This window comes from Pseudonocardia sp. ICBG1293, assembly GCF_020131355.1.
Taxonomy (GTDB): Bacteria; Actinomycetota; Actinomycetes; order Mycobacteriales; family Pseudonocardiaceae; genus Pseudonocardia.
Window position 1 is genome coordinate 226,861 of record NZ_JAHLEL010000054.1, and the last position, 54,649, is coordinate 281,509.

At 74.5% G+C, this 54,649-nt stretch carries 61 protein-coding genes (2 of these 61 running past the window's edge); 28 read left to right on the forward strand and 33 right to left on the reverse strand.

Translation table 11 applies throughout. The annotated features are described in order from the left end of the window. Both KPF47_RS31810 and KPF47_RS31815 read left to right on the forward strand, forming a co-directional pair. A protein-coding gene (locus KPF47_RS31810; RefSeq protein WP_224392449.1) for an NAD(P)/FAD-dependent oxidoreductase crosses the window boundary here: on the forward strand, positions 1 to 282 show its 3' portion. The gene continues 1,191 nt to the left of window position 1, outside the view; only the last 282 of its 1,473 coding nucleotides appear in the window; its start codon lies off the left edge, out of view; it ends in the stop codon at positions 280 to 282. 33 nt (positions 283 to 315) lie between these two features. Beyond that, entirely contained in the window at positions 316 to 1,125 is an 810-nt protein-coding gene (locus KPF47_RS31815; protein ID WP_224392450.1) for an alpha/beta fold hydrolase, read from the forward strand. 40 nt (positions 1,126 to 1,165) lie between these two features. Here the strand turns inward: KPF47_RS31815 and KPF47_RS31820 are convergent, their stop codons facing one another. The 8 genes from KPF47_RS31820 to KPF47_RS31855 form a co-directional block, all read right to left on the reverse strand. Continuing rightward, positions 1,166 to 2,101 carry a helix-turn-helix domain-containing protein gene (locus KPF47_RS31820; RefSeq protein ID WP_224392451.1) on the reverse strand — a complete coding sequence of 312 codons (936 nt, stop codon included), beginning with the start codon at positions 2,099 to 2,101 and terminating at the stop codon, positions 1,166 to 1,168. Between the two features lie 22 nt (positions 2,102 to 2,123). Further along, positions 2,124 to 2,594 carry a CBS domain-containing protein gene (locus KPF47_RS31825; protein ID WP_224392452.1) on the reverse strand — a complete coding sequence of 157 codons (471 nt, stop codon included), beginning with the start codon at positions 2,592 to 2,594 and terminating at the stop codon, positions 2,124 to 2,126. Beyond that, positions 2,591 to 3,565: an NAD(P)/FAD-dependent oxidoreductase gene (locus KPF47_RS31830; protein ID WP_224392453.1), complete on the reverse strand. Its 975-nt coding sequence runs from the start codon at positions 3,563 to 3,565 to the stop codon at positions 2,591 to 2,593. Before KPF47_RS31830 ends, KPF47_RS31825 begins: the two co-directional genes overlap by 4 nt. Next, positions 3,562 to 3,876, reverse strand: a complete 315-nt coding sequence (fdxA, locus tag KPF47_RS31835; RefSeq protein WP_224392454.1) for a ferredoxin — start codon at positions 3,874 to 3,876, stop codon at positions 3,562 to 3,564. Before fdxA ends, KPF47_RS31830 begins: the two co-directional genes overlap by 4 nt. An 80-nt stretch (positions 3,877 to 3,956) precedes the next feature. Beyond that, on the reverse strand, positions 3,957 to 6,110 hold the full coding sequence (locus KPF47_RS31840; protein ID WP_224392455.1) for a molybdopterin-dependent oxidoreductase: 2,154 nt from the start codon (positions 6,108 to 6,110) through the stop codon (positions 3,957 to 3,959). Positions 6,111 to 6,237: 127 nt separating this feature from the next. Beyond that, positions 6,238 to 7,083, reverse strand: a complete 846-nt coding sequence (locus KPF47_RS31845; RefSeq protein WP_224392456.1) for a 3-hydroxybutyryl-CoA dehydrogenase — start codon at positions 7,081 to 7,083, stop codon at positions 6,238 to 6,240. 164 nt (positions 7,084 to 7,247) lie between these two features. Next, entirely contained in the window at positions 7,248 to 9,131 is a 1,884-nt protein-coding gene (locus tag KPF47_RS31850; RefSeq protein ID WP_224392457.1) for a lipopolysaccharide biosynthesis protein, read from the reverse strand. A 49-nt stretch (positions 9,132 to 9,180) separates the two neighbouring features. After that, complete coding sequence (locus tag KPF47_RS31855; RefSeq protein ID WP_224392458.1) at positions 9,181 to 10,371, reverse strand: hypothetical protein; 1,191 nt, start codon at positions 10,369 to 10,371, stop codon at positions 9,181 to 9,183. Between the two features lie 178 nt (positions 10,372 to 10,549). On the opposite strand from KPF47_RS31855, the gene KPF47_RS31860 reads away from it, so the two are divergent. Then, positions 10,550 to 11,779 (forward strand): amidohydrolase, encoded by a 1,230-nt coding sequence (locus KPF47_RS31860; RefSeq protein WP_224392459.1) that lies wholly within the window; start codon positions 10,550 to 10,552, stop codon positions 11,777 to 11,779. A 5-nt stretch (positions 11,780 to 11,784) separates the two neighbouring features. On the opposite strand, the gene KPF47_RS31865 is transcribed toward KPF47_RS31860, so the two are convergent. Both KPF47_RS31865 and KPF47_RS31870 read right to left on the reverse strand, forming a co-directional pair. Beyond that, complete coding sequence (locus tag KPF47_RS31865) at positions 11,785 to 12,684, reverse strand: serine hydrolase (RefSeq protein WP_224392460.1); 900 nt, start codon at positions 12,682 to 12,684, stop codon at positions 11,785 to 11,787. Beyond that, positions 12,681 to 13,550, reverse strand: coding sequence for a LysR family transcriptional regulator (locus KPF47_RS31870; protein WP_224392461.1), 870 nt, complete (start codon positions 13,548 to 13,550; stop codon positions 12,681 to 12,683). The genes KPF47_RS31865 and KPF47_RS31870 overlap by 4 nt, the downstream gene beginning before the upstream one ends. Before the next feature lie 84 nt (positions 13,551 to 13,634). Between KPF47_RS31870 and bla the strand changes: the two genes are divergently transcribed. Next, positions 13,635 to 14,540, forward strand: coding sequence for a class A beta-lactamase (gene bla / locus KPF47_RS31875; RefSeq protein ID WP_224392462.1), 906 nt, complete (start codon positions 13,635 to 13,637; stop codon positions 14,538 to 14,540). Between the two features lie 106 nt (positions 14,541 to 14,646). Here bla and KPF47_RS31880 read toward each other — a convergent pair whose 3' ends face one another. Beyond that, entirely contained in the window at positions 14,647 to 15,453 is an 807-nt protein-coding gene (locus tag KPF47_RS31880) for a GDSL-type esterase/lipase family protein (protein ID WP_224392463.1), read from the reverse strand. Between the two features lie 326 nt (positions 15,454 to 15,779). Here KPF47_RS31880 and KPF47_RS31885 point away from each other — a divergent pair, with 326 nt between their 5' ends. Next, the gene (locus tag KPF47_RS31885) at positions 15,780 to 16,961 is read left to right on the forward strand and encodes a DUF418 domain-containing protein (RefSeq protein WP_224392464.1); all 1,182 of its coding nucleotides are present in this window, start codon (positions 15,780 to 15,782) and stop codon (positions 16,959 to 16,961) included. 227 nt (positions 16,962 to 17,188) lie between these two features. Here the strand turns inward: KPF47_RS31885 and KPF47_RS31890 are convergent, their stop codons facing one another. After that, entirely contained in the window at positions 17,189 to 17,791 is a 603-nt protein-coding gene (locus tag KPF47_RS31890) for a TetR/AcrR family transcriptional regulator (protein ID WP_224392465.1), read from the reverse strand. Positions 17,792 to 17,886: 95 nt separating this feature from the next. Here KPF47_RS31890 and KPF47_RS31895 point away from each other — a divergent pair, with 95 nt between their 5' ends. Continuing rightward, positions 17,887 to 18,618, forward strand: coding sequence for an SDR family NAD(P)-dependent oxidoreductase (locus KPF47_RS31895; RefSeq protein ID WP_224392466.1), 732 nt, complete (start codon positions 17,887 to 17,889; stop codon positions 18,616 to 18,618). Between the two features lie 109 nt (positions 18,619 to 18,727). On the opposite strand, the gene KPF47_RS31900 is transcribed toward KPF47_RS31895, so the two are convergent. Further along, the gene (locus KPF47_RS31900; RefSeq protein WP_224392467.1) at positions 18,728 to 19,321 is read right to left on the reverse strand and encodes a TetR/AcrR family transcriptional regulator; all 594 of its coding nucleotides are present in this window, start codon (positions 19,319 to 19,321) and stop codon (positions 18,728 to 18,730) included. Positions 19,322 to 19,450: 129 nt separating this feature from the next. Between KPF47_RS31900 and KPF47_RS31905 the strand changes: the two genes are divergently transcribed. From KPF47_RS31905 to KPF47_RS31915, 3 genes are all read left to right on the forward strand, one after another. Continuing rightward, the gene (locus tag KPF47_RS31905; protein WP_224392468.1) at positions 19,451 to 20,200 is read left to right on the forward strand and encodes an SDR family oxidoreductase; all 750 of its coding nucleotides are present in this window, start codon (positions 19,451 to 19,453) and stop codon (positions 20,198 to 20,200) included. A gap of 41 nt (positions 20,201 to 20,241) precedes the next feature. After that, positions 20,242 to 21,135, forward strand: coding sequence for an SDR family NAD(P)-dependent oxidoreductase (locus KPF47_RS31910; protein WP_224392469.1), 894 nt, complete (start codon positions 20,242 to 20,244; stop codon positions 21,133 to 21,135). A 354-nt stretch (positions 21,136 to 21,489) separates the two neighbouring features. Beyond that, positions 21,490 to 21,777 (forward strand): DUF1540 domain-containing protein, encoded by a 288-nt coding sequence (locus KPF47_RS31915; protein ID WP_224392470.1) that lies wholly within the window; start codon positions 21,490 to 21,492, stop codon positions 21,775 to 21,777. On the opposite strand, the gene KPF47_RS31920 is transcribed toward KPF47_RS31915, so the two are convergent. Further along, complete coding sequence (locus KPF47_RS31920; protein WP_224392471.1) at positions 21,762 to 22,178, reverse strand: hypothetical protein; 417 nt, start codon at positions 22,176 to 22,178, stop codon at positions 21,762 to 21,764. The genes KPF47_RS31915 and KPF47_RS31920 overlap by 16 nt on opposite strands. Positions 22,179 to 22,227: 49 nt before the next feature. Next, entirely contained in the window at positions 22,228 to 23,766 is a 1,539-nt protein-coding gene (locus KPF47_RS31925) for a long-chain-fatty-acid--CoA ligase (protein WP_224392472.1), read from the reverse strand. Positions 23,767 to 23,825: 59 nt separating this feature from the next. Here KPF47_RS31925 and KPF47_RS31930 point away from each other — a divergent pair, with 59 nt between their 5' ends. Together KPF47_RS31930 and KPF47_RS31935 are read left to right on the forward strand one after the other, a co-directional pair. Continuing rightward, the gene (locus KPF47_RS31930; protein WP_224392473.1) at positions 23,826 to 24,551 is read left to right on the forward strand and encodes a GntR family transcriptional regulator; all 726 of its coding nucleotides are present in this window, start codon (positions 23,826 to 23,828) and stop codon (positions 24,549 to 24,551) included. Next, a complete protein-coding gene (locus KPF47_RS31935) occupies positions 24,551 to 25,696 on the forward strand; it encodes an acyl-CoA dehydrogenase family protein (protein WP_224392474.1) in 1,146 nt (381 codons plus the stop codon). The genes KPF47_RS31930 and KPF47_RS31935 overlap by 1 nt, the downstream gene beginning before the upstream one ends. Positions 25,697 to 25,700: 4 nt before the next feature. Here KPF47_RS31935 and KPF47_RS31940 read toward each other — a convergent pair whose 3' ends face one another. Both KPF47_RS31940 and KPF47_RS31945 read right to left on the reverse strand, forming a co-directional pair. Continuing rightward, positions 25,701 to 27,086, reverse strand: coding sequence for a glycosyltransferase family 2 protein (locus tag KPF47_RS31940; protein ID WP_224392475.1), 1,386 nt, complete (start codon positions 27,084 to 27,086; stop codon positions 25,701 to 25,703). Positions 27,087 to 27,257: 171 nt separating this feature from the next. Then, positions 27,258 to 27,632: a helix-turn-helix domain-containing protein gene (locus tag KPF47_RS31945; protein WP_224392476.1), complete on the reverse strand. Its 375-nt coding sequence runs from the start codon at positions 27,630 to 27,632 to the stop codon at positions 27,258 to 27,260. Between the two features lie 95 nt (positions 27,633 to 27,727). Between KPF47_RS31945 and KPF47_RS31950 the strand changes: the two genes are divergently transcribed. Continuing rightward, the gene (locus KPF47_RS31950; protein WP_224392477.1) at positions 27,728 to 28,555 is read left to right on the forward strand and encodes an NmrA family NAD(P)-binding protein; all 828 of its coding nucleotides are present in this window, start codon (positions 27,728 to 27,730) and stop codon (positions 28,553 to 28,555) included. Positions 28,556 to 28,629: 74 nt separating this feature from the next. After that, positions 28,630 to 28,986 (forward strand): tetratricopeptide repeat protein, encoded by a 357-nt coding sequence (locus KPF47_RS31955; protein WP_224392478.1) that lies wholly within the window; start codon positions 28,630 to 28,632, stop codon positions 28,984 to 28,986. On the opposite strand, the gene KPF47_RS31960 is transcribed toward KPF47_RS31955, so the two are convergent. The 5 genes from KPF47_RS31960 to KPF47_RS31980 all read right to left on the reverse strand — a co-directional run bounded on the left by KPF47_RS31960 (position 28,973) and on the right by KPF47_RS31980 (position 33,277). After that, positions 28,973 to 29,833, reverse strand: coding sequence for an HTTM domain-containing protein (locus KPF47_RS31960; protein WP_224392479.1), 861 nt, complete (start codon positions 29,831 to 29,833; stop codon positions 28,973 to 28,975). The genes KPF47_RS31955 and KPF47_RS31960 overlap by 14 nt on opposite strands. Continuing rightward, positions 29,827 to 30,156, reverse strand: a complete 330-nt coding sequence (locus tag KPF47_RS31965) for a hypothetical protein (RefSeq protein ID WP_224392480.1) — start codon at positions 30,154 to 30,156, stop codon at positions 29,827 to 29,829. The genes KPF47_RS31960 and KPF47_RS31965 overlap by 7 nt, the downstream gene beginning before the upstream one ends. Positions 30,157 to 30,195: 39 nt before the next feature. Then, positions 30,196 to 31,011, reverse strand: coding sequence for a glycoside hydrolase family 16 protein (locus KPF47_RS31970; RefSeq protein WP_224392481.1), 816 nt, complete (start codon positions 31,009 to 31,011; stop codon positions 30,196 to 30,198). A 344-nt stretch (positions 31,012 to 31,355) separates the two neighbouring features. Then, positions 31,356 to 32,588: an IS110 family transposase gene (locus KPF47_RS31975; RefSeq protein WP_224392482.1), complete on the reverse strand. Its 1,233-nt coding sequence runs from the start codon at positions 32,586 to 32,588 to the stop codon at positions 31,356 to 31,358. Between the two features lie 203 nt (positions 32,589 to 32,791). Beyond that, on the reverse strand, positions 32,792 to 33,277 hold the full coding sequence (locus KPF47_RS31980; protein WP_224392483.1) for a hypothetical protein: 486 nt from the start codon (positions 33,275 to 33,277) through the stop codon (positions 32,792 to 32,794). 978 nt (positions 33,278 to 34,255) lie between these two features. Here KPF47_RS31980 and KPF47_RS31985 point away from each other — a divergent pair. The 3 genes from KPF47_RS31985 to KPF47_RS31990 all read left to right on the forward strand — a co-directional run bounded on the left by KPF47_RS31985 (position 34,256) and on the right by KPF47_RS31990 (position 35,944). Continuing rightward, positions 34,256 to 34,402: a hypothetical protein gene (locus tag KPF47_RS31985; RefSeq protein ID WP_224392484.1), complete on the forward strand. Its 147-nt coding sequence runs from the start codon at positions 34,256 to 34,258 to the stop codon at positions 34,400 to 34,402. Next, a complete protein-coding gene (locus tag KPF47_RS39355; RefSeq protein WP_255661109.1) occupies positions 34,399 to 34,533 on the forward strand; it encodes a hypothetical protein in 135 nt (44 codons plus the stop codon). The genes KPF47_RS31985 and KPF47_RS39355 overlap by 4 nt, the downstream gene beginning before the upstream one ends. A 226-nt stretch (positions 34,534 to 34,759) precedes the next feature. Then, entirely contained in the window at positions 34,760 to 35,944 is a 1,185-nt protein-coding gene (locus KPF47_RS31990) for a class I SAM-dependent methyltransferase (protein WP_224392485.1), read from the forward strand. On the opposite strand, the gene KPF47_RS31995 is transcribed toward KPF47_RS31990, so the two are convergent. Beyond that, the gene (locus KPF47_RS31995) at positions 35,941 to 36,381 is read right to left on the reverse strand and encodes a VOC family protein (RefSeq protein WP_224392486.1); all 441 of its coding nucleotides are present in this window, start codon (positions 36,379 to 36,381) and stop codon (positions 35,941 to 35,943) included. The two genes, KPF47_RS31990 and KPF47_RS31995, sit on opposite strands and share 4 nt — an antisense overlap. Before the next feature lie 195 nt (positions 36,382 to 36,576). Here KPF47_RS31995 and KPF47_RS32000 point away from each other — a divergent pair, with 195 nt between their 5' ends. Further along, positions 36,577 to 37,590: an NAD(P)-dependent alcohol dehydrogenase gene (locus KPF47_RS32000; RefSeq protein WP_224392487.1), complete on the forward strand. Its 1,014-nt coding sequence runs from the start codon at positions 36,577 to 36,579 to the stop codon at positions 37,588 to 37,590. After that, positions 37,587 to 38,144, forward strand: coding sequence for a hypothetical protein (locus KPF47_RS32005; protein WP_224392488.1), 558 nt, complete (start codon positions 37,587 to 37,589; stop codon positions 38,142 to 38,144). Before KPF47_RS32000 ends, KPF47_RS32005 begins: the two co-directional genes overlap by 4 nt. A 55-nt stretch (positions 38,145 to 38,199) precedes the next feature. On the opposite strand, the gene KPF47_RS32010 is transcribed toward KPF47_RS32005, so the two are convergent. The 3 genes from KPF47_RS32010 to KPF47_RS32020 are packed head-to-tail and all read right to left on the reverse strand — an operon-like array spanning position 38,200 to position 40,192. Further along, positions 38,200 to 38,943: a hypothetical protein gene (locus KPF47_RS32010; RefSeq protein ID WP_224392489.1), complete on the reverse strand. Its 744-nt coding sequence runs from the start codon at positions 38,941 to 38,943 to the stop codon at positions 38,200 to 38,202. Then, positions 38,940 to 39,833 carry an ABC transporter ATP-binding protein gene (locus KPF47_RS32015; RefSeq protein WP_224392490.1) on the reverse strand — a complete coding sequence of 298 codons (894 nt, stop codon included), beginning with the start codon at positions 39,831 to 39,833 and terminating at the stop codon, positions 38,940 to 38,942. The genes KPF47_RS32010 and KPF47_RS32015 overlap by 4 nt, the downstream gene beginning before the upstream one ends. Beyond that, positions 39,830 to 40,192, reverse strand: a complete 363-nt coding sequence (locus tag KPF47_RS32020) for a GntR family transcriptional regulator (RefSeq protein ID WP_224392491.1) — start codon at positions 40,190 to 40,192, stop codon at positions 39,830 to 39,832. The genes KPF47_RS32015 and KPF47_RS32020 overlap by 4 nt, the downstream gene beginning before the upstream one ends. 119 nt (positions 40,193 to 40,311) lie before the next feature. Between KPF47_RS32020 and KPF47_RS32025 the strand changes: the two genes are divergently transcribed. The 5 genes from KPF47_RS32025 (at position 40,312) to KPF47_RS32045 (ending at position 43,673) form a co-directional block, all read left to right on the forward strand. Continuing rightward, positions 40,312 to 40,638 (forward strand): helix-turn-helix transcriptional regulator, encoded by a 327-nt coding sequence (locus KPF47_RS32025; RefSeq protein ID WP_224392492.1) that lies wholly within the window; start codon positions 40,312 to 40,314, stop codon positions 40,636 to 40,638. Continuing rightward, on the forward strand, positions 40,635 to 41,138 hold the full coding sequence (locus KPF47_RS32030) for an SRPBCC family protein (RefSeq protein WP_224392493.1): 504 nt from the start codon (positions 40,635 to 40,637) through the stop codon (positions 41,136 to 41,138). Before KPF47_RS32025 ends, KPF47_RS32030 begins: the two co-directional genes overlap by 4 nt. A gap of 42 nt (positions 41,139 to 41,180) precedes the next feature. Then, complete coding sequence (locus tag KPF47_RS32035; protein ID WP_224392494.1) at positions 41,181 to 42,119, forward strand: DMT family transporter; 939 nt, start codon at positions 41,181 to 41,183, stop codon at positions 42,117 to 42,119. Further along, on the forward strand, positions 42,116 to 42,811 hold the full coding sequence (locus KPF47_RS32040) for a helix-turn-helix transcriptional regulator (protein ID WP_224392495.1): 696 nt from the start codon (positions 42,116 to 42,118) through the stop codon (positions 42,809 to 42,811). The genes KPF47_RS32035 and KPF47_RS32040 overlap by 4 nt, the downstream gene beginning before the upstream one ends. Positions 42,812 to 42,986: 175 nt before the next feature. Further along, positions 42,987 to 43,673, forward strand: a complete 687-nt coding sequence (locus KPF47_RS32045) for a TetR/AcrR family transcriptional regulator (RefSeq protein WP_224392496.1) — start codon at positions 42,987 to 42,989, stop codon at positions 43,671 to 43,673. A 7-nt stretch (positions 43,674 to 43,680) separates the two neighbouring features. Here the strand turns inward: KPF47_RS32045 and KPF47_RS32050 are convergent, their stop codons facing one another. The 4 genes from KPF47_RS32050 to KPF47_RS32065 all read right to left on the reverse strand — a co-directional run bounded on the left by KPF47_RS32050 (position 43,681) and on the right by KPF47_RS32065 (position 46,423). Next, entirely contained in the window at positions 43,681 to 44,400 is a 720-nt protein-coding gene (locus KPF47_RS32050) for a hypothetical protein (RefSeq protein WP_224392497.1), read from the reverse strand. Continuing rightward, the gene (locus tag KPF47_RS32055) at positions 44,397 to 45,257 is read right to left on the reverse strand and encodes an ATP-binding cassette domain-containing protein (protein WP_224392498.1); all 861 of its coding nucleotides are present in this window, start codon (positions 45,255 to 45,257) and stop codon (positions 44,397 to 44,399) included. Before KPF47_RS32055 ends, KPF47_RS32050 begins: the two co-directional genes overlap by 4 nt. Before the next feature lie 164 nt (positions 45,258 to 45,421). Then, complete coding sequence (locus tag KPF47_RS32060; protein ID WP_224392499.1) at positions 45,422 to 46,063, reverse strand: DedA family protein; 642 nt, start codon at positions 46,061 to 46,063, stop codon at positions 45,422 to 45,424. A gap of 66 nt (positions 46,064 to 46,129) precedes the next feature. Then, complete coding sequence (locus KPF47_RS32065) at positions 46,130 to 46,423, reverse strand: Dabb family protein (RefSeq protein ID WP_224392500.1); 294 nt, start codon at positions 46,421 to 46,423, stop codon at positions 46,130 to 46,132. Between KPF47_RS32065 and KPF47_RS32070 the strand changes: the two genes are divergently transcribed. After that, positions 46,422 to 46,775 carry a DUF1330 domain-containing protein gene (locus KPF47_RS32070; RefSeq protein ID WP_224392501.1) on the forward strand — a complete coding sequence of 118 codons (354 nt, stop codon included), beginning with the start codon at positions 46,422 to 46,424 and terminating at the stop codon, positions 46,773 to 46,775. The genes KPF47_RS32065 and KPF47_RS32070 overlap by 2 nt on opposite strands. Positions 46,776 to 46,838: 63 nt before the next feature. Here the strand turns inward: KPF47_RS32070 and KPF47_RS32075 are convergent, their stop codons facing one another. Both KPF47_RS32075 and KPF47_RS32080 read right to left on the reverse strand, forming a co-directional pair. Then, positions 46,839 to 49,016: a 3-hydroxyacyl-CoA dehydrogenase NAD-binding domain-containing protein gene (locus KPF47_RS32075; RefSeq protein ID WP_224392502.1), complete on the reverse strand. Its 2,178-nt coding sequence runs from the start codon at positions 49,014 to 49,016 to the stop codon at positions 46,839 to 46,841. A gap of 23 nt (positions 49,017 to 49,039) precedes the next feature. After that, the gene (locus tag KPF47_RS32080) at positions 49,040 to 50,260 is read right to left on the reverse strand and encodes an acetyl-CoA C-acetyltransferase (protein ID WP_224392503.1); all 1,221 of its coding nucleotides are present in this window, start codon (positions 50,258 to 50,260) and stop codon (positions 49,040 to 49,042) included. Positions 50,261 to 50,439: 179 nt separating this feature from the next. On the opposite strand from KPF47_RS32080, the gene KPF47_RS32085 reads away from it, so the two are divergent. Both KPF47_RS32085 and KPF47_RS32090 read left to right on the forward strand, forming a co-directional pair. Beyond that, positions 50,440 to 51,228, forward strand: a complete 789-nt coding sequence (locus KPF47_RS32085; RefSeq protein ID WP_224392504.1) for a MerR family transcriptional regulator — start codon at positions 50,440 to 50,442, stop codon at positions 51,226 to 51,228. Between the two features lie 29 nt (positions 51,229 to 51,257). Then, on the forward strand, positions 51,258 to 51,695 hold the full coding sequence (locus tag KPF47_RS32090; protein WP_224392505.1) for a thioesterase family protein: 438 nt from the start codon (positions 51,258 to 51,260) through the stop codon (positions 51,693 to 51,695). Between the two features lie 114 nt (positions 51,696 to 51,809). On the opposite strand, the gene KPF47_RS32095 is transcribed toward KPF47_RS32090, so the two are convergent. Continuing rightward, a complete protein-coding gene (locus KPF47_RS32095) occupies positions 51,810 to 52,985 on the reverse strand; it encodes a fumarylacetoacetate hydrolase family protein (protein WP_224392506.1) in 1,176 nt (391 codons plus the stop codon). Positions 52,986 to 53,133: 148 nt separating this feature from the next. Between KPF47_RS32095 and KPF47_RS32100 the strand changes: the two genes are divergently transcribed. Then, on the forward strand, positions 53,134 to 53,706 hold the full coding sequence (locus KPF47_RS32100) for a hypothetical protein (RefSeq protein ID WP_224392507.1): 573 nt from the start codon (positions 53,134 to 53,136) through the stop codon (positions 53,704 to 53,706). A gap of 183 nt (positions 53,707 to 53,889) precedes the next feature. Beyond that, positions 53,890 to 54,649: the 5' portion of an S-(hydroxymethyl)mycothiol dehydrogenase gene (locus KPF47_RS32105; protein WP_224392508.1), read on the forward strand. The gene runs 329 nt beyond the window's last position; 760 of the gene's 1,089 nt are visible here — the first part of the coding sequence; its start codon is at positions 53,890 to 53,892; the stop codon falls past the right edge of the window.

The following is a 54,649-nucleotide window of genomic DNA, read 5'->3' on the forward strand; positions in this document are numbered from 1 at the left end:
CTGCGGATCGACCTGGTCAACGACCTGGTCGGCCGCATCCTGGCGCGGATGGACGAGCGCGGTCACCGGGTCGTGGTCCCCACGCTGCGGACGCAGGACGCGGACATGCCGGTGCTGCCGTGGGTCTCGGAGGACAACTTCAACCCCGGCTACGTCGGACGCTCCCAGCACCGCATGTTCGGCCAGGGCGACCGCGAGCCCTGGACCCACATGCACGAGCACGACGTCGACCGGGTCGAGCTGCCCAAGGCCGACCTCGACGACGGCCTGCAGTACCGCTGACCCGACCGACCGCACACCCCGAGGAGACCCACCGTGCCCCGCATCCCCGTGTCCACCGGCGTCGAGCTGAACTACGAGATCGCAGGCGACGGCGACCCACTTCTCATGATCATGGGAACGTCCGGGGCGATCCCGCTCTGGGGCGAGCTCGCGCAGCGGCTCGCCCAGACCCACCGGGTCATCACCGTCGACAACCGGGGCCTGGGCGGCAGCGACCGCGGCGCCGGACCGATCACGGTCGGGTCGACGGCCGCCGACACCGCCGCGCTGCTCGACGCCCTGGAGATCCCGCGGGCACACCTGCTGGGCTGGTCGCTGGGGTCCGCGGTCGCGCAGGAGATGGCGCTGGCCCGCCCCGGGCAGGTCGCCTCGCAGGTCCTCTACGGCACCTGGGGTCGCACCGACGGCTTCCAGCGCGCGGTGCTGACCGCGCTGCGCCTGCCCTACGTCCACCGCGACATGGAGTCCGCGCTGGCCGCGTCCGGGCTCGCGTTCTCCCCGCAGGCACTCGACGACCCGGACGTCGGCGCGCTGCTGGAGGCGCTGCTGCCGGCGTTCCCGCAGAACGAGGCGCAGATGCAGGTGACCGTCGAGCAGTGGGACGCCGATCTCGTGCACGACACCCTCGACCGCCTGGACGCGATCACCGCGCCGACGCTGGTCGTGGTCGGCGAGCAGGACCTGCTGACCCCGCACTGGCAGTCCCGCGCGGTGGCCGAGCGCATCCCGGGCGCCCGGTTCGAGCTGGTCACCGGGCCCGGATCCAGTCACTGCATGCATCTGGAGCGCGCCGAGGACCTGACCAAGATCGTGACCGGGTTCCTGGGCGAGCAGCGGATCTGACCGGGCCGGGCCGCGCGGGCTCCGGCGCCCCGCGGCCCGGTCAGGACTCCCGGTGCGCCTTCGGGGACCGCCCGAACCGGGACCGGAAGGCCCGGCTGAACGCGGCCGGGTCCGGCATCCCCCAGCGGGCGCCGACCGCGCCGACCCCGACGTGGGCGAGCTCGGGGCGGCGCAGATCGGTCCACGCGCCCTGCAGGCGTTCCTCGCGGATGGCCCCCGCCACCGTGGTGCCCTCCTCGGCGAACAGCTTGTGCAGGTAGCTCACCGAGATCGCGCAGGCCGCCGCGACGCCCGCCGGATCCAGGTCACGGTCGGCGATGTGCTCGCGGATGTGTCCGCGGGCCCGCGCGACGTGCAGGTTCTCCGGCGCCGCGGTGGGGACGGTGCTGCGGACGAGCGCGACGAACACGTCCCCGATGGTGCGCGCGACGGCGTCCTGCGCGGCCGCGGGGACGTCGTCGCCGATCGCCCGGTCCAGCGAGGACAGCAGCGGCGGGAGCATCGCCCCGACACCGCGACGGCCGTCGAGGGCGATCGCGGTGGCCTCGGCCATCTCCGCCCGGGACAGCGGCAACGCGCTCTTGGGGTGCAGGCAGACCTGGTACTCGAAGCTGTCGGTGGTGACGAAGGTGAACGGCCTGCTGCTGTCGTAGATCACGAACTCGCCGGGGCCGATCACCGCCTCCCGTCCGTCCTGCGCGACGAGTGTGCGGCCACGGCGGGCCAGCGCGATCTGCAGATAGTCCTCGTCTGCGACACGAACCTGGCGTATCGTCCTGTCGAAGCGGTGCGGAACCGAGGAGATCCGCCGCAGATGCGTGCCGGCCACCGACGAGGCGGTGACCCGTCCGGAGACCAACCCGGTGGTGGACGGTGTCACGTCCAGCGCGACGAACTGGTCGCAGACCGTGGCGCGCCAGAAGTCCAGCCGGTCGGTCTCGGCCACGGTGGTGGTGTCGATCGTGACCAATGCCATACCCGAGCATCGCACGTGGACGTCACGAACGTGTTGCTCCGATGTGAGGACGTCGTCGCGCGGCACGGTCGGCCGCCCGGGCCCGTACCCCCTCGTCGGTGCAGAAGCCGGCCCCGGACCGCTTGAGGCAGAGCAGGCCGAGCAGCCGGCCGTGCCCGTCGACGACGGCGAGCCGCCTGCGCCCCTCGGCCCGCATCCGGTCGCGCGTCGCGGCAGCCCACGCGGTGGGGTCGACGGTGCGCCCGGCCAGGGTGCCGAGCCAGCGGACCGGCGCCGCGGCGGGACGGCCGGCGAGGTCGCCACGCTCCACCACGGCCAGCAGCACGCCCCGGTCGACGACCAGCAGCGCGTGCACGTGGTCGTCGCGGAACACCTCCCGGGCCTGGTGCACCGTGGTGGTGCGCCCGCACGTCCGCGGGTGCGCGATCATCGCCTCGCCGGTGCTGCCGGTGGCCCACCCCGTCCCGGGACGCTCGGGCGCCGGGCCGGTCATGCCGCGTCGCTCGAGTGGCCGGGCACCACCGGGAGGTCGGGGCGCACCAGCGGGACGAGGTTGTTGACCGCGAGGGCGGCCTCGCCGAACCCGACCGAGATCAGCCGGACCTTGCCGTCGAAGTCGGTGATGTCCCCGGCCGCGAACACCCGGGACAGGGTCGTGCGCATCGACCGGTCGACGGCGATGTGCCGGCGGCTCATCCCGATGCCCCAGCTCGACAGCGCGGCCAGGTCGGCCTTGAAACCGAGCGCGGCGACGAGCTCGTCGACCTTCAGCGTCTCGACGCCGTCCGGCCCGGCCACGTCGACCTCGGCCACCCGCTCCTCGCCGCGGACGTCGGCGACCTCGTACGGGGTCAGGATCCGGACCGTCGACGCGCGCAGCTCGGTCACGCTGCGCTCGTGGGCGCGGAAGGCGTCGCGGCGGTGCACCACGGTCACCGACGCGGCGATCGGCTCCAGGCAGAGCGCCCAGTCGACCGCGGAGTCCCCGCCGCCGACGATCAGCACGTCGCGGCCGGCCAGCTCGGCCGGACGCGGCACCGCGTAGCGCAGCCCGCGACCGGCGTAGTCGCCACCGGCGGGCAGCGGGCGCGGGGTGAACCGGCCCATGCCGCCGGTGACGAGCAGCGCCCCGGCCCGGATCCGCACGCCGCGGTCGGTGGTGACGGCGACGCCGTCGTCGAACTGCTCCAGGCCGACGGCGTCGTGCCCGAGCAGGTAGGTCGGCTCGGCCAGCGCGGCCTGCTCGACGAGCGAGTCGACCAGGTCCTGCGCGCGGACCCGCGGGAAGCCCGCGACGTCGAAGACCGGCTTCTCCGGGTAGAGCACCGACATCTGCCCGCCGAGCTGGTCCAGGGCGTCGACGACGACCACGGACAGTCCGCGGAAGCCCGCGTAGTAGGTGGCGTACAGCCCGGTCGGCCCGGCGCCGACGACGACCAGGTCGGCCGTCAGCTCGCCGCTCACCGCGGTCTCCGCTGCGCGACGAGCGGGTGGTCGCCGTCGGCGGGGTCGGCGTCCTCGCCGCCGCCGGAGAAGCCCTGCTCACGCACGAACAGCGCGTTGGCCTCGACGAACGGCGCCAGGTCGGCGGGCATCTTGTGCTCCCAGTGGATGGCCTCGCTGGGGCAGGCGGGCATGCACTTCCCGCAGTCGACGCACTCGTCGGGGTGGATGTACATCATCCGCTCGCCGGGGTAGATGCAGTCGACCGGACACTCCTCCATGCAGGAGCGGTCCTGGACGTCGATGCAGGCCTCGGTGACGACGTAGGCCACGAGTTTCCTCCGATGTGGACGGTCGGGGTGGGGCACGACCCGGCCGGGCCGAGAAGGGCGATCCGGCCGGGCCGTGCGGCTCAGGCGGTCTCGACCTCGACGAGCGTGTCGGAGAACGTGGGCGCGTTGCCCAGGTCGCCGAACACGGTCGGGTTGACCGCGGCCAGGGTGGAGCCGGCCTTGGAGTTCTTGCGCCAGCCGCCCATCGGGCTCACCACCACCCCGCGGGGCACGGTGTCCTGCAGCGACGCGACGACGGTGAACTCGCCCCGGTCGTTGAACACCCGGACCGGCGCGCCCTCGGCGATGCCCCGGGAGGCGGCGTCGTCGGGGTGGACGATCAGGGTGTGCTCGTTCGCGACGCGGCGGTGGAACTCGTGGCTGCCGAAGCTGGAGTTCAGGAACGCGTGCGACTTGGGCGTGAGCAGGTTGAGCGGGTAGCGGGCGGCGAGCTCGGGGGCCGCGGCGGCGGACTCGCGCGGCGGGATGTAGTGCGGCAGCGGGTCGACCGGCTGGCCGGGCTGGTGGTCGTTGGAGCCCTGGCGGAACAGCGGGACGACGAAGTTGCCGCCGGCCGCCGCGGACGAGACGAACTCGACCTTGCCCGAGGGCGTCGGGAAGTTGCCCTCGGCGTGCGGCGCGTAGGACTCCGGCGGCGCGACGTTGAGCCGCTGCCAGCCCCGGTTCTTCAGGGACTCGACGGTGATCCCCTCCATGTGCGGGTGGGACCAGTCGAACGCCTCGGCGATCATCTCCTCGTCGGTGCGCCGGAAGACCGGGTCGTCGAAGCCCATCGCGGCGGCGAGCCTGCGGAACAGCTCGGTGTTCGGGACCGCCTCGCCCAGCGGCTCGATGGACTGGTGGTTGTAGGTCACGAACAGGTGGCCCCAGGAGAACATGATGTCGTCCTGCTCGAGCTGCGTCGTGGCCGGGAGGACGATGTCGGCGTACTCCGCGGTGTCGGTCATGAACTGCTCGGACACGACGGTGAACAGGTCCTCGCTCTCCAGACCCTTGATCAGCCGGTCCTGGTCGGGGGTGGTGACGACCGGGTTGGAGTTGTAGACCATCAGCCCCTTGATCGGCGGGCCGGCGGGCAGGTCGCCGGCGAGTGCGGCGCCGAGCCGGTACTGGTTGATGACCCGGGTGCCGGGGGTGAGCATCTCCGGGTGCATGAAGGCACCCCAGTTGACGGGGAACGCCCACAGCGGCAGCTGCAGGATGCCGCCGCCGGGCTTGCGCCAGGCGCCGACGAGGCCGGGCAGGCAGGACAGCGCGCGCACGGTCTGGCCGCCGCCCGCGTGCCGCTCGACGGCGACCCCGATCCGGATGACCGAGGGCTGGGCGCCGGCGTACTCGCGGGCGAGCACGCGGATGGTCTCGGCGGGCACGCCGGTCTCGGTCTCGGCCCACTCGGGGGTGTAGCGGGAGACGCGCTCGGCGAACTCGTCGTAGCCGACGGTGTGGTTCGCGACGTAGTCGTCGTCGGTGAGGCCCTCGGCGATGATCACGTGCGCCATGGCCAGCGCGAGCGCGCCGTCGGTGCCGGGGCGGATCGCGATGTGCTGGTCGGCGGCGGCCGCGGTGCGGCTGCGGATCGGATCGACGACCACGACCTTCGCGCCGTTCTTCTTCGCCTTCGCGATGTAGGGCCACAGGTGCAGGTTGGTGCTCATGATGTTGCACGCCCACACCAGGATGAACCGGGAGTGCACCAGGCTCTCCGGGTCCACGCCGGCCGTGTCGCCGACGGTCATGGCGTAGGCGGTGCAGGAGCCGGAGTCGCAGTAGGTGCGCTCGGCGACGGTGGCGCCCAGCTTCGCGAAGAACGGGTCGCCGACGTTGAGGCCGTTCAGGATGCCCTGGGTGCCCAGGTAGCTCACCGGCATGATCGCCTCGGGACCGTGCTCGTCGGCGATGGCCCGGAAGCGGGTGGCGATCTCGGTGACGGCCTCGTCCCAGCTGATCCGCTCGAAGCGACCGCTGCCCTTGGGGCCGGTCCTGCGCAGCGGGAACAGCACCCGGCCCGGGTCGTAGACGCGGTCGAGGTAGTTGTTGACCTTCACGCACAGACCGCCGTTGGTGTACGGGTGGTCCGGGTCGCCGACGACCGAGGTCGCCGTCCCCTCGCCGTCGACGGTCACCAGCATCGCGCAGGTGTCCGGACAGTCCTGCGGGCAGGCGGCCTTGACGACCTTCTGCGTCGTGGCCGGGGCCTCGTGCGTCGCGGTCATGGGTGCTCCTCGCCTCGTGGTGGGATGGCGTCGCCCACGAGACTGGTCGCCCGCCACGCGCCGGTCTTGGCACCGGGAGCACTGACGTTGTCCCGGGGAGCACAATCGCGATCCCCGGGACGCCCGGTCAGGCGTAGGTGTGGAAGCCGCGTCCGGTCTTCTTGCCGAGCAGGCCGGCGTCGACCATGCGGGCCAGCAGCGGCGGCGGCGCGTACAGCGGCTCCTTGAACTCCGCGTACATCGACTCCGCGACGGCCTGCACGGTGTCCAGCCCGATCAGGTCGGACAGCGCGAGCGGCCCCTGCGGGTGCGCGCAGCCGCGGACCAGGCCCTCGTCGATGTCCTCGGCGGTCGCGAAACCGGACTCCATCATCCGGATCGCCGAGAGCAGGAACGGCACCAGCAGCGCGTTGACCACGAACCCGGCGCGGTCCTGGCAGTCGATGGCCTTCTTGCCCAGGCCGTCCTCGACGAAGGTCCGCGACCGGGTCAGGGTGTCCTCGGAGGTCATCAGGCTCGGCACGAGCTCGACCAGCGACAGCACCGGCACCGGGTTGAAGAAGTGGATGCCGACGACCTGCTCGGGCCGCTTCGTCGCCACCGCCAGCTTCATGATCGGGATCGACGACGTGTTCGACGCCAGCACCGCACCGGTGTCGGTGACGATCCGGTCCAGCTCCCGGAACACCCCGGTCTTGAGTGCCTCGTCCTCGGCGATCGCCTCGACCACGAGCTCCCGGTCGGCCAGCGCGTCCAGCCCCTCGACCACCTCGAGGCGGGCCAGGACCTCCTCGGCCGAGTCGATGCGGCCGCGCTTCTCGGCGCGGGCCAGCGACGACTCCAGCCGTGCCCGACCCGCCTCCACCGCCGCGGCGGAGGTCTCGACGACCCGCACCCCGTACCCGGCGCGTGCCGCGACCTCCGCGATCCCGGACCCCATCTGACCGCAGCCGACGACGCCTACCCGCTCCATGAGCACCTCGTTCACTCTGCGCGCCCCGGGATCTCCGGGGCGCGGTCGAAGGGTCGAGACTTCCGTCGCCGGGGGGCGGGACACAACCCGGCGCGACGGCGGGTGCCCGGCCTCACTCCGCGGCGCGGCCCGTGGCGCTGCGTCGGCACGGCACCCGGCCCGGCTCAGGAACGGTCGGCGGGGTGCCCCACGGCGCGGGGCGCGTCCCCACGGCCGACCGCGGGCAGCTGCACGGTGGCGTCGTCGGGGAGACGGCGGGGACCTCCGGGCACGGCACCCGGCCGGCCGGGGGCCGTGCCCGAGGCCGTTCCCGGCCCGGCAGCGGTGTCCGGGGCCGGCCCGCCGGTGGCGTCCGGGGCCGCGGGGCCCGCCGGCGCGGCCGACCCGGCACCGGGCCCGTCCGTCCCGTCGGGTCCGGCGGCTCCGTCGGGTCCGGCGGTTCCGTCGGGTCCGGCGGCTCCGGCGGCGCGGTCCGGAGCCGGGCCGCGCGGCGGTCCCCCGCCCCCGCGCAGGCTCCGCACCACGGCCAGCTCGGCGGCGAACCGGCGGCGCAGCACGACCAGCGTCCCGATCGAGGCGACACCGCAGGCCAGGGTCGCCGCGGCCAGGGTCAGCAGGTCGATCCCGAGCGGGCGCACCAGCGTCGCCACCCCCCAGGTCGCGACGACGGTCAGCACCAGCGCGGGGAGGTGCTCGACGTACATCCGCAGCACCGCCCCCATCAGGCCGGGCGAGACCCGCGCGGAGAACTGCAGCATCACCAGGAAGTGGATGACGATCGCCAGCGACGCCCCGGCCGCGACGCCGACCAGGCCCCACAGCAGCCCGCCGGTCACGGTGAGCACGACGACGTAGCCGGCGTAGAGCCACTGCCGCCAGGCCGCCCGGTAGACGGCGCCGGTGGCCCGGGTCAGCGAGGTGCTGATCTTGTACGAGGTGCGCGGCAGCAGGACCAGGGCGAACAGCTGCACCAGCGGCACGACGGCGTCCCACTGCGGGCCGAGCAGCACCCGGACGACCTCCGGGGCGAGCACGCACAGCAGCACCGCGGCCGGGGCGGTGACCAGCGCGACCAGGCTCGCGCTGCGGACGTAGGCGGCGCGCAGGCGGGGGCCGTCGTCGCGGACCCGGGCCATCGCCGGGAACAGCGCCTTGTCCGCGGCACCGCCGATGATGTTCGCGGGTTCGGAGAGCAGGTTGTAGGCACGGCCGTAGACACCCAGCGGCCCGGTCCCGAGCGCGTTGGCGACCACGAGCTTGTCGGCGTTGAGCGCGAACCAGTTCCCCAGCTGGGCGATGGAGAACCCGGCACCGTAGCCGAGCAGCGGCCGCAGCCGCCCCCAGCTCGCGACGGGGCCCTCCGGGCGGAACCGCGGCCGGGTCAGCACGAGGTAGCCGACGCACTTGGCGACGGCGGCGGCGATCTCGCCGAACGCGAGCGCGGCCGCGCCGAACCCGGCAGCGGCCAGCGCGACGCTCACCCCGATCAGCGCCGGGCCCGCGGCGAGCAGGTCGACCGTCGCCATCGAGCGGAACCGCAGGTCGCGTTGCAGCATGCCGAGCGGGGTGGCCGAGGCGCCGGCGAACAGCAGCGCGATCGACAGCAGCGGCAGCAACGCGGAGTCCGCCGGGAGCCCGACGAGTGGACTGATCACCGGGGAGCCGAGTGCCAGCACCGCCGCGAACACCGCGGCGACCAGCACCGAGAACCAGAACGCCGCGGTCACGTCCCGCTCGTCGAGGTCCTTGCGGTGCACCAGGGACGCGGCGACGCCGAGCTGGGTCACCAGCTGGGTCAGGCCGACGATCAGCAACGCGGCCGCCGCCGCACCGAACTCGTCCGGGGTGAGCAGCCGGGCCAGCGCGACGGTCGCGCCGATCTGCAGCACCGCCTGGCCGACGGTGCCGGTGAACGCCCACGCGAACCCGCGTGCGGTGCGCGCGGTCAGCGACGAGCCGGGCCCGCCGGGTTCGGAGGCAGGCTCCGGGGGGACGGCCCGAAGGGGCCGGGTGGGGTCGTCGGGCAGGTCGCCGCCGGGTCCGGTCACGCGGGTCCTCCGGTCGTCGGGCGGGTCGGCGCGTCGGGGGTCCGCGCCGTCAGTGCCGCTTCCCGCGGAGTGCGGGATGCAACCGGCCGACGGTACCGAGGGCACTGAACCAGGCGAGCTGGGTGGCCCCGCTGTGCGCGGCATCGCCCCGGCGGGGCTCGGCGAGCAGCCGGGCGCGGTTCATCCCCGAGATCGCCGGGTGGAACACCGAGTTCCCGACGCCGCGGGTCAGCACCAGGTCCGGCAGCCCCTCCACCGAGGCGCGGTAGGCCGGGGGGACCCCCCGCAGGCTCCAGCAGTCCGACCAGGACGGCGGCTCGCCCGGGTAGTCGAGCACGAACTCCAGGTCCAGGACCTTCAGCCCGGCCCGCTCGTCCCACACCAGGTTGTGCGGGGACAGGTCGAGGACGAAGCGGCCGCGGTCGTGCAGGTCGCGGCAGAACCGCAGCAGCGTCCGCACGACGTCCGGACGCAGCTGCGAGAGCTCACCGGGGAGCCGGCGCACGACGTGTCGTCCGGTGTCGCCGTAGAAGGGGGTGAGCAGCCAGTTCGGGCCGTGTTCGAGCAGCTCGGGGACCTCGGGCAGGTCACCCAGGTCGAGCCGGGCGCGGAGCTCGCGGTCGTAGGCCTCGTGCGCGCCGGGGCGGAACACCTTGCACACCGACGGCCCGTGCACCGGGTGGTGGACCAGCGCGACGCGGGCGCGGAATCCGGGCGAGGTGCCACCGAGCATCCGCACGACCGGGAAGGGCATCGCGCACCGGCGGCCGAGGGCGTCGACCGGCCCGGCGATGCGGTGCAGGACGCCCGGGTCACCGAGCGCGCCGAGCAGGGCCAGCGCGTGCTCCGGCGACGACGACGCCTGCACCGGCAGGTAGCGGTCGCGCGGCGCGACGCGACGCAGCACCCGCTTCTCGGTGTAGTCCAGGACGGCGAGGACCCGGTCGGCGACCGGGCTCACGCCCGACGTCCCGACCGGGGCGACCACGTCGCAGGCCACGACCAGCGCGTACGGCGCGCCGGCCGGGACCGGGCGCGGCGACGGGGCCGGCAGCGCACCGCGGACCCGGGTGGCCTGCGCGTCGTCCAGGACGACGACGTCGAGGATCTCCAGCCCGCGGGCCACGCCCGCGACCGCCTCGTCGAGCAGGGGCGCCGCGGCCGACCGGACGACGAACACGGCCAGACCGCGCCAGCGTTCCGCCGCCGGTGCGGGCGGTCGGACCTCCTCGAGGGTCACCGACTCGTCCCGAAAGGTTGCGCCATGGGCGAATGGTAGAGGGTCCCTGAATACCGGGTTAACTCGACCGGTCCTGTGGTTGTCCCCGGGATGGCGGATCCACCGGTTCGTGTGACGGCATCAGGGGGACCTCGTCCGGCCCAGCCGCGCCCCGGTCCCGCCGCCTAGGTTCGGTCCCGTGAGCAGCACCGAACTCGCCGACCTGTACCGGGACCTGCACCGTCACCCCGAGCTGTCCTTCGCCGAGACCCGTACCGCGGGCATCGCCGCGGCCCGGCTGCGCGACGCCGGCTACGAGGTCACCGAGGGGGTCGGCCGCACCGGCGTGGTCGGCGTGCTCCGCAACGGCGACGGCCCGACGGCGTTGCTGCGCGCCGACATGGACGCCCTGCCGGTCGCCGAGGACACCGGCCTGGACTACGCCAGCACCGCGCGCGCCACCGGCCGTGACGGGGAGGAGACCGCGGTCGCGCACGCCTGCGGGCACGACATGCACGTCACGTGCCTGCTCGGCGCGGCCGCCGAGCTGGCGGCCGCCCGCGACACCTGGCGGGGCACCCTGCTGGTGGTCTTCCAGCCCGCCGAGGAGTACGGCGCCGGCGCCGACGCGATGCTCGACGACGGCCTGTTCGACCGCTGCGGCACCCCGGACGTCGTGCTGGGCCAGCACGTCGCCCCGCTCCCCGCGGGGCTGCTGGCCGTGGCCGGGGGCCCGGCGTTCGCGGGCAGCGACACCGTGCGGGTCACCCTGCACGGCTCCGGCGGGCACGGGTCCCGCCCCGAGACCACCGTCGACCCGGTGCTGCTCGCCGCCGCGACGGTGCTGCGCCTGCACACCGTCGTGCCCCGGGAGGTCGCCGCGTCCGAGACCGCCGTGCTCAGCGTGGGGATGCTGCGGGCGGGGACGAAGGAGAACGTCATCCCCGACTCCGCCGAGCTGGGCCTGACCGTGCGGTCCTACACCCCCGGCGTCCGGGACCGGGTGCTCGCCGGGGTCGAACGCACCGTGCGCGGCGAGGCCGCGGCCTCCGGGGCGCCGAGGGACCCGGAGATCCGGTTGCTCGAGTCGTTCCCGCCGGTGGTCAACGACCCCGACGCGGCCGCACGCACCCGGGCCGCGCTGGCCGCGGTCACCCCGCTCCCGGTCGTCGACCCGGGGCCGGTGACCGGCAGCGAGGACGTGGGCCGGTTCGCCGTCGCCGCGGGGGTGCCGTGCGTGTACTGGCTGCTCGGCGGGGCCGACCCGGCCGCGTTCGAGGGCGCGGGCACCGTCGCGGAGATCCGGGAGCGGACCGCGGCGCTGCCGTCGAACCACTCCCCCCGCTACGCGCCGGTGGTCGAGCCGACGCTGTCGGTCGGCGTCGCGGCGCTGGTCGCGGCGGCACGGGAGTGGTTGCCGGCAGGCTGAACGGGTCAGAGGGCCGGTGCGCGCAGCGCGTGTACCGCGACCCGCGCGGCCGCACCGATCGCCGCGTCCGCCCGCGGGACGGCGGCGTCGCTGCGTGCGGCGTGGGTGTAGACGGCGACGGCGACCGGGTGCTCCCCCGGGTAGGTCACCACCCCGACCTCGTTGCGGACCGCACCGACCGTGCCGGTCTTGCCCGCCACCCGTGCCGCCGCGGGGAACCCGGAACGCAGCCGGTGCGGCCAGATCTGGGCGCCGAGCACCCGGCGGGCGAACGCGGTGGACGCCGCCGCGGCCAGCTCCCCGCGCCACAGCCGGGTGAGCAGCGCGGTCGTGTCCGCGGCCGTGGTGGAGGATCCGTACACCGGGCTCAGTGCACGGGTCTCGACCGGGACGTCGTTGTCGGCGAGCACCCCGAACGCCGCGGCGACGTCGTCGGTGCCGGTGTCGGCGAGCAGGTCGGCGAACACGTCGTCGGTGCCGCCCCGGATGCGGGTGCCGGTCAGCCCCAGCTCGGCGGGCAGTGCGGCGACGCGGTCGCGCCCCACCCGGGTGTGCACGACGTCGGCCGCGGCGTTGTCCGACGCCGTCACCATCGAGGTGACCAGGTCGCGCCAGCTCATCGTCACCGGGTCGGCCAGCGCGGAGATCCCGGTGATCCCGGGTGTGCGCCGCACCGGGACGACGACCGGCTCCCGCGGGTCGATGCTGCCGGCGTCGACCGCCCGGCAGTACGCGACCAGCACGAAGACCTTGTAGACCGAGGCCATCACGACCGGGACGTCCGCCCCGACCCCGACCTCCCGCGCAGCGGGGCGGGCCCCGTCGCCGGTCACCGGGCGGGCGTGCAGCCAGCCGCGCACCCCCGCGTCGCGGAAGACGGCGCGGACCTCGCCCGCCGGGGTCACGCCCCCTCCCGCAGCGCCGCTGCCAGCGCACCGACCAGACCGTCCGGGACGCCGTCGCGGTGGACCACCCGGACCCGGTAGGGCACGGGCTCCCCGGCCACGGCCCGGCGGACCACTCCGTCGCCGGCCAGGCCGGGGTCGGCGGTGAGCAGGAACGCGGCACCGGTCGCGACCAGCGCCAGCGCCTCGGCCGGCGACGCGGCGTCGGCCGCGTCGGCCGGGCACCCGCGGGCGTCGAGGGTGTCCAGCAGCAGGTCGTGGGCGGCCGGGGCGTGTGCACGCGGCGCCGTGGCCAGTGCCGGGCCCCGCAGGGCCCGCAGCACGACCGGGCCCGGGCCTGCCGCGGCGGGATGGCCGGCGGGCAGCAGCAGCGCGGTCGGCAACGCGACGACCGGCCCGGCCCGCGCCGACTCCAGCACCGTCGGGTGCGCGACGACGGCGACGTCCAGCGCCCCGTCCGACACCGCGTCGACCAGCGCCACCGTGGTGGCCACGGTGGGCACGACCCGCCGGCCGGTGGCTGCCGTGGCCCGCACCGCCAGCCGGGCGGTGGTCGCGGGCCCGAGGTCGGCGACGACGCCGAGCCGCAGCACCCGGGCCGCCTCCGCGTGCCGGGCGGCGGCACGGCCGAGTGCGTCGGCGTCCTCCAGCAGGGCCCGGGCCCGGGGCAGCAGGTCGCGCCCGGCCGGCGTCGGGGACACGCCGCCGGGGCCGCGGTCGAACAGCGGGGTGCCGAGACGGGTCTCCAGGCGTCGCAGCCCCTGGGACAGCGGGGGCTGGGTCATGCCCAGCCGGGCGGCCGCCCGCCCGAAGTGCCGCTCCTCGGCGACGGCGACGAAGAACGTCAGGTGCCGTAGCAGGTCCACCGGCCTCGCCCCATATCGAATGGCTATCACACGCAAAGGTCGATCATATTCGCGCTATCGACGCGGATGCGACACGGTGCGTCCATGACGATCACCCGCCGCTCCCTGCTCCTGGCCGGCGCCGCGCTCGGCGGAGCCGCCCTGACCGGTTGCGCACCGGCCGCGCCGGCGCCGCCCGCCCCGGCCGCCGGGGCGGGCGGGAGCGCGCCGATCCCCGCCCTGGCCGACGTCGAGCGCGAGTACGGCCGCACGATCGGGGTGCACGTGCTCGACACCGGCACCGGTGCGGCGGCCGGGCACCGCGACGGCGAGCGGTTCCTGATGTGCTCGGTGACCAAGGCGCTGATGGCGGGGTTCGTGCTGCACCGCTCGCTGTCCGACCCCGGGCTGCTCGACCGTCGGGTCCGCTGGGAGCGCTCGGACCTGCTGGAGTACGCGCCCGTCACGACCCGGAACCTGGCGGTGGGGATGACGGTGGCGCAGCTGTGCGAGGCCGCCGTCACCGTCTCGGACAACACCGCGCACAACCTGCTGCTGCGCGAGGTCGGGTCCCCCGCAGAGCTGACCGCGTGGCTGCGCACCACCGGCGACGCCGTCACCCGCTCCGACCGTGCCGAGACCGCGCTGAACGACCGCGACGGCGAGCGCGACACCTCGACCCCGGTCGCCATGGCCTCGACCCTGCGCACCCTGGTCCTCGGCGACGCGCTCCCGGCCGCGCAGCGCGACCGGCTGGCGGGCTGGCTGCGGGCGAACACCACCGGCGACCGGCAGATCCGCGCGGCGGTCCCGGCGGGCTGGGTCGTGGGCGACAAGACCGGCTCCGGACCGCTCGGGGAGCGCAACGACTCCGGGGTGCTCTACCCGCCGGACGGCGCACCGCTGGTCCTGACCGTGTTCACCGTCCCGGCCGACCCGGCGGACAAGGAGCGCGGGGAGGCCGCCGTCGCCGCCGCGGCCCGGGCCGCCGTCGCCGCAGTGCGCGGCTGACCCGACGACGCGACCGACCCGACGACACGGCCGACCCGGGCGGACACCGGGGTCCGACGGCCGGGGCCGGACACGGGAGCGGCACCGCCGGGGCCGGGCGCGCCGGTCAGATGCGGGCCAGCACCGCCCGCAGGATCGCGACCTGCCCGATCGGGCTGGGGTGCAGGCCGTCGTCCTCCCAGAAGTCGGGCCGCACCGGCATCCGGGACAGGTCGACCGCATCCGGGTCGACCTCCAGCACGGTCGCGACCAGCCCGGGAAGATCGGCCGGGTCCCACCACTCGCCGGTCAGCTCCCGGGTGGCCGCCACGCGTCCCGGGTCCACCGGCGGCGGGACGACGAACCGCACCCGGGCGCCGCTCTCGGTCTCGATCAACAGGCGCAGGGCCCGCAGGTTGCGTGCCGTCTCGCTGATCGACACCATCCGGATCCCGGTGGTCGCACCCTCGCGGCGGATGTCGTTGCTGCCCAGCATCACCAGCACCCGGGTCGGCATCCGCGACACCAGGACCGGACCGAGTGCGAGCGCCTCGGAGCTGGTCCGCCCGGACAGCGACAGCACCTCGACCGAGGCCTCGGGCTCGAGCATCGGGACCAGCTCGGCGAGCAGCCGTGCCCAGCTGAGCCGGTCGGCGGACAGGGAGTCCCCGACCACGACGAGCCGCTCGCCGGGGCGCAGGGCCATCCGGCGCAGACCGTCGGCGACCGGCGGCTCGGACCGCAGGGCGCGCGCGGCGGCGCGGACCCGTCCGGCGAGCCCGGCGCGGACCCCGGCGACGGCCGACGGGTCCAGGCCCGCGGTCGTCGCGAGCAGCCGGTCGATCGACTCCTCCTGCACCCCGAACGCCGCGAACGCCGGCCAGGCGGTCAGGTCGGCGAACCGGATCAGCCGGCCCATCAGGTCCTCGTCCACGTCGCCTCCCGCTCCGGACACGGCCACACCGGTCCCGGACAGGATCATCGCCCACCACCGCCCGCCCGCCGCGCACGGCTCCTCCCCGGGCGTACGGCCGCTCCCGTCCCGCAGCAGGTCCGCCCCGGCCCGAGGTCGTCGTGGGCCGCCGGGCCTGCGACGGGGCCCGTGCCCCGACCGCCCCCACGTCGGTCGCCCCGTACCCGTCGCCACCTGCGCCGCGGACGGATGGGCCGGACGGCGACAAGCACTCCTCCCTCCGGAGGAACGGAGCCCACCGGAGGAACGATGTGCGGAGCCGGTCGGGCTCCCTAGCGTGCGGTCCCATGTCGAGAAGCGGTCACACCGCGGTCGGTGGGGTCTCCCCGACACCGGACTCCGAGCGACTCCTGGCGCCGGACCTGGCGCGGGGGGTGATGTTGCTGCTCATCGCCCTCGCCCACTCCCGGATGCTGCACGCGGGCGGCAACCTGCTCGCCAGGCCTGCCGGTGGCGGCCCGGTGGACGTGGCCGTGCAGTGGCTCCTGACCTCCCTCGTCGACGGGCGGGCCGCGCCCCTGTTCGGGCTGCTGTTCGGCTACGGCCTCGTACAGATGACCCGGCGCCGGACCGGCCCGGGCGGGGACCCCGCGGCCGCGCGGCGGCTGATCCGGCGGCGCGGTGCCTGGCTGGTCGTGTTCGGCATCGCCCACGTCGTCCTGCTCTACAGCGGTGACATCATCGGTTCCTACGGCGTGTTCGCCCTGCTCTTCGCCGGGGTGGTGAGCTGGTCGGGTCGACGGCTGTGGACGGTGTTCGCGGTCACCCTCGCGTTCGGGGTCGCGTCCGCCACTGCCCTGCAACAGGTCGCCGCGGACGCTCCGCTGGCCGTCGGGGCGACCCTGCTCGACAGCGCGGCGCTGCGCGCGTCCGCCCTCGCGGTGTTGCCCCTCGCCGGGTTGAGTGTCGCGCCCGCGGTACTGATCGGGGTCTGGGCCGGCCGGATGCGGCTGCTCGAGCAACCCGACCGCTACCGGCGGTTCCTGACCCGGGTCGTGCTCGTCGGCTTCCCGGTCGCGGTGCTGGGCGCGCAGCCGGTCGCGCTGCAGGCGGTGGGTGCGTGGGCCCCGGACTCGGTCGTCGTCGGAGCACTGGCCGAGGCCACGTTCTCCGCGACCGGCATCGCCGGGGGGCTGGCCTACACGGCCGCGATCGCGCTCGTGGCGGACCGCCTCGGTCGGCGCCGCGGACCGGTCACGAACGCGTTGGTCGCCTGCGGTCGCCGGTCGATGACCTTCTACATCGCGCAGTCGCCGGTCTGGTTCGTCGCCACCGAGCCGGCGTTGCTCGACCTCGGCGGGCGGCTCGGCGCCGCCACGGCTGCCGCGGTCGCCGTCGCCACGTGGGTGACCACCGTGGTCCTCGCCGCCGTCCTGGACCGGGCGGGCCGGCGCGAGCCGGCCGAGGCCGTGCTGCGCCGCCTCACCTACGGCGCCGGGCGGACCGCTCCACGCCCGAGGACGGCCTGACCCGGTCGTCGCCGCGCCACGGTGCGCGAGCACGGGGCACGCTGACGTGCACACCCCGGGCTGCGACGCCGGCGGCGTGAGCGCTGCAGCCGGTGTCCGTGGATCCGCACCGCCCCTTCACCGGTACCCCGGCGGACGCCGAGGTGCGGTCGACACGCCGGAGCCGGGTCCGACGCGGGCGCAGCGCGTCGACGACGGAGATCCGTCCCTCCCGGCGGACTGCGCGCTCAGGGCCAGCGCGGCGCGGGCCGGGGCAGTGGGTGCGCCCCGGCGGGCCGGAGTCCGTCGAAGATGATGGCCAGGTAGCGACGCCACAGGTCGGGCGCGGGGTCGGACACGTAGCCGGTCGCGTGGACCGGCGCGCAGATCAGCACCCACACGTCGGTGCCGGTGATGTCGGCGCGGACGGCACCCGCCTCACGGGCGCGGTCGACCAGCTGCTCGACGCAGCCGTGGAGCTCGTCGCGCAGGGCGGCGATCCCGGAGTCGCCCTCGGTGAGGGTCTGGAGGAAGGACAGGTCGTGGTGGGCCTGCCCACCGGCCGCGGCGGTGAGGAACTCCAGCAGCGCCGCACCCGGGTCGGGCGCGTCGGCGAGGCCCCGGGCGACGGCGGTCAGCGCCCGGAAGTGCCCGCCGACGATCGCGGCGATCAGCTCCTCCTTGGTCGCGAAGTGACGGAAGACGGTGCCCTTGGCCACGCCGGCCCGGCGGGCGATGTCGGCCATCGAGGCACCGAGGCCGTGCTCGGCGAACTCCACCTCGGCCGCGGCGAGCAGCGACGAGCGGTTGCGCGTCGCGTCGGTCCGCTCCGGGCGCCGGGACGTGGTCACGGGTCACATCCTACCGAAGTTGACCGATCGGTCATGTTGTGACTACCGTCGCCAAAGTGACCGCCTGGTCATGTTATGACGACGGGAGACCCTCGATGGAGATCAGCACGGCCACCGCACTCGTCACGGGCGCGAACCGCGGGATCGGGCGCCACTTCGCCCTCGAACTGGCCGGCCGGGGGGCGAAGGTCTACGCCACCGCACGTCGGCCCGGGCTCGTGGACGTGCCGGGCGTGGAGGTCCTGGGGCTCGACATCACCGACCAGGCCTCGGTCGAGGCGGCCGCCGCGGCCGCGGGCGACGTCGACCTCCTGATCAACAACGCCGCGTTCACCGCGGGCGGCAACCTCGTCACCGGCGACCTCGACGCGATCCGGGAGACGATGGACTCGAACTACTACGGCACGCTGGCGATGATCCGGGCGTTCGCCCCGGTCCTCGCCCGCAACGGCGGCGGCGCCGTCCTCAACGTCCTCTCCGGCGTCGCCTGGACGACCGTCGAGGGCAACACCGCCTACGCCGCGGCCAAGTCGGCCCAGTGGGGCCTGACCAACGGCGTCCGGGTGGAGCTGACGGGCCAGGGCACGCTGGTCTCCGCCCTGGTCCCGGGGCTCGTCGCGACGGACACGATGAAGGCCTTCGCCCGCGACGCCGGACTGGACCTCGGCGTCGACGTGATGACCGACCCGGCCGACCTGGTCCGGCTCGCCCTCGACGGCCTGGAGCCCGGGGAGGTCGAGATCCTCGACGGCCTGGGGGCCCGGGCCAAGGCGGCCCTCTCCGGCCCGCCACGCGCTCTCGACCTCACGGCCGTGTCGGCCACCTGAGCGGAGCGCGACGCGGCGCACTCGGCCGCGCCCCCACCCCCGGGCCGCCGACGGCCACGTCGAGGATCGGCGTCGCCGCGGTCGCCGACCTCCGGGCGACCACCCCCGGTCAGGCACCCCCGCGGGGGCGCAGACCCTCGACGAGCTGGACGACGAGCGTGTCGGTGAAGGCCTCGTCGAGGGGCTGGTCGGCGATGAGCAGGCGGTGGTAGCAGGCACCCCAGAGCTGATCGACGACCGCCTCGGGGTCCATGTCGGGACGCAGCTGGCCGCGGTCACGGGCGCGGACGAGAGCGTCGACCGCGAGCGCCCGCCGCGGCATCGAGTACCGCTCGCGGTAAGTGGCGGCGAGCTCGGGGTCCGTCTGGATCGCGCCGATCAGCTCGGCCAGGATCCGCCCGGCCGGGGTGCGGGTCGTCAGCCGGACGAAGGCCCGCAGCTGCTCGGTGAGGTCGGCGGCGATGTCGCCGGTGTCGGGGAACGCGAGAGTGTCGCGGACGGCGTCGAAATAGGCCTCGAGAGCCAGCGCCCCGCGCGAGGGCCACCACTTGTGCAGCGTCGTGCGACTCGCGCCCGCGTCCGCCGCGACCCGCTCGAACGTCATCCCGCCCAGCCCTTCGGCGAGCAGCAGCCGGCCCGCCGCCTCGAGGACCTCGCCGCGCACCTCGGCGCTGGGCCGCCGCCCCCGTCGCGTCGCCGCCATGTCCCACCTCCGCCGCGGAACTGTACGTCGTGTCCACAAAGTGCTGCACCTCACCCGTTCAGAAGTGGACACCGCGACCACATCGCTGTTGTATGTGAACAGTCCGACCACATATTCGGAGGAGCGACCATGACCGACACACCGACGACCACGACGACACGGGTGGCACTGGTGACCGGCGGATCCGGCGGCATCGGGCGGGCCACGGCCGCACGCCTCGCCGCGGACGGGATCGCCGTCGGCGTGCACTACGCCGGGAACAAGGCCAGGGCCGAGGAGGTCGTCGCCGCGATCGAGACCGCAGGCGGGCGCGCACTGGCCGTCGGCGGTGACGTCGCCGAGCCCGACGACATGGCCGCAGCCCTGGACACCGTGGAGGCGGCGTTCGGCGGGATCGACGTCGTGGTCAACACCGCCGGGGTCATGGTGCTGGGCCCGGTGGCCGAGTTCGACCTCGATGCGCTGGACCGGATGCACCGCACCAACATCCGCGGCACCGTCGTCGTCGCCCAGCAGGCCGCGCGTCGCGTCCGCGCCGGTGGGGCGATCGTGCTGTTCTCCACCTCGGTGACCCGGCTGTCGTTCCCGACCTACGGCCCCTACGTCGCCAGCAAGGGCGCGGTCGAGGCCCTGGTGCCGGTGCTCGCCCGCGAGCTGCGGGGTCGCGACATCACCGTGAACGCCGTCGCGCCCGGGCCGACCGCCACCCCGCTGTTCCTCGACGGCAAGACCGAAGAGCAGATCGAGCAGCTCGGCAGGGCCGCCCCGCTGGAGCGCCTCGGCCGGCCCGACGACATCGCCGAGACCGTCGCCCACCTCGCGGGCCCGGCCCGCTGGATCCACGGCCAGACCCTGTTCGCCAACGGCGGGCTCGCCTGAGGCGCTCCGGCGACCGCCCAGTACGAGAGACGGGAACAGTCATGATCATCGTCATCACCGGGGCCTCGAGCGGGTTCGGCGCCGCGGGCGCCCGCGCCCTCGCCGACGCCGGGCACACCGTCTACGCCGGGATCCGCGCCACGACCGGACGCAACGCGCCCGCCGTTGATGCCGCGGCCGCCTACCGTCGCGAGCACGGCGTCGACCTGCGCACCGTCGAGCTCGACGTCGCCGACCAGGCCTCCGTCGACGCCGGGATCGCCCGGATCGTCGACGAGGCAGGACACCTCGACGTCGTCGTGCACAACGCCGGGCACATGGTCCTCGGCCCGGCCGAGGCCTTCACCCCCGAGCAGCTCGCCGCCTCCTACGACGTCAACGTCCTGTCCACCCAGCGGGTCAACCGCGCCGCGCTGCCCCACCTGCGCGCCCAGGGCCACGGCCTCGTGCTCTGGGTCGGCTCCTCCAGCACCCGCGGCGGCACCCCGCCCTACCTCGCGCCCTACTTCGCGGCCAAGGCCGGCATGGACGCGCTCGCGGTCAGCTACGCCGCCGAGCTCGCCCGCTTCGGCGTCGACACCACCATCGTCGTGCCCGGATCGTTCACCACCGGAACGAACCACTTCGCCAACGCCGGGCGCGCCGCGGACACCGGGGTCGCCGAGGCCTACGAGCAGCACTACGCCGGACTCACCGACCAGGTCGGCGCCCGGCTGGCCGAGCTCGCACCACCGGACGCCGATCCCGCGGAGGTCGCCCGCGCGATGGTCCGCGTCGTCGACACCCCCGCCGGCCGGCGGCCCTTCCGCGTGCACATCGACCCCGCCGACGACGGCGCCGAGGTCGTCAACGCGGTCGGCGACCGCGTGCGCACCGAGTTCTACCGACGCGTCGGACTCGAGGACCTCCTCCGGCCGGCGCCGCTCGCCGGGTGAGCAGCACAGCCCCGCCGACCCCGGCCCCGTGCCGGGTGGAGCCGCCGAGGCCTCGCGCTCCCGAGCCCCGCTCGGGTGCGGACCCGACGGAGCCGGAGCGGAGACCGGGCGTCGCCGGCGACGGGGACGGCGACGGCCGTCGACGACCGACGGGCACCGCCGTCGACCGGTCGTCGTCGTGACCACGGCGGATCACCCGTCCGGCGGGTACGCAATGTGATCCACGCCATAGTCATGCCGGGTTTGCCCGGTCGATCACGCAGGTGAGCGGGGCAACTGAGGTGGCCCGCACCGCCGGTCAGGCGAGCCTCTGTTGTCTGGCGCACGCCGCACGATCCCGCCAACCTGGGCCCCATGACCACGGCCCAGGACATGCCCCAGGTTCAGCAGTGCTCCGCCACCAGCTGCTCCTACAACTCCGACTCCAGCTGCGGTGCGGGGGCGATCACGATCTCCGGTGAGCACGCCCACTGCGGCACCTTCGTCGAGATCTCGTTCCGCGGTGGCAGCGGCAACGGTCTCGTCGGCGCCTGTCACCGTTCGGACTGTCGGTTCAACGAGAAGCTCGAGTGCACCGCGTCCTCGGTGAACATCGGCGCCGGCTCCGACGCCGCCGACTGCCTGACCTACGAGGCCAAGTAGGCCAGCTCCTCCGCCCGGACCTCGCCCCGTTCGTCGACACGCAGCGCGCCGTCGGCGACGGCGAGGGCCGCCACGGGGTCCACGTCGTCGACGAGGACGGCGACCCCGTCCGCGGCGACGGCCCGCAGTGCGGACAGCACCGCGCTGCGGTCGTGCGCGTCGAGACCGTCGGTCAGGCGGTCGGCGAGGACCATCGCGGTGGGGCCCCGACGGGCCGCCTCCACCGAGGCCAGCCGGTCGGCCGCGGACTCGGTCGCGCGGGCCCCCAGCCTGCGCACCACGGCATCGTGCCCGTCCGCGCACCGGCCGCTCGCGTCGTCGAGCCGGTTCATCGTGCGACGACGCTGCACCGACGGTCCGAGCAGCACCGTGATGCTGCCGGTCGGCAGCCGCAGAGACATGGAAGCCCTCCCTCACCGGTACTGAGGCGAGGCTAACCGACGATTGCGATCAGGTGAAGGCCCTGCCGTGGGTCTCGCGCAGCTCGCGCTTGAGGATCTTGCCGCTGGGGTTGCGCGGCAGCGCCTCCACGACGTCGACCGAGCGGGGCCGCTTGAAGCCCGCGATCCGTGGCCGCAACCACTCGATGAGCGCCTGCGGATCCACCGTCGCCCCCGGCCGCGGCACGACGACGGCCTTCACCGCCTCGCCCCAGCGCTCGTCGGGCACCCCGATCACCGCGACGTCGGCGACGTCGGGATGCTCGGACAGCACGCTCTCCACCTCGATCGGATACACGTTCTCCGCGCCGGTCACGATCATGTCCTTGATCCGGTCGGTGAGGAACAGGTAGCCCTGGTCGTCGAGGTAGCCGCCGTCCCCGGTGCGCAGCGTGGCGTCGTCGCCGAGCGCGGCCGCGGTGTCCTCCGGCCGGTTCCAGTAGCCGGCGGTGACCTGGTCGGAGCGGATCCGCACCTCTCCCACCTCGCCCGGACCGAGGACGCGGCCGGTCGCCGGGTCCACGATCGTCAGCTCGACCCACGGGTAGGCCCGCCCGGCCGAGCGCATGAGATGTGCCCGCGGACCGTCCGGGTCGTGGTCGGCCGGGTCGAGCTGGGTGATCGCCCCGGTGGTCTCGGTGGCGCCGTAGACCTGGAACAACGGCGCCCGGAAGGTCTCGACGACCGCACGCAGCGCACCGACCGTGATCGGCGAGGCGCCGTAGGCGATCGACCGCAGCGCCGACCAGTCCCGGTCGGCGGCACCGGGGACCGCGGACAGCATCTGCAGCACGGCGGGGACGAGGAAGGCGTTCGTGACGCGCTCGTCGGACATCGTGTCGAGCAGCGGGCCGGGGACGATGTCGGCGACCAGCACGCAGCGCGCTCCGGCGGCCAGGCAGACCAGGGCGTAGCCGACGCCGCCGATGTGGAACAGCGGCATCGCGACCAGCGCCGTCGAGGTGGGGTCGATCGACCAGTGCCCGGCGGCGAGCAGCAGTGCCGAGAACTGCCGGTGCGCGAGCAGCACGCCCTTGGGCAGCCCGGTGGTACCGGAGGTGTAGAGCTGCAGCACCGCGTCGTCCGGGGTGGACCCGGCCGGCGGCGACGGCGGCAGCGCGTCGACGGCCGCGTCGCGCCAGTCCGCGTGGTCCTCCCCCACGACGACGACCCGGCGCCCGTCGAGCGCACCGCGCAGCCCCGCGAAGTCCGGCCCCAGCACGACGAGCCCGGCCCGGGCGTCGTCGACCAGCGCCAGCAGGTCGGCCTCGGTGAGCCGGGTGTTGAGCGGGACCGACACCGCGCCGATCCGCGGGGCGGCGAAGAGCAGCTCCAGGAACTCCGGCCGGTTCTTCCCGATCCACACGACGCGGTCCCCGGCGCCGAGACCGAGGTCGCGCAGCGCCGCCGCGGTCCGCCCGGCCCGCTGCTCCAGCTCGCCGTAGGTCGTGGCGACGCCGTCGACCGACAGCGCGACGAGATCCGCGCGGGCCGGATCGGCGAGGATGTCGGTCAGCCGGAAGTCCTCGGCAGGGCTCTGACCTGGCACGTCGTTCTCCCTCGGTCGTCGGCGACGCAGGTTCGGCAGAATCGTATATGATAGTCGTCGTGTCGACGGCCGACTCCGTGCTCGACCTCCCGCCGGGTCGCACCCCCCAACTGCCCGACCGGATCGCACTCGTCCTGCGGGACCGCATCCTGTCCGGCGAGCTCCGCCCGGGCACCTTCCTGCGGATGGACCGGATCGCCGCCGACCTCGGCGTCAGCCACACCCCGGTCCGCGAGGCGCTGCAGTCCCTGCGCGCCGAGGACATGGTCCACGCAGTCCCGCGGCGCGGCTTCGTCGTCGCCGAACTGACCCGGGCCGACGTCGCCGACCTGTTCGAGGTGCAGGCGGAGCTGACCGGCACCCTCGCAGCCCGCGCGGCCGAGCACGTCACCCCGGCCGACGTCGCGCGGCTGCGCGGGCTCGCCGACCGGGTCGCCCTGCTGTGCGAGCGCACCCCCGAGACCCAGGACCCGTCCGAGCTGGACCCGCTCGTGTCCGCCGAGCACCGGCTGCACGCCGACATCAACCGGCTGGCGGGATCACGCAAGCTCGCCTGGCTGGTGGGGCGCTCGTCGCACTACCTGCCCGCGCACTTCTACACCGGTTCGCCCGCCTGGCGGACCGGCGCAGTCGACGCGCACGTCGTCCTGCTCGACGCGCTCGGCGCGGCCGACCCCGACGCCGCCCGGGCGGCGATGCGCCGCCACGTTCTCGACGGCCGCGACCTGCTGCTGGACCACCTGGACCGCACCGGAATGTGGTCCGACGACCGAGGAGCCCCCTGATGCCCGTCACCCTGACCGACGACCAGAACGACCTGGCGAACGCGATCGGCGACTTCTGCCGTCGCGAGATCGGCAGCAAGGAACGCCGTGACGAGCTGACCGGCGGCGGCCGGCACGCCCATTCCGACGAGATCTACCGCAAGATGGCCGACCTCGGCTGGCTCGGCATCGCCACCCCCGAGGAGTACGGCGGCGCCGGCCAGGGGATGCGTGACCTGCTGGTCTTCCTGGAGGAGACCGCCTACGGGCAGGCCCCGATCGCCGGGTTCGGCACCACCACCATCACCGCCGCGGCGATCGAGAAGTTCGGCACCGAGGCCCAGAAGCAGGAGCTGCTGGGCGGGATGTGCCGGGGCGACGTGCTGTCGATCTCGATGTCCGAGCCGGAGGCCGGGTCCGACGTCGGCGGCCTGAAGTGCCGGGCCACCAAGACCGGGAACGGCTGGCGGATCGACGGCCAGAAGACCTGGTGCTCCAACGCGCACATCGCGTCGCACATCCTGCTGGTCGCACGCACCTCCACCGAGGGCGGCAAGCACGACGGGCTGACCATGTTCGTCGTCCCGACCGACACCCCGGGCCTCGCGATCCACGGCATCGAGACGATGGGCGGCAAGGAGGTCAACGACCTCTACTTCGACGGGTGCGAGCTGCCCGCCGACGCCGTCGTCGGCGTCGAGGGCCAGGGCTGGCGCCAGCTCATGGCCGGGCTGAACCTGGAGCGGATGATCCTGGCCGGGCTCATGCTCGGACTGGCCCGCCGGGCGTTCGACGACACCGTCGCCTACGTCAAGGAGCGCAAGCAGTTCGGCCGACCGGTGGGGAGCTTCCAGGCGATGCGCCACCGCATCGCCGACAACGCCACCGAGCTGGCGGCCACCCGGCTGCTGGTCCACGACACCGCCCGGGTGATCGACGAGGCCCCGGCGGGTGCGCTGTTCCCGCGCGAGGCGTCGATGGCCAAGCTCAAGGCCACCGAGCTCGCCAAGCACCTGTCCCTGGAGGGGATGCAGATGCTCGGCGGCTACGGCTACGCCACCGAGTACGGCATGGAGCGGCTGCTCCGCCAGAGCGTCGTGTCGACGGTGTACGGCGGGACCAGCGAGATCCAGCGCGACATCATCGGGAAGTCCTACGGGCTGTAGCGCCTCAGGCCGCGGAGTTCCGGGCGAGCTCCGCGGCCCCCCGGCCGTCGCCGGGCTCGGCCGTCCGGTCGGGACGCGGCGCCGGAACGGCGGCCGGGCCGACGTGCGCCTGTGCCTCGGCCGTGACGCGTGCGGTCTCGGCCGCCCGCCGGATGTGTGCCGGGACCAGCGCGGAGCGCGGGGGCAGCAGCATCGGCGGCACCGCGCCGCCGCTGCGGCGCACCTCGCGGGAGCGCTGCAGGTAGGCCCAGCCACCGCGGGCGATCCGGCCGCCGCGCTCCGCCAGCCCGCTGTCGGGCACCGCGTCGCCGGCGCCGGCCTCGCGGTCGGAGATGTGGCGCAGCCGGGCGACGGCGGCGGGGAGTCGGCGCAGGGCGACCGAGCGTCCCTGGGGCGAGAGCGCGACCTTGGCCAGGAAGCTGCCGAGTCCGACGGCGTAGCCCTCCATCTGCTTGCGCAGGGCGGCCTGGTCGGGGCGGTGGTGGTGCCAGAGGTAGGCGCCGGGGGCGTAGCCCAGGACGTGGCCGGCGAGGATCATGCGGACGAGGAACTCGCAGTCCTCGCCGCCGTGGGTGGGGGTGCCGGGGCCCATGGCCTCGTCGAAGCCGCCGACGGCGCGGGCGGCGGCGGCGCGGACGGCGAGGTTGGCGCCGATGCCGAACAGGCCGGGGGCGAAGGGGAAGATCGGGGAGTCGGCGGGGGGTTCGGCGAGGGTGAACCGGCGGGGGGTGAAGCCCTTGTTCCAGGCCAGGGCGATGTCGGCGGCGCGTTCCTCGGGGCTGGCGAGGCGGGCGGCGAGGACGGGGCCCGAGACGCAGGCGAGTGCGGGGTCGGTGGCGAAGGCGCCGGCGATGCGGGAGGCCCAGGCGGGGTCGACCTCGGTGTCGTCGTCGGTGAAGGCGACGATCTCGGTGCGGGCCTCGGCCAGGCCGCGGTTGCGCCCGACCGACGCGCCGCGGCGCGGCTCCCGGACGTAGCGGACCCGGGGCGACCCGGCGGCGGCGACGGCGTCCCGGGTGAGCTCGTCCGTCGGGTCGTTGTCGACCACGATGACCGAGAGCGCCGGGTGGTCCGAGGCGAGGACCGCGCGCAGGCAGCGGGCCAGTGACTCGGGCCGGTTGCGGGTCGCGATCACCACGGTGACCGGGTCGGCCGCGGACGGTGCGACGGCCACGGTGTCGGCCGCCGGCAACCCGGCGACGGCGAGCGCGAGTTCGGCGGCCGTCGCACGGCCGTCGCTCAGCGGCACGGTGACCTGGCCCTGCGGGGTGCCACCGACGGTGACCAGCAGCCGTGCTGCGGCGAACCTCGGGTCGACCTCGAGGTCGCGGGCCGGGGCGAGCCGGTCGAGCTCACCCACCCAGGTCGGAACGTCGGAAGTGGTCGCCATGGACACCATCGTGCTCATCGTCGCTGTGACGACGCTGAGACCGGACTGTGGGAACCACGGAGTGTGGGGCGTACCACCCGCGGGGGTCCTGGATCCCCACACCGCGTGCGGGGCCGACCGCACCGTGTGCGCCCCTCCCCTGCCTCCGGGCGCGCCGCGCCCGCGGACCGTCTAGCGTTCGCGCGCCGCCAGGACCTCGGGGATCCGGTCCTCGATCCAGCCGACGAGCCCCGCGAGGTGACCGGTCACGCCGCGGCCGAGCCCGGTCAGGCCGTAGCTGACCTGCGGCGGGGTGGTCGGCGCGACCTCGCGGTGCACGAAACCGTCGCCCTCCAGGGTCCGCAGGGTCTGGGCCAGCATCTTCTCGCTGATCCCACCGACGGCGCGACGGAGCTCGGAGAACCGGTGGTCCTCACGGGACAGCACGACCAGGACCAGCACCGCCCACTTGGACGTCACGTGGTCGAGGACCGACCGCGAGGGACAGCTGCTGTCGAACGCGTCACCCGAGAACAGGCCCGCATGCCGCTCCACCTGCGTGCTCACTGTCCGCCCACCTACTTACCAGAAGGTACGTACTTACCAGCTGTTAGCCTATCGGGCAGTGTCGTCACCGTCCACGACGAACCGAGGAGACAGCAATGATCATCGTGACCGGGGCGAGCGGGAAGCTGGGCGGCGCGGCCGTGCGGGCGCTGCTGGAGACCGTGCCGGCGGAGCGGCTGGGCGTGCTCGCCCGGTCCGCGGAGAAGGTGGCCGACCTGGCCGCGGCCGGGGTCCGGGTGCACGTCGGCGACTACGAGGACCCGGCCTCGCTGAAGACCGCGTTCACCGGCGCCGACGGGCTGCTGTTCGTGTCCGGCTCCGACGTGACGCCCGGGGTCCGCGAGCGCCAGCACGGCAACGTGGTCCGCGCCGCGGCCGAGGCGGGTGTCGGGCACGTCGTCTACACCAGCGCCGTCGGGGCGGACCGGCCCGGAGCGCCGGGCTTCCTCGCCGACCACACCGTCACCGAGGAGCTGCTCCGCGACTCCGGGCTGCCGGTGACACCGCTGCGCAACACCTTCTACTCCGACCTGTTCGTCAACCCGGCAGTGGTCGCGGCGGCGGTCGAGGCGGGCGAGACGGTCGCCGCGGACGGCGGCCGGGCGCTGAACACGGCCACGATCGCCGACCTGGCACGGGCGGCGGCCGCCGTCGTGGCGGGTGGGCCGGGCGCGCACGCCGGGCACGCCTACGAGCTGCGGGGACCGCTCTGGACCTACGACGAGCTGGCCGCGTCCATCGCCGCGGAGTCCGGGAGGCCGGTTACCCACCGTCGGGTCCCGCTCGACGAGGCCGGCGACCTGGCCTTCCTCGGCGGGCTGATCTCGTCGGGGCTGTTCGCCGAGCCCTCGGACGACCTCGCCACGCTGCTCGGCCGGCCGGCGACCGGGATTCCCGAGCTGGTCCGCGCCGCCCTGGGCTGAGCCGGGAACAGAACGGCCGGTGCCGCGGTTCTGGTTGACGTATCAACCGAACGGGCCGGAAGGAGGCCGCACCGATGAGGATCGACGCGCTGTCCTGGATGACCGGGACGGAAGCAGGACCGGCCGACCGGTGGGAGCACGCCGGTTACCTGTTCGACTCCGGCGACCCCGCGGGGGCCGCGACGGTGCTCGCGGAGCTCGTCGCGGAGCAGCCCGACGCCGCCGCGGTCCGGCTGCTGCTGGCCCGCGCGTACTACCACTCCGCGCAGCTCGGCCGGGCCGAGACCGAGCTCCGCGAGCTGGTGCACCGCGAGCCCGCCGACGGTTACGCCCATCTGCTCCTCGGGCGCACCCTGCAGCGCCGCTCGCGCCACGACGAGGCCGCCCCGCATCTGCGGCTGGCCGAGGCGATGGGCGTCAGCGCCGGGTGACCGTGCCCGGCAGCGCCGGTTCCGACCGGCGCTGCCGGGGCACCGCCACTGCGCCGACGGGCCTGTCGACGATCGGGACGCGGCCGGCGAACAGCAGGTAGCCACCGCAGGTGAGGGTGGCGAAGAGGCCGAGCTCGATCGCCGCGTGCAGCCCGTCGGACAACATCCCGATCATGCCGAGGTGCAGCCCGATCCCGGCGACGACGGCCACCGGCCGCAGCCGGGAGGACCACAGCCCGAACCCGACGAACAGCTCGGTGAGCACCGCGCCGAACGCCAGCGGGACCAGGACCACCGGGGTCAGCATCGCCGTCGGGACCAGGACCGAGTCCCAGGCCCAGGACGCCAGCCCGTTGCCGGACAGGAAGTCGGGGCGGATCTTCGAGATCGCGGCGAAGAAGTAGACGATGGTGATCTGCGCCCGCAGCGCCAGCACCGGCGCCGCCCACACCCGGTCCGCACCCCGGCCGCGCCACGACCGGACCGACCACGCCGCGTCGCAGTCGGCGAACGACAGCAGGACGGCGACGGTGAACAACAGATAGGTGTGGTTGGAGTAGTAGCCGGCCCCCCACACGAACCCCGCGGTGCACAGCCCGACCACCAGGACGGCGGCGCGCCCGTGCCAGCCCACGACGACGGCGAGCGCCGCCAGCCCCATCACCGCGCCGAGTGCGAGCCAGACCGCGGCGGGCACGACCGGACCCACCCCGAACAGCGGCCCGGCCGGGGTACCCAGCAGCGGGCTCGCGCCGAGCTCCAGCGCCTTCAGCCCGGCGACGAGCCCGACCAGGATCCGGTACCCGGCCAGCGGACGGGCGGGGAGCGAGCCGGGAGGTCTCAGCACGGCTGCTCACTCTCCGCCAGACCGTCCCGGGTCCGGGAGACCGCGACCAGGTCCGGGGTCGCCGAGCACAGCAGGTCCGGCACCGTCGATCCGTAGTGGACGGTCCGTTGCGGCCACGGCAGGGTCGCGGTGTCGAGCGCGCGGCTCGCGCCCCCGGCCGTCCGGCCGGTGTAGGCGTACTCCGTCGACGAGGCGACGAACATGCTCCACGAGTAGCGGCGCGGTGGATCGGTGGTGATCAGGCCGACCGCGGGGATCGTGGCCTCGACGGCCACGACGCCGGCGAGCAACCATCCCGCAGCCCTGCGCGTGAGTGGCGACACACCGGTCATGTCGCGCGACAACGGTCCGGTGTTAACCCGTCACTTCCCGTCGAGGGAGTAGATCCGGACCCAGTCGACCTCGTAGGTGGCCGGCTGCATGTTCCCGCCGAAGAAGTTGTCGAGCTGGATCGTCAGATGCCCGCTGGGCATGTCCTGGATGTTCTTGCGGCCGGACCGGGCCCCACCGGAGAAGCTGAACCACTCCTTGCCGTCGATGAAGCCCTTCACGTGGTCGGGCGTCCACTCGATGGCGACGTTGTGCCACTCGCTCAGCGGGGCGCCGCAGTTCTTCTCCTTGGCGTACTCCTGCTGCACGGCGCCACGCCCGTGCGGGTAGTGGATGAACGCCTCGGCGCACTGCTCGCCGGGGGCACCGTTCTCCAGGAAGTCGTACTCGCCGTCCTGGGGCCAGCGGTCCGACTGCGGCCAGATGATGAGCAGCGGGTGGTACTGCCTGCCGTTGTCCGGGCCGGTGCCCTCGGACCGGACCCTGGCCTCCCAACGGCCGTACTGCTGGTTGAACTTCGACGAGATCCACGCCGAGTCGCCGTTGCGCAGCCCCGTCTGGACGAGCTTGCCGTCCTGCACGGTGGACCGGCTCGCACAGCGTCCGCCGTTCCCCGCGTGACCGGGCCAGCACTCGCCCGCCTGGTTCCACTTCGCCGGGTCCGGGGGGGGGCCGGTGTAGTCGAACTCGTCCGAGGCCGGGAGCGGCGCGCCCCAGCCGTAGCGCTCGGCCGCGGTGGTGGCGCCGGGGCGGGGCCTGCTCTGGTCCGCCGGCCGCGCCGACGGGTCGGCGGGCCCGGCGGGCGTGACGGCGGCGGGATCGGCCGGCGTCTCGACGGGCTTCTCCACGGGAGCGACGGGTTTCTCCTCGGGGTCGGCGGGCTGCTCGGGTGCGGCAGGCTCCGCGGGTGCGGCGGGCTTCTCGGGATCGGCGGGGGCAGGCGCCGGCTCCGCCGGTGTCTCCCCAGTATCGCCCGGCTGCTGCGCGGGATCGGCCGGGCCGGCGGCAGGGGCCTCGGCGGGGCCGGCCGGTGTCGCCGGTCCGTCCGCGGGGCCGGCCGGTGTGGCCGGTCCGTCCGCGGGACCGGCCGGTGCCGCCGGTCCGTCCGCGGGACCGGCCGGTGTGGCCGGCTCGTCCGCGGCGCCGACCGGTGCGGCGGGCTCACCCCGGGGGGGGTGTCTCTATGGGTTCGTCAAGCGGCGGCGAGTTCTGGATCGGGGTTGTTGACCGTGGGCGGGTTGTAGGGGCGGCGGTCGCGGAGCATGGCGTAGATGACGTCGGTGCGGCGTCGGGCGAGGCAGATCAGGGCGACGTTGTGTCGTTTGCCGGCGGCTCGTTTGCGGTCGTAGTAGGCGCGGCTGGCGGGGTCGGCCAGGGCGGCGAATGCGGACAGGAACAGCGCGGATTTCAGGGCGTGGTTGCCGCGCTGGGATCGGGTTTCGCCTTTGATCGAGGTGCCGGAGCGGCGGGTGACTGGGGCGAGGCCGGCGTAAGCGGCGAGGTGCCCGGCGGTGGGGAACCCGGAGCCGTCGCCGACGATGGTGAGGATCTTGATGGCGGTCCTGACCCCGAGTCCGGGCATCGAGGTCAGGACCGGTCCAAGAGGGTGGGCCTCCAGGCGGGCTTCGAGCTCGTCGGCGAGCTGGTCGCGTTCGGTGTGGACCTGGCGCAGCTGCCCGGCGACGCCGGTGATGACACGGGCGAACGCGGCCGTGCCGGGAACGGTCAGGCTCTGGGCGTCGAGCGAGGTCAGGATCTGGGCGGGAAGGGTGCGGGCCAGTCGAGGCGACCGGGCCCGCATCGTCTCGGCGATCCCGTCAGCGCCGAGCTCTCGCAGGGCTTGCGGGGTGGGCGCGGCCGCGAGCAGGTCGAGCACGCCACCGCGGTCCAGGCGTGGCCCGAGCAGGCGTTCCAGGGCGGGATGAACATGCAGCAGGGCGTCGCGCAGCCGGTTCGTCAGCCGGGTGCTCTGCCCAGCCAGGTCATCGTCGTAACCGGCGAGCACAGTGAGTTCGGCGAGGGTCTCGTCGTCGGTGCCGACCCGGCGCAGGGTGTGCGGCATCGTCCGGGCGGCCTCGGCGATCACGTGGGCGTCGCGGGCGTCGGTCTTGGCCTGCCCGGGATGCAGGTCGGCGATGCGGCGCATCGCCAGCCCGGGCAGGTAGGCCACCGTGATCCCCAGATCACGAGCGACGGCGATGGCCAGCGCTCCGATCGAGGCGGGCTGGTCGATGACCATCAGCACCGCGCCGTGCTCGGCCAGCCCGGACAGCACGGTGCGCAGCGCCGATTCGTCGTTGGGCAGGGCCTTGTCGTGCACCCGCTTCCCGTTGGTGTCGACCGCGCAGGCGTGGTGTTCGGACTTGCCCACGTCCAGGCCGCAGAACACCGCGAACCCGGTCGGGTGCTGGTCAGGATCGGGCAACCGCCGCTCCCTTCTCGTCGCGGCAGGCCGACCACGAGCACCCGCGCCGGCAGCCACGTTACGAGCAGACCACACGGGTCAGGTCTCTATCAGCGGTCGTTGGCGCCCTCCGGCCACGGCGACAACACCCCCCCAGATCATCGGGCGACAGGGGCAGTCAGTCATACCGCGGCCGGCGGCCTGCAAGCCCTCAGCGGGCTTGATCAAGAAGGTAACGGGGGGGCGGCCGGCGCCTCGTCGGCGGGGTCGACGGGCTCGTCGGCGGCGGTGCCGCCCGGTCCGGCCGGGACGTCCGGCGCGTCCCCGACGGCGGCGCCGGAGGCCGGCGCATCCGCAGCGGCGGTGCCGGAGGTCGGCGCACCCGCAACGGCGGTGCCGGCCGACGCGGCGGCGGCCGGTCGGGTGGGGACGGCGTCACCGGAGCCCTCGGTGCCGCGGGCGGGCTCCGCGCCCTCCCCTGCTCCCGCCGCGGCCGGAGCCACGTCGGAGCGCCCGGCCGCCTGCGACGACGACCGCAGAGCGGAGTCAGTCGGGAACACCGCGCCGCCCGACGGGGTGGACGTCGGGCCGGCGAGCACGCTCGGTGCCTCCGGCGCCGCGGCCTGCGCCACGACGCCGGGCACCGTCGGTGCCGCAGCCGCGGGAGCGGCCGCACCGTCGGTGAGAGTCAGGACCCCTCCGGTGAACATGACAGCACTCACCGTCACCACCGCCGCCGCGCTCATCACCGTACGTCGTGCAAGTCCGCGCCTCATGCCTCGTTCCCGTCCCCGTCCGTGTCCGTCTTGTCCGATATCGGGAACGCTAGAAGCACCGCGTGCACACCAGCCACACCCGCCACCCGTCGGTGGAGTGAGGTCACCCCGCAGGAGGTCACCCGAACCGGCGGTGCGCCGTGACGGACGGGACCCGGGGGACGATCGGGATCCGCGGGACGGGCTGCCGTCCGCGGGTCACTCCTCGGAGGCATCGACCCAGGTCGGAGCCGCCCCGGAAAAGTGGTCCGGCCCGTCAGGGACGGCGCCGGCCGGGCCCCGGGAGCGGCCCCGGCGGGTCCGCACCGTGCGGTCGGCCGGACTCGATCCGGCGGCGACCGCGACGGGAGCGCGACGGGAGCGCGACCGGGACGGCCTCGGACGCGGTCCATCCGGTCCTGCCCGGCCGCCCGCACCCCGGACCACGCCGCGACGACCGTCCCGCCTCCCCGGACGACCGCCGGATCCACCCGGAGCCGAGACCACGGCCGGGAGGCGACCCGTGGATCTCGCCGCGATCCGGACCCATACTCGGTGCTGTGACGTGGACGCCCACCGCATCGGCCCGGCCGGCCCGTCGTGCCCCGCGGTCGTCGGCGTGCACCGGCCGGTCCGCCGCATCGGCTCCGGCAGCACCTGGTTCACGGGAACCACTGCGCCGCCGAGCTGCGGGGGCGGCACCGGCCCCGCGTCCGGGACTGCCGCTGCCGTGGTCGCGGCCTCCTGCCCGACGCCGGCTCCCGACGTGTCCTCGCCGTGAACGGCACGACGACGTGCCCGGCGTGCCGCGGCTTCGCGATCATGCACCGCAAGGGGGCCGGCGGAGACAGCCCTTTCCGGCTGAACTTCGTGCCGGTCGCTGTCGTGCGTGACCTCGGTCCCGTCGAGTGCGTGCCCTGCGGTGGACGGGGTGTGCTCACCGCCTCCCGCGCGCAGCAGGTCGGCCGGGACGTACGGCTGCGGGCGCTGCAACGCGTGACCGCGACCGCCATCCTGCCGCTCGCCGCCGTGTGGCTCCTGGAGTGGCCGTTCCTCGACAACGCCGGCGCCCACGGGTGATCTACGGCGGGGCGGCCCTCGTCGGCCTGCTGGTGATCCTGTTCGCCGGCCTGCTGACCTGGAGCTTCACCGGATCGTCGATCCCGCATCTCGATCGACGGCCGCCCACCGGGGGACCGATGCTCTTCTGACGACCGGTCCGACGGGCCACGCCGGCCCACCGATCCGGCCGGGCAGCGGGCCCGCACCACGGTCGCTCCGGACCCGTGCGGCGCGTACCGAGGAGTCACGGCCGTGGTTTCGGCCGGGTGCCCCTCTGGTCCGGTGGACCGGCCGGTGACGGTGAGCGCGGGTTTCCCGGCGGCACCGGTGCGGGCGCACGCCGGCACCCGGAACCGTGCCGTGGAGACTGTCGTCGTGGACGACGATCCGATCGCCCGGCTGGAGCGGCTCGCCGGGCCGGAGGGGACCGCGCTGCTGGAGCGGCTGGCCGTCGCCGACCGCAGCGGTGACGCCGCGCTGCGTCTGGGCACCGCACTGCGTCGCGAGCACGACGCCGAGCTGGTCGCCGACGCCATGGCCCAGGCCGGCCTGCGCGACCGGGCCGCCCGGAAGTTCGCCAGGGCCCGGCAGATGTGGTTCACCCGCGACGGACTGGAGCAGGCCTCGTCCGAGGTGATCGCGCGGCACCGCGCCGCCCGCTTCGCCGGCCGCTCGGTCGTCGACCTGTGCTGCGGGATCGGCGGCGACCTGGTCTCGCTGGTCGCCGCCGGCCACGACGTCACCGGGGTCGACCTGGACCCGGTGCACCTGTGGATGGCCGCCCGCAACGCGGCCGTGCACGGCGGCCGGGCCCGGACCGTGCACGGCGACGTCCGCGACGCGGACCTGTCCGGTGCCGACGGCGTGTTCGTCGACCCGGCCCGGCGCAGCGGCGGCGGCCGGATGCGGACCGGCGAGTCCGAGCCCCCGCTGGAGTGGTGCGTCGAGCTGGTCGGCCGGGTCGGCGCCGTCGGGATCAAGGCGGCGCCGGGGATCGACCACGACACGGTCCCGCCGGGCTGGGAGATCGAGTTCCTCGCGCTCGGCCGGGAGCTGAAGGAGGCCTGCGCCTGGTCCCCGGCGGTGGCCGGAGCCCGCACGCGCGCCACCGTCGTCGACGACGAGGGTGTGCACGACCTGCACGGTGAGCCGGACCCGCCGGACGGGGACACCGGCATCGCCGTCGGGCAGCCGGGCGCGTGGCTGCTCGACCCGAACCCGGCGGTCACCCGGGCCGGGCTGGTCTCGGCGCTGGCCAGGGCCACCGGAACGGCCCGGATCGACCCGCGGATCGCGTTCCTGACCGGCAACGACGAACCCCCGGCCACCCCGTTCGCCCGGCCGCTGCGGGTGCTGGACTCCCGCCCGTGGGACCAGAAGCGGCTGCCCCGGCTGCTGCGCGAGCTCGATGTCGGCGCGGTCGACGTGCGGCGTCGTGGCCTGGCCGGCGACGTCGAGGCGATCGCCCGGAAGCTGCGCGGCCGTGGGTCACGGCACGCCACCGTCGTGATGACCCGGGTCGACGACCGGCCGTGGGGCCTGGTCTGCCTGGACCCCTAACCGCGACCGGGGAAGTGGATGAACTCCAGCGCGATGCCGTCCGGGTCGCGGAACTCCAGCGTCGCGTAGCCGGTCGGGTCGGTCCGGTCGACGACGCCGCCGTGCGGCACCGTGAGCGTGTCCAGCCAGGCCGCCCAGGCGTCCAGGGTCTCCCGGTCGGCGACGCCGAACGCCAGGTGGTCGAGCGCCCCGCGGGGGCCCCCACCGTCCCCGTCGGCGGGTGCGTGCAGCTCGATCATCACCCCGGTCACGACGTCGAGGAGCAGCGCCGCCTTCTCCGACGAGCCGTCGGCGAGGTCGTGGTGGGGGAAGGTCATCGGCAGCCGTTGCAGGCCGAGGACGCGCTGGTACCAGAGCGCGCTGGACTCCACGTCGGTCACGGCGGCCGACACGTGGTGGAAGCCGGTGACCGCCGGTCGTTCGATGGCCGAGCCCATGGGCGTCCTTCTCGTCGCCGGCCACCCGCGGGGCGGCCGGTCCTCCCTCTCGTCGCGGAGCAGTACACCACCGGCGGACCTCCCGGGGGTGGACGGTGCCCGCGCGGTGATCGACAGTGCGCGCACCGGTAGGTCCGGCGCGGTCGGCGCACACCGCGTTGCCCGGCCCGGTCACGCGTGCCTACCGTCGGCGGCGTGACGACGATCGCCGAGGTCCCCACGTCCATGCGGTGCAGCGTGCTGCGCGCCGCCGGTGAGCTGGAGGTCCGGGAGCGTCCGGTTCCCCGTCCCGGGCCCCGGGAGGTGCTGGTGCGGGTGGCCTCGGTCGGGACCTGCGGTTCGGACGTGCACTACTTCCGGCACGGCCGGATCGGGGACTTCGTGCTGCGCGAGCCGATGGTGCTGGGTCACGAGCCGTCCGGCCGGGTCGTCGGCGTCGGCGAGGGCGTCGACCCGGGCCGGATCGGCGAGCGCGTCTCGCTGGAGCCGGGGGTGCCCTGCCGTCGCTGCCACCACTGCCACACCGGCGCCTACAACCTGTGCCCGGACATGGTGTTCTTCGCGACCCCGCCGGTCGACGGCGCGTTCGCCGAGTACGTGACGATCGCCGACGACTTCGCCCACCCCGTCCCCGAGCACGTCTCCGACGACGCCGCGGCGCTGCTCGAACCGCTCTCGGTCGCGCTGTGGGCACACCACAAGGCGCGCACCGGGGCCGGCTCGCGGGTGCTCGTCGCCGGCGCCGGACCGATCGGGCTGCTCGTCGCGCAGGTCGCCGCGGTACTCGGGGCCGCCGAGGTCGTCGTCAGCGACCCGGATCCGGCGCGCGCCGCCCTGGCCCGGACGTTCGGGGCGACCGACGTCGTCGGGCCGGGGTCGTCCGTGTCCGGGATGGACGCGTTCGTCGACTGTTCCGGGGTGGCCGCCGCGGTGCTCGGCGGGCTGCCCGCGGGCCGGCCCGGGGGTACCGCGGTGCTGGTCGGGATGGGTGCCGACGAGATGACGCTGCCGGTGTCGGCACTGCAGTCCCGCGAGATCACCCTGACCGGCACCTTCCGCTACGCCAACACCTGGCCCACCGCGGTGCGCCTGGCCGCCTCCGGCGCGGTGGACCTGGACCGGCTGGTCACCGGACACGTCGACCTCGACCACGTGGGCGACGCCCTGTCCCCCGACCCGTCGCAGGTCAAGGTGGTCGTGCGTCCGTGAGGATCGCCGCCGGTCCCGGGTGGGCCGACGTCGTCGCGGATCTCGTCGACGCCGCGCCCGCCGGGCCCGCCGGGAACCGGCTGGTCACCGTCGACGGCTTCTCCGGGGCCGGGAAGTCGACCCGTGCCCGCGAGCTGGCGGCGCGGCTCGCCGCCCCGCTGCTGGAGATCGAGGACCTGTGCCCCGGCTGGGACGGCCTGGCCCGGGTCCCGGCGCTGGCCCGGCACGGGATCGGGGACCCGCTGGCGGCCGGGACGACGTTGCGCTGGACGTCCTGGGACTGGGTGCACGACCGGCCGGGACCGGAGCGCACCCGCGCACCGGCACCCGTCATCGTGCTGGAGGGGTGCGGCAGCGGCGCGGCCGGGCTCGCGCCGGTGACCGCGCTGGCGATCTGGGTGGACGTGCCCGCCGGCGAGCGGGAGCGGCGGCTGCGGGCCCGGGCGGACTGGCCGGGCTACGCCCCCTTCCGCGACGGCTGGCGCCGCGCCGAGCAGGAGCTGGCCCGGACCGGGGGCGCCCCGGAGCGGGCCGGTGTCGTGCTGCACGGGTGAACGCGGGCGGGGCCCGGCACCACCCCCCACGAGGGTGCCGGGCCCCGCCGCGCCGTCAGACCCGGGCGCGCCGGACGACGAGGTAGCCGCCGACGACGAGCACACCCACCACCAGCGGGTAGCCGGCGAGCAGCAGCGGCACCGGCGTCCCGGTGAAGAACCGGCCGACCGCCGGCCAGGCCTGCTGCAGCGTCACCAGCACCACGGCCAGCCCGGCGACCAGACCGACGCCGACGCCCAGCGCCCACACCCCGAGCTGGCCCCAGCGCCGGAAGACGGCCCCGGACAGCAGGAACACGGCGCCGACCACGAACATCGGGACCCAGTAGCAGAGCACCGTCAGCACGACGTTCTGCCCCGACAGGAACCCCACCGCGAAGAACTGCATCCCGACGCCCCAGCCGCCGGTCGCCCGCTCGATCCCCAGCAGCACGGTCAGCAGCACCGAGTGCAGCAGGGTCTCGACGGCGAGCAGGGACAGCACCCCGGTGTAGAAGTGCCGCCGGGTGATGCCCAGGCTCAGCGCGAACGGCATCACCTGCGTCATCGTGACCAGGTACTGCGTCCCGACGATGAAGAACATCGCGGCGAGGGCGCCGGTGACCCCGCCGTCGGGGGAGCCGGTCCCGGCCTGCACGGCCCAGAAGACGGCCAGGTTGATCGCGAAGATGGCGGCCAGGATGACCCAGGGCATGCCGACCCGGTTGCGGGAGTCGACGAGGTTCATCCGGAGCACCGCGGCCAGCCTGCTCCCGGTGGTCACGGGACGATCGGCCTCGGCGACGGCAGCGGCGGTCATGACAGGACCTTCCGGTCGGAGCGGGCGGCGGCGTTCTGCTGGGTGGTGCGCACGACGAGCTGCTGCAGCGAGACAGGCTCGAACTGCAGCTCCGGCAGCGCGGGCTCGGACGCGGCGCCGGACAGCGTGACCCGCAGGAACCCGCCCATCCGCTCGCGGTGCAGCTCGACGTGACCGCGGGCGAACCGCTCGACGGCCTCGGCCGGGCCGGTCACGGTCACGGCGCTCCCCCGCAGGTCGTCGGCGTCGGAGTCGATCAGCACGCGTCCGCCGTCGATCAGGACGACGTGCTCGATCAGGTCGGACACCTCGTCGATGAGGTGCGTGGACAGCACCACCGTGCGCGGGTGCTCGGCGTAGTCGGCGAGCAGGCGGTCGTAGAACAGCTGTCGGGCGACGGCGTCGAGACCGAGGTAGGGCTCGTCGAAGAAGGTCAGCGGGGCCCGCGACGCGAGCCCGATCACGACGCCGACGGCCGAGACCTGTCCGCGGGAGAGCTTCTTGGCCCGCCGGGCGGGCGGGAGCCCGAACTCGCCGACCAGCTGGTCGGCGAACGCCTGGTCCCAGTGCGGGTACACGGTCGCGGCGGCGCGCAGCGCGTGCCCGACGGTGTAGGAGTCCGGGTACTTCAGCGACTCGCGGATGAAGCAGGTGCGGGCGAGCACCGGCGCGTTCTCGTAGGGCTGCTCGCCGAAGATCTCGGCACGCCCGGAGGACGCGAGGTTCTGCGCGGTCAGGATCTGCATCGCGGTGGTCTTGCCGGCGCCGTTGCGGCCGAGCAGCCCGTGGATGCGGTTCTCCTCCAGCGCGAACGTCACGTCGTCGAGCGCGGTCACGTCGCTGCCGTAGCGCTTCGTGACGCCGTGCATGGCGATCACGTTCGTGCTCATCGGTCGTCCCCCCAGACGTCGATCATCTTCTTGAGCTGCTCCGGGTCGATCCCGAGCTTGCGGGCCTCGGTGACCAGCGGAGCGATGTACTGCCGGGCGAAGTCCTCGCGTCGGCTCTCCAGCAGCCGCGACCGTGCCCCCTCGGCGACGAACATGCCGATCCCCCGTCTCTTGTAGAGCACGCCCTGCGCGACGAGCTGGTTGAGACCCTTCGCCGCCGTCGCCGGGTTGATCCGGTGGAACGCGGCGAGCTCGTTGCTGGACGGCACCTGGGTCTCCTCCGGGTAGGTCCCGTCCACCACGGCGGACGCGATGTCCTCCGCGATCTGCGCGAACAGCGGGCGGCCGTCGTCCCTCACGGCGGCCGCCCGCTGCCGTAGTGCAGTGGTTCATTACTCATGTAACTAACCATAGAACCGGACCGGCCGGATGTCCATCGGGATTGTTATTCCATCTCCGCTTATATAACTTGTGCGTCATGGAGGCGTTCGACGTCCTGGGCGACCCCGTCCGGCGCCGCATCCTGGAGCTGCTGGTCGAGGGCGAGTGCCCGGCCGGCCGGGTGACCGCGGTCGTCCGGGCCGAGTTCGGGATCTCGCAGCCGGCCGTCTCGCGGCAGCTGCGCGTGCTGCGCGAGAACGGTTTCGCCACCGTCCGCGCACAGGGCACCCGCAGGCTCTACGCCGTCGACCCGGCCGGCCCCGCGGCCGCCGAGCAGTGGCTCGCGGGCCTGCGCCGGTTCTGGCCACAGCGGCTCGACGCACTGGGCACCGAGCTGACCCGTGGATCGAGGGAGGACCGATGAGCGACCACTCCGCACGCACCGGCGAGGTGCACCACGAACCGGGCGGACCGACCGTGCTGCGGTTCCGCCGGGTACACCCCGAGCCGGTCGAGGACGTGTGGTCCGCCGTCACCGACCCCGATCGCTGCGCCCGGTGGTTCGGCCGGTGGTCCGGCGACGCCCGCCCCGGGGGGACCGTCGCGCTCGAGATGACCGCCGAGGAGGACGCCGGCGGGCCACCGTCGCAGGTGCTGATCTCCGAGTGCGACCCGCCGCACCGTCTCGCCGTCGCGATCCGCGACGGCGACGGGGAGCCCTGGGAGCTGACCCTGACCCTCGCGCCCGAGGGCACCGGCACGGTGCTCGTCCTGCCGCACGTCCTGCCCGCGGGCCTGTCCCCGGCCGACGCCGGACCGGGCTGGCACTGGTACCTCGACCGGCTCGCCGCCTCCCTCGCCGGCACCCCGATGCCGGACTGGGAGCGGACACTCACGGCGACCGTCGACCACTACCGCGCGTGATGTCGGTGCGGACCGAAACGTCGTGGGCCTAGCGTCGTCGCCGTGACGGGATCGGGGACGCGGGTCGCGCTGGCGGCCGGGGTGACGGTGGTGGCGTGGGCGTCGGCGTTCGTGGCGATCCGGGCGGTGGGCCCGGCGTTCGGCGCCGGGGGGCTCGCGCTCGGACGGCTGCTCGTCGGCGGCCTGGCGCTCACGCTCGCGGTACTGCTGAGCCGCTCGTGGGTGCGGCCGACCGGGCGCGAGTGGCTGCTGATGACGCTGTGCGGGGTGAGCTGGTTCGCCGTCTACAACGTCGCCCTCAACGCGGCCGAGGAACGCCTCGACGCCGGGACCGCGGCCATGCTGGTCAACGTCGGTCCGATCCTGATCGCCCTGTCGGCCGGGGTGGTGCTGCGCGAGGGGTTCCCGCGCCCGTTGCTGGCCGGGGCGGGGATCGGGTTCGCCGGTGCGGTGCTGATCGGGTTCGCGACCTCCGGCGGCGGCCCGGACGGAGCACGGGGACCGGCCGGGGCGCTGCTGTGCCTGCTCGCCGCGGCGACCTGGACCGTCGGCGTGCTCACCCAGAAGCCGGTGCTCCGGCGCCTGCCCGCCCTGCAGGTCACCCAGGTCTCGTGCCTGGTCGGTGCGGTCGCGACGCTGCCCTGGGCACCGGACCTGCTCACCGCCACCGGCGCGGCGTCCTGGCCGGAGATCGCGGGGATGGTGTATCTGGGCCTGGTGCCCACCGCGCTCGCGTTCGGGACCTGGGCCTACGCGCTGTCCCGCACCGACGCCGGCCGCCTCGGCGTCACCACCTACCTGGTCCCGACCCTGGTGGTGCTGCTGGCCTGGCCGGTCCTGGGCGAGCTGCCGCCGCCGCTCGCGCTGCTCGGCGGCGCGCTGGCGCTGGCCGGGGTCGCGCTGTCGCGCCGGGGCGGCCGGACGGCCCCGGCACCGGCCGCGGTCGCCGGTCCGGCGCCGGGACCGGGGACACCGTCGTGACCGTCGGTCCGGTCGACCCGTCCGCGCTGGCGGCCAGGGCCGCACTGCTCGCCGACCGGACCCGCGCCACGTTCTGCCTGGCGCTGCTCGACGGACGGGCGTGGACCGCGGGCGAGCTGGCCCGGCACGCGGGTGTCGCCCCGTCGACGGCGACCGCGCAGCTCGACCGGCTCGTCGCGGCCGGTCTGCTGGTCACCGGGCGGCAGGGCCGGCACCGGTACCTCCGCCTGGCCGGACCGGAGGTGGCACGGACGGTGGAGACCCTGGCCTGCGGGACCGCCCCCGCACCGGTACCACCGTCGTTGCGGGCCTCGCGGGCCGCGGCCCGGCTGGCCGGGGCCCGGACCTGCTACGACCACCTCGCCGGGACGTTCGGGGTCGCCCTGTTCGACGGGCTGGTCGCCGACGGGCTGCTGGCCGTCGAGCACGGACTCGCGCTCACCCCGGCCGGGCGGGACTGGTTCACCGGGCTCGTGGGGGACCTGCCGCGTCGCGGCCGGCCGGTCGTCCGGGCCTGCCTGGACTGGACCGAGCGCCGACACCACCTCGCCGGGGCGGCCGGGGCGGCGCTGTGCCGGACGCTGTTCGACCGGGGCTGGGTCGAACGGGGCCCCGACCACCGCTCGGTCCGGCTGACCGGCGACGGCCGCCGCGCGCTCCCGACCCTGCTGACCGTGGCCCTCCCGGCCTGACCACCGGCCGGGACGTCGGTGCGGCCGGACCTCCGCGACCCGCCGACCGCCACCACGGCCGGGCCGTCACACCGTGTGTGGCCCTGCGGTCTCCCGCGCCGGCCCGGGGGCGAGAGCGACGCTCCGTCCGGAGTCCCCTGTCCACGTCCGCGACCACTGATCTACGCTGCGGCCCGTGAACGCCTCCCGCACCGCACGCGAGCGGGCCCGGGCCGAGCTCGTCGCCGAGATCACCGCCGCCGCCCGCAGGCAGCTGGCCGAGACCGGCGCCGCGGCGCTGTCCATGCGCGCGGTGTCCCGGGAGATCGGGATGGTGTCCTCGGCGCTGCACCGCTACTTCCCGACCCGCGACGACCTGCTGACCGCCCTGATCGTGCAGAGCTACGACGCCCTCGCCGACGCGGTGCACGACGCCGACCCGGGGACCTCCCCCGATGCCCGCTGGCGGGCCATCGCGCACGCCGTGCGGGACTGGGCGCTGGCCCACCCCCACGAGTACGCGCTCGTCTACGGTTCGCCGGTGCCCGGCTACCGCGCGCCCGCCGACACGGTGCCCGCCGCCGTCCGCGTGCTGGCCCCGCTCGCGCGGACGCTGGTCGCCGCGCACGCCGCGGGTGCCCTCGCCGCCGCCCCGGATCCGGACGGACCACTCGCCGGCGACGCCGCGCGGGTCGCCGCCGCGATGGGCGCCGAGGAGGTGCCCGGCGGCGCGCTGCTCGCGGCGATGACCGCGTGGACGGGCCTGTTCGGGCACGTGTCGTTCGAGCTGTTCGGGCAGTTCGAGAACGCCGTCGAGCACCGGGACGCGATGTTCGCGCTCGTCGTCGACCGCCTTGGGGCCGTGGCCGGGCTCGTCCGCTGAGCCCGGGTCAGGAACGCGGACGCAGCCGCTCCACGAGCCCGCCGAGCCGCTGCCCCGCCCCGCGCAGGCCGCCCTGCTCCACCCGCGCGACCACGGTCACCGCGACCAGGGCCACCAGCACCGCGACCACGAGGTCGCCCAGCGGCCCGACACCCGGCCGTCCGCTGCCCAGCGCGGCCGCGGCCGTCCCCACCGGCGGCAGCCAGGACTGGGTCCCGGTCACCACGAGCACGACGAGCGCCCCCATCAAGGCGACCCCCTCGCTGCGGAACACCGGCCGGGAGAAGACCGACCCCACCGCGGCGCCGGTGATCCCGCAGGCCAGGTGGGCCAGCAGACCGTCGAACAGGCTCCCGGTCGTCGCCGTGCCCCAGGCCGCGACGACCCCCCACACCACCGCGAGTAGGCCGAGCAGGGCCACACCCGCCGTCGCGGCGAGCAGCACCCCTGCCGCGAGCGGCCACGGCCCGCCCGCGGCGGCCAGGGTCACGGTGCGGGCGTCCTCGTCCTCGGACTCGGCGAGGGCGTGGGCGAGCCAGGCCCCGACCGGGTAGAGCAGCAGCGCGCTGGCCGCCCACGGCTCGGGCAGCGGACCGGGGGCGCCACCGAACAGGACGGCGAGCACCCCGGCGTAGAGCACGGCCGGTGCGACGAACTTCTCGGTCCGCCCGACGTCCTCCCCGAGCAGCATCGCCACCGCCGCGGCGGCCCGCAGCCTGCGCTTCACCGGCCCGCCTCCGGTCCGGCGGGACGGATCGGGCGCACCGAGCGGACCGCGCAGCCCGCGGCCAGGGCGGCGGCCAGCCAGGCGTCGCTGTCCGGGGCCGGGACCCGGACGGTGAACCGGCCCGGGGCGGCCCCCTCCACGCGGGCCGGTGGCAACACCCGTTCCAGCAGCGGCCGCGGGTCGCCCGCGCAGGCCATGTCCAGGCGCATCATCGCCCCGGCGGGCGGCGCGGTCGGCAGCGGCACCGAGTCCGGGTCGGAGACGGCGGCGACCCGGCCCTCGCGCAGCCGGTGCAGCCGGGCGCCGGGCAGGCCGGCCGCGGTGCCGGTGTGGTCGGTGACCAGCGTGGGCGCGGTGCGCTCGGCGAGCAGCCGGGTCAGGGCGTCGGCGGCGTCGTCGTCCAGGCCGTTCCACGGCTCGTCGAGGACGAGCAGGCCGGGCTCGCAGGCCAGCGCCTGCGCCAGCCCGATCTTGCGCGCGTTGCCGGTCGACAGCTCGGCCATCGCCCCGTCGTCGTCGCCGTCGTAGCCGAGTACCTCGAGCAGCGCATCGGCGCGGTCCGCGGCGTCGTCGACGTCGACGCCGTGCACCCGGGCCACGTGGTCGAGCCAGCGCCGTGGCGGGAGCTTGCGCGCGGCCGGGAAGCGGTCCGGCAGGTACCCGACGGGTGCGGGACGGTCGAGCACCTCACCGGCGCTCGGGGTGAGCACGCCCGCGGCGACCCGCAGCAGCGTGGACTTCCCGGCACCGTTGCCGCCCCGGACCACGGTGGGCACGACCGGGTCGACGTCGAGGTCCGCGCCGCGGAGGGCGACGGCGCCGGAGTCGTAGGCGTGGTGGATCCCGACGAGGCGCACCGGACCACCTCCACGCTCGTCACCGCTGTTGGTGCCGATCAGGTTCGCACAGCGCCACGCCCGGGTGTCCCGGTGGCCGGGCGGTGGCACGCACCGTGGTGGAGCCGGTACGCAGGGCGTCCGTGATCACCCGCCCGGCGCAGGGCGCGGTCGAACGGGCGCGTTCAGCCGGTCCTGGTCGCGTCCTTGTCCGGCACCCCGCCACGGGCGCGGCGCTGGAGGATCCTGCGCACGACCAGCCACACGATCACCGCGGCGCCGAGTACCGCGACGACCTTGCTGATCGGCGACATGTACTCCTCGATCACCTCCCAGCGCTCGCCGAGCGCGAAACCGAGGGAGACGAACAGCGCGTTCCAGACCCCGCTGCCGAGCGTGGAGAGCGCGGTGAACCGCAGCAGCGGCATCCGGGCGATGCCGGCCGGGATCGAGATCAGGCTGCGCACGATCGGGATGCAGCGGCCCCCGAGGACGAACCAGTTCCCCCAGCGCTCGAACAGCGCCAGCCCCTTCTCCAGGTCCTTCTGGCTGGAGACGACGAACCAGCGGCGTCCGCAGAGCCGGTGCACCCGCTCGTAGCCGAGCCAGTGGCCCAGCGCGTACAGCACGAGCGCCCCGGCGACGGCTCCCATCGTGGCCGCCGCCCAGACCCCGACCGGGTTCATCGCGCCGGTCGAGGCCCGGAAGCCGCCCAGCGGGAGGATCACCTCCGACGGGATCGGCGGGATCACGTTCTCCAGGAAGATCAGCAACCCGATCCCGGCCGCGCCGAGCCGGTCCACGATGTCGAACACCCACTGCGTCACGCCCCCATGGTGCCCGACGCGCCGTCCCGTCACCTTGGTCCGGTTCGGGTGGTTCCGCCGATCCGCTCAGGGCAGGCGGAACTGGATCCGCTCGATCGAGGCGCTGATCGGCGCGAACAGCTCCCGGCGGATGCGGTTGTGCTCGTCGTCGGCGTCGTAGATGCGGTAGGACCGTTCGTCGGGCAGGTCGAGGGTCAGCACGTAGTGCGCGTTGCCCTCGCGCAGCCCGAGGTCCAGCCCGGCCTTCAGGTCGAGGTCGAGGCCGTCGATCCGCAGCTCGCGCAGCGCCTGCAGCGCCGTCTCGACTTCGGCCGGGGCCACGTCGTCCTTCAGCCGGCCGACCACCACGTTGCGGATCATGTCCCGGACCCCCTCCCTCGTCGTCGGGGTCACCCCCCGGGGGGCCGACCAGCCGGTCGTGATGCTGAACCTGCTGCGCTTCGCCGAGGGCGGCGCGGCCCGCTACGACGAGTACCTCGCGCACTTCCGCTCCACCGCCGCCCGCTTCGGAGCCGAGGTCGTCTACTTCGGGCGTGGCCTGCCGCCGGTCGTCGCCGAGCCGGGCCAGGAGTGGGACGCGGTGCTCCTCGTGTCCTACCCGAGCCGGCGCGCGTTCTCCGAAATGGTCCGCGACCCCGGGTACCAGGAGGGGACGCACATCCGGACCGAGGCCCTGGTCGAGGCGACGCTGCAGCCCACCGTGCCCCGCTGAACGGAGCCGGAACGCACGGACCCCCGCCGGCCAGGGGCCGGCGGGGGTCCGTGTCGGGCGGGATCAGGCGGCCGCGGTGGCCGACTCCCCCTTCGCCGCGCGGTCACGCAGCGACTGCGGGACCTCGAAGCGCTCGCCGTACTTCGCCTTCAGCTCGTCGGCACGAGCGACGAAGCCGGCCGGGCCGCCGGGGTAGCCCTCGATGTACTGCAGCACCCCGCCGGTCCAGGCCGGGAAACCGATGCCGAAGATCGAGCCGATGTTGGCGTCGGCGACGGTCGTCAGCACGCCCTCGTCGACGCACTTGACGGTCTCGATCGACTCGATGATCAGCATCCGCTCGGAGAGCTCGTGCAGGTCGACGTCGTGGTTCGTCGCGCCGAAGTGCTCGCGCAGACCGGGCCAGAGGCCGGTGCGCCTGCCGTCGGCGTAGTCGTAGAACCCGGCGCCGGTGCTCTTGCCCTTGCGGTCGAACTCGTCGACGAGCCGGTCGATCACCGGGTCGGACGGGTGCGGGGTCCAGGTGCCGCCGGCGGCCTCGACGCCCTTCTTCGTCTCCTCGCGGATCTTGCGCGGCAGCGTGAGGGTCAGCTCGTCCATCAGCTGCAGCACCGGGGCCGGGTACCCGGCCTGCGACGACGCCTGCTCGATCGTCTGCGGGTCGATGCCCTCGGCGATCATCGCGACGCCCTCGTTGATGAAGGTGCCGATCACGCGGCTGGTGAAGAACCCGCGGGAGTCGTTGACGACGATCGGGGTCTTCCTGATCCCCAGCGTCAGGTCGAACGCCTTGGCCAGGGCCTCGTCGTTCGTGCGCTCACCCTTGATGATCTCGACCAGCGGCATCTTGTCGACCGGCGAGAAGAAGTGCAGACCGATGAAGTCGTCCGGGCGGTCGACGCCCTTGGCCAGCTCGGTGATGGGCAGCGTCGAGGTGTTCGAGCACAGGAGCGCGTCGGCGTTGATGTACTTCGCGGCCTCGCGGAACACCTCCTGCTTCAGCTCGACGGACTCGAAGACGGCCTCGATCACGACGTCGCAGCCGGCGAGGTCGGCGTAGTCGTCGGTCGGCAGGATGCGGCCGAGGAGCGCGTCGCCCTTCTCCTGCGTGGTCTTCCCCCGCTTGACGCCCTTCTCGACGAGACCCTGCGAGTAGGCCTTGCCCTTCTCGGCGGCCTCCTTCGAGACGTCCTTGAGGACGACGTCCCAGCCGGCGAGGGAGCAGACGTAGGCGATGCCCGCGCCCATCATCCCGGCGCCGAGCACGGCGACCTTGGTGGGCTGCCACTGCGCGGGGCCGTCCGGGCGGGACTTGCCGCCGTTGATGGCGTTGAGGTCGAAGAAGAACGCCTTGGTCATGTTCTTCGAGACCTGGCCGGTGACGAGCTCCGCGAAGTAGCGGCCCTCGATCCTCTGCGCGGTCTCGAAGTCGACCTGGCTGCCCTCGACCGCCGCGGCGAGGATGTTGCGCGGGGCCGGCATCGGCGCGCCCTTGAGCTGCTTACGCAGGTTCGCCGGGAAGGCCGGCAGGATCGACGCCAGCGACGGGTGCGACGGCGTGCCGCCGGGGATCTTGTACTTGGGCCGGTCCCACGGCTGGGTGGTGTGCTCGGGGTTGGCGAGCACCCACGCGCGGGCCTTGCCGAAGGCCTCCTCGCGGGTGGCGGCGAGCTCGTCGACGAGGCCGAGCTCCAGCGCCTTGGCCGGCTTGTGCCGCTGACCCTGGGCGAGGACGTTCATGAAGCCGTTCGCGATGCCCAGCATGCGGGTGACGCGGGTGACGCCGCCGCCGCCGGGCAGCAGGCCCAGGCTCACCTCGGGCAGGCCGTAGACGACGCCCTTGGCGTCGACGCCGACCCGGTGGTGGGTCGCCAGTGCGATCTCGAGCCCGCCGCCGAGCGCGGTGCCGACGAGGGCGGACGCGACCGGACGACCGAAGGTCTCCAGCTTGCGCAGCTGGGCCTTCACCTCGGTCACCAGCTCGAAGATCTTCTCGGCGTCGTCGGGACCGGCCGCGCTGAGCTGCTCGAGGTTCCCGCCGGCGAAGAAGGTCTTCTTGGCCGAGGTCACGACGACCCCGACGATGTCATCCTTGTGCTTCTCCAGGTCGTCGACGACCTCCCGCATGGCCTCGCGGTAGGCGTCGTTCATGGTGTTGGCGCTGCTGGCCGGGTCGTCGAGGGTGACGACGGCGATGCCGTCGCCGTCGGTCTCCCAGCGGACGGCCTTCTGCTCACTCACTGCTTGTTCAGTCCTTCCGGGATTCAGACGCGCTCGACGATGGTGGCGATGCCCATGCCGCCGCCCACGCACAGCGTGGCCAGACCGCGGCGCAGGTCACGGCGCTCCAGCTCGTCGACGAGGGTGCCGAGGATCATCGCGCCGGTGGCACCCAGCGGGTGGCCCATGGCGATGGCGCCGCCGTTGACGTTGGTGATCTCGTGCGAGACGCCCATGTCCTTCATGAACCGCAGGGCGACGGCGGCGAACGCCTCGTTGATCTCGAAGAGGTCGATGTCCTCGACGGACAGGCCCGCCTTCGCGAGCGCCTTGCGGGCGGCCGGCGCCGGGCCGGTCAGCATGATCGTCGGGTCGGCACCGGACAGCGCGGTGGCGACGATGCGGGCGCGCGGGGTGAGGCCGTTGGCCTTCCCGGCGGCCTCGGTGCCGATCAGGGTCAGTGCGGCGCCGTCGACGATGCCGGAGGAGTTGCCGGCGTGGTGGACGTGGTCGATCTTCTCGACCCAGTGGTACTTCTGCAGCGCCACGGCGTCGAACCCGCCGTCGCGGCCCATCATCTCGAACGACGGCTTGAGCCCGCCCAGCGCCTCGACGGTCGCGCCGGCGCGGATGTGCTCGTCGCGGTCGAGGATCGTCAGCCCGTTGCGGTCCTTGACCGGGATGATCGAGTTCGCGAAGCGGCCGTCGGCCCACGCCTTCGCGGCACGGGTCTGCGACTCCACGGCGAAGGTGTCGACGTCGGCGCGGCTGTAGCCCTCGAGCGTCGCGATGAGGTCGGCGCCGATGCCCTGCGGCACGAAGCCGGTCTCGTAGGCGGTGTCGGGGTCCATCGCCCAGGCGCCGCCGTCCGAGCCCATCGGGACGCGGCTCATGCCCTCGACGCCACCGGCGAGGACGAGCTCCTCCATGCCGGAGCGGACCTTCTGGGTCGCGGTGTTGACGGCCTCCAGGCCGGACGCGCAGAACCGGTTGAGCTGCACACCGGCGACGGTGTCGGGCAGGCCGGCGGCGATGGCGGCGGTCTTGGCGATGTCGCCACCCTGGTCGCCGACGGGCGAGACGACGCCGAGGACCACGTCGTCGATCGTGTTCGTGTCGAGCTGGGGGTTGCGCTCGCGGATCGCGTCGATGAGACCGGTCACCAGGGAGATCGGCTTGACCTCGTGCAGCGAACCGGAGGCCTTGCCCCGTCCGCGCGGTGTCCGGATCGCGTCGTAGATGTAGGCCTCGGGAATCTCGCTCATCCGAACCTCTCGTGGGGTGGTCGGCACCGGGGCGGTACAGGCGGCACTGCCCCTACTTACTGGTAGCTTTTGTTACAGCAGCACTGTCACATGGGTCAAGACGATCCGTCGCCCATGTGACACGGATGATGTCACACCACCACTGTCATATCGAGCGGCCGACCCGTAACCTGCTCGCCATGTCCGCCGCCATCGACAACGCGTCGGGGTACCCGTCCCCCGACGACGAGGACCTCCTCACCGTCGACCAGCTCGCCGAGCGGACCGGGATGTCGGTGCGCACCATCCGCTTCTACGCGAGCAGGGGGCTCATCCCCGCACCGCGGCTGCGCGGCCGCACCGGTCTCTACGCCACCGCGCACCGCGCCCGGCTGGAGCTCATCGGCGAGCTCACCGGCCTCGGGTTCACCCTGGCGGCGATCGAGCGACAGCTGGAACGCCTGCCGCTCGAGACCGCGCCGGAGGAGCTGGCCCTGCAGCGCGCGTTGCTCACCCCCTGGCTCCCCGAGGTCGACGAGGAGCTCGACCGGGCCGGGCTCGACCGGCGCGCCGGCCGCCGCCTGTCCGACGACGACGTCACCACCCTGGAACGGCTCGGTGCGCTCACCCGGCTGCCCGGCGACGGCCCGGCGACCGTCCGGCTGCACGGGGCGCTCGCGCTCGGCTCCGCACTGGAGGCCCTGGACTCCGGCCTCCCCGGCGAGCTGTGGAAACGGTCGCACGACCTGATCGAACGGCACACCGCCGCGCTCGCCGAGGACCTGATGACGCTGTTCCAGGACGAGGTCCTGCAGCCCTACCGGGACCGCGGCCGCCCCGCCGACGAGCGGCGACGGCTGGCCGCAGCCTTCTCCCGGCTCAAGCCGATCACGCTGCAGGGCGTCGTCGCGGCCTTCGGGCGGGCGGTGAACCGGACCATCCGCGAGCGCGTCGACTCCCCCTCCGGCACCGGGCGGCAGGAGGGGTGATCACCGTCGGGCGGCCGTAGCATCGGCCCATGGCGAGCTTCGAGTTCCCGGTCCGGGTGCGCTACCACGAGGTCGACGCCCAGGGCGTCGTCTTCAACGCCTGGTACCTGGCCTGGTTCGACGAGGCGATGACCGAGTTCCTGGAGTCCCGCGGTCTCACCTACCGGTCGATGCTCGACGCAGGCTACGACGTCCAGCTCGTCCACACCGAGCTCGACTGGCGGGCCGGGGTCGGCTGGGGTGAGGACGTCGTGGTCGCGGTGTCCACCGCGCGGGTCGGCCGCACCAGCTTCGCCCTGGACTTCCAGGTCCGGGCGCTCGACGACGCGGGCGAACGCGTCGTCACCTGCGACTGCCGCACGGTGTACGTGGTGATCGCCGTCGACGGCAGCGGCAAACAGGAGATCCCGGCGCTCATCCTGAACGCGCTCGGCGACCCGCAGCCGCTGATGCCGCTCCGGCCGTAGCACCCCGGTCGCCGACGGCCCCGCGCCGTCACCGGGCCCGCGCCGCCACCGGGCCCGCGCCGCCACCGGGCCGGCGCCGTCGCGGACGGAGTCCGCCGGACCGACGGGCGCCGGTCAGGTGCCACGGATCCGTCCGCGGACCTCGCCGAGGGCGATCCGGCCGCCGTCCCGGGCGGGGGCGGTCGCGGTCAGCACGACCTCGTCGCCGTTCTCCAGCCAGGTGCGCGAGTCGCCGCCGGCCAGGGCGACCGGGTCGCGCCCGTTCCAGGACAGCTCCAGCATCGAGCCGAAGCCGCTGCGCTCCGGACCGGAGACGGTGCCCGACCCGAGCAGGTCACCGGCCCGCAGCCCGGCTCCGCCCGAGGTCAGGTGGGCCACCATCTGCTCGGGGGACCAGTACAGGTCCCGCGCGGGCGGGGATGCGACCAGCTCGCCGTTGACGTGCACGGCGAGGTCGAGGTCCACGCCGAGCGCCGGCCCGCTCGGCGTCAGGTACGGCAGCGGCGCCGGGTCGTGGGCGGGCACCGGGACCCGGGCTGCGGACAGCTCATCGAGCGGCGTCACCCAGGCCGAGATCGACGTCGCGAACGACTTGCCCAGGTGCGGGCCGAGCGGGCGGGACTCGAAGAACTGGATGTCGCGCGCGGACCAGTCGTTGAGCAGCACCACGCCGAAGACGTGGTCGGCGGCGTCGTCGACGCCGACCGGACCCGGGACCGGACCGCCGAGGACGAACCCGAGCTCCGCCTCGAAGTCGAGCGCGGCGCAGGGGCCGAAGTCCTCGGGTCCGCGCTGCCCCGACGGGCGTCCGACCGGGGTGCCGGTGACCCGGACCGTGCCGGAGCGGCCGTGGTAGCCGACCGGCATCCGTCGCCAGTTCGGGGTGAGCGGGTCCTCGGCGTCCGGGCGGAAGATCAGCCCGGCGTTCCGCGCGTGCTGCTCGCAGGCGTAGAAGTCGACGTAGTCGGCGACGGCGAACGGCAGTACCGGGACCAGCCCCTCCTCGGGCAGCCGGTGCGCGGCGGCCCGCTCGTGGTCCTCGCGCCACCCGCGCAGCCACTCGACGACCTCGCGCCAGGCCGGGGCGCCGGCGTCGAGCAGCCGGGTCAGGTCGGGTGCGGTCAGCAGGTCCGGGTACGGGCCGCGCTGCGCGGTGGCCAGCGAGCCGACGTCGAGCAGGCCGCCGTCGGGCAGCGGGCAGGCGATCCGCGAGCTGCCGGGCCGCCCCTTCCCGGCGACGGCGCCGAGCGCGAGTGCGGGAACGGTCGTCGGCGGTGGCGCAGTCGTCACGGTCCCCGACCGTAGGCGATCCGGCGGCGGCGCGGGCCGGGAACTCGCATCGATCGTCACGCGTTCGACCGGTGTGCCCGGTCCGTCCGGATCGGGCACCCACCGCCCCCACCCGGGACACACCCGGAACGCAGGAGGACACCCGCAGATGGGTCTGCTCGACAAGCTCAAGGAGCGTCTCACCGGAGGCGCGCAGGCACAGCCTCAGCAGGGCTTCGGGGGTGCACCGCACCAGGGCTCCGGCGGTGCACCGCACCGGTCCCAGGACCCGGACCAGCAGGCGATCGAGCGCTACCGCTACATGCTGCGCACCGCCCCGCCGGAGCAGGTGGAGCAGGCACACGCGGAGGCGTTCGCGAAGCTCACGCCCGAGCAGCGGCAGAAGGTGCTGGACGACGTCGGCGCGCAGGTCCCCGAGGCCGAGCGTGCGCGCTCGACCGAACCGCAGGAGCTGGCGCGGATGGCGACCCGTGCCGAGATGCGCAGCCCCGGCACCATGGAGCGCTCGCTCGGCGGCGGCCGCGGGCCGGGCATGGGCGGGATGATCGCCGGATCGCTGCTCGCGGGTGTCGCGGGCGCGTTCATCGGCACGGCGATCGCCGGCGCGATGTTCGACGACGCCGGTGCCGACGAGGACCTGGCCGCGGCGGAGGAGCCGCCGGCCGAGGACCCCGGCTTCGACGACGGCGGGATGGACATGGGCGGCGACTTCGACTTCTGAGGTCCCCCGGGGGCGGCACCGGCCCACGCGATCCGTGGGCCGGTGCCGCCCCCTTCCCGCACCCGGGGAAACACCTGTTGCAGGGCCCGTGCCGACCTGGCACCGTCCGGTCACTCATGCCAGAGTCGCCATCCGAGCATCCGTCCCGAGCGGGCGGCATCGAGGACGAGTGGAGTACGAGCAATGGCACAGCAGGTACGCGGCGTCGTGGCCCGGGCCAAGGGTGAGCCGGTCACCGTCGAGACGATCAACGTCCCCGACCCCGGCCCCGGTGAGGCCGTGGTGAAGATCCAGGCCTGCGGGGTCTGTCACACCGACCTGCACTACAAGCTCGGCGGCATCAACGACGAGTTCCCCTTCCTGCTCGGCCACGAGGCCGCCGGCGTCGTGGAGTCCGTCGGTGAGGGCGTCACCGACGTCGAGCCCGGCGACTACGTGGTCCTCAACTGGCGCGCCGTCTGCGGGCAGTGCCGGGCCTGCAAGAAGGGCAGGCCCCAGTACTGCTTCGACACCCACAACGCCACCCGGAAGATGACCCTGACCGACGGCACCGAGCTCTCCCCCGCCCTCGGGATCGGCGCCTTCATCGAGAAGACCCTCGTCCACTCCGGACAGTGCACCAAGGTGAACCCGGACGCCCCGGCCAAGGTCGCCGGGCTGCTGGGCTGCGGGGTCATGGCCGGTCTCGGCGCCGCGGTCAACACCGGGCAGGTCGGACGCGGCGACTCCATCGCCGTCATCGGCTGCGGCGGCGTCGGTGACGCCGCCATCGCCGGGGCCACGCTCGCCGGCGCCACCACGATCATCGCCGTCGACACCGACCCACGGAAGCTGGAGTGGGCCAAGGGGTTCGGCGCGACCCACACCGTCAACGCCAAGGACACCGACCCGGTCGAGTTCATCCGGTCGGTCACCGACGGCAACGGCGCCGACGTGGTCGTCG

What these genes read in the sequence shown, in the direction of transcription:
- KPF47_RS31820 (WP_224392451.1), bottom strand. Translation starts at nt 2,101, where the DNA reads ATGGCATTGGTCACGATCGACACCACCACCGTGGCCGAGACCGACCGG.
- KPF47_RS31935 (WP_224392474.1), top strand. Translation starts at nt 24,551, where the DNA reads ATGCCCGTCACCCTGACCGACGACCAGAACGACCTGGCGAACGCGATC.
- KPF47_RS32085 (WP_224392504.1), top strand. Translation starts at nt 50,440, where the DNA reads ATGTCCGCCGCCATCGACAACGCGTCGGGGTACCCGTCCCCCGACGAC.
- KPF47_RS32065 (WP_224392500.1), bottom strand. Translation starts at nt 46,423, where the DNA reads ATGATCCGCAACGTGGTGGTCGGCCGGCTGAAGGACGACGTGGCCCCG.
- KPF47_RS31940 (WP_224392475.1), bottom strand. Translation starts at nt 27,086, where the DNA reads ATGGCGACCACTTCCGACGTTCCGACCTGGGTGGGTGAGCTCGACCGG.
- KPF47_RS31845 (WP_224392456.1), bottom strand. Translation starts at nt 7,083, where the DNA reads ATGGAGCGGGTAGGCGTCGTCGGCTGCGGTCAGATGGGGTCCGGGATC.
- KPF47_RS31885 (WP_224392464.1), top strand. Translation starts at nt 15,780, where the DNA reads ATGTCGAGAAGCGGTCACACCGCGGTCGGTGGGGTCTCCCCGACACCG.
- bla (WP_224392462.1), top strand. Translation starts at nt 13,635, where the DNA reads ATGACGATCACCCGCCGCTCCCTGCTCCTGGCCGGCGCCGCGCTCGGC.
- KPF47_RS31905 (WP_224392468.1), top strand. Translation starts at nt 19,451, where the DNA reads ATGACCGACACACCGACGACCACGACGACACGGGTGGCACTGGTGACC.
- KPF47_RS31955 (WP_224392478.1), top strand. Translation starts at nt 28,630, where the DNA reads ATGAGGATCGACGCGCTGTCCTGGATGACCGGGACGGAAGCAGGACCG.
- KPF47_RS31995 (WP_224392486.1), bottom strand. Translation starts at nt 36,381, where the DNA reads ATGGGCTCGGCCATCGAACGACCGGCGGTCACCGGCTTCCACCACGTG.
- KPF47_RS31895 (WP_224392466.1), top strand. Translation starts at nt 17,887, where the DNA reads ATGGAGATCAGCACGGCCACCGCACTCGTCACGGGCGCGAACCGCGGG.
- KPF47_RS32070 (WP_224392501.1), top strand. Translation starts at nt 46,422, where the DNA reads ATGTCCCGGACCCCCTCCCTCGTCGTCGGGGTCACCCCCCGGGGGGCC.
- KPF47_RS32010 (WP_224392489.1), bottom strand. Translation starts at nt 38,943, where the DNA reads ATGACCGCCGCTGCCGTCGCCGAGGCCGATCGTCCCGTGACCACCGGG.
- KPF47_RS32030 (WP_224392493.1), top strand. Translation starts at nt 40,635, where the DNA reads ATGAGCGACCACTCCGCACGCACCGGCGAGGTGCACCACGAACCGGGC.
- KPF47_RS31840 (WP_224392455.1), bottom strand. Translation starts at nt 6,110, where the DNA reads ATGACCGCGACGCACGAGGCCCCGGCCACGACGCAGAAGGTCGTCAAG.
- KPF47_RS32090 (WP_224392505.1), top strand. Translation starts at nt 51,258, where the DNA reads ATGGCGAGCTTCGAGTTCCCGGTCCGGGTGCGCTACCACGAGGTCGAC.
- KPF47_RS31915 (WP_224392470.1), top strand. Translation starts at nt 21,490, where the DNA reads ATGACCACGGCCCAGGACATGCCCCAGGTTCAGCAGTGCTCCGCCACC.
- KPF47_RS32100 (WP_224392507.1), top strand. Translation starts at nt 53,134, where the DNA reads ATGGGTCTGCTCGACAAGCTCAAGGAGCGTCTCACCGGAGGCGCGCAG.
- KPF47_RS32015 (WP_224392490.1), bottom strand. Translation starts at nt 39,833, where the DNA reads ATGAGCACGAACGTGATCGCCATGCACGGCGTCACGAAGCGCTACGGC.
- KPF47_RS32025 (WP_224392492.1), top strand. Translation starts at nt 40,312, where the DNA reads ATGGAGGCGTTCGACGTCCTGGGCGACCCCGTCCGGCGCCGCATCCTG.
- KPF47_RS31825 (WP_224392452.1), bottom strand. Translation starts at nt 2,594, where the DNA reads ATGACCGGCCCGGCGCCCGAGCGTCCCGGGACGGGGTGGGCCACCGGC.
- KPF47_RS31910 (WP_224392469.1), top strand. Translation starts at nt 20,242, where the DNA reads ATGATCATCGTCATCACCGGGGCCTCGAGCGGGTTCGGCGCCGCGGGC.
- KPF47_RS32080 (WP_224392503.1), bottom strand. Translation starts at nt 50,260, where the DNA reads ATGAGCGAGATTCCCGAGGCCTACATCTACGACGCGATCCGGACACCG.
- KPF47_RS31950 (WP_224392477.1), top strand. Translation starts at nt 27,728, where the DNA reads ATGATCATCGTGACCGGGGCGAGCGGGAAGCTGGGCGGCGCGGCCGTG.
- KPF47_RS31920 (WP_224392471.1), bottom strand. Translation starts at nt 22,178, where the DNA reads ATGTCTCTGCGGCTGCCGACCGGCAGCATCACGGTGCTGCTCGGACCG.
- KPF47_RS31900 (WP_224392467.1), bottom strand. Translation starts at nt 19,321, where the DNA reads ATGGCGGCGACGCGACGGGGGCGGCGGCCCAGCGCCGAGGTGCGCGGC.
- KPF47_RS31980 (WP_224392483.1), bottom strand. Translation starts at nt 33,277, where the DNA reads ATGTTCACCGGAGGGGTCCTGACTCTCACCGACGGTGCGGCCGCTCCC.